Origin of the sequence: Streptomyces sp. bgisy159 (genome assembly GCF_965341775.1) — a bacterium.
GTDB lineage: Bacteria > Actinomycetota > Actinomycetes > Streptomycetales > Streptomycetaceae > Streptomyces.
Genome location: NZ_CBDQZH010000001.1, coordinates 335976 through 392743 on the forward strand (window position 1 = coordinate 335976; position 56768 = coordinate 392743).

The 56768-nt window shown below is 71.7% G+C and carries 48 protein-coding genes, 8 tRNA genes, 1 other RNA gene and 1 pseudogene (2 of these 58 cut by a window edge); 24 read left to right on the plus strand and 34 right to left on the minus strand.

Annotated features, from left to right (window positions below):
* Positions 1-72 carry the 5' end (the start) of a hypothetical protein gene (locus ACSLTV_RS01580; protein WP_435611488.1) on the minus strand. Its footprint begins 117 nt before the window's first position, so 72 of the gene's 189 nt are visible here — the first part of the coding sequence; the start codon lies at positions 70-72; the stop codon falls past the left edge of the window.
* Between the two features lie 158 nt (positions 73-230).
* On the opposite strand from ACSLTV_RS01580, the gene upp reads away from it, so the two are divergent.
* The gene (gene upp, locus ACSLTV_RS01585; RefSeq protein ID WP_432156486.1) at positions 231-866 is read left to right on the plus strand and encodes a uracil phosphoribosyltransferase; all 636 of its coding nucleotides are present in this window, start codon (positions 231-233) and stop codon (positions 864-866) included.
* Between the two features lie 193 nt (positions 867-1059).
* Here the strand turns inward: upp and ACSLTV_RS01590 are convergent, their stop codons facing one another.
* The 7 genes from ACSLTV_RS01590 to ACSLTV_RS01620 form a co-directional block, all read right to left on the minus strand.
* Positions 1060-1704 carry a LytR C-terminal domain-containing protein gene (locus ACSLTV_RS01590; protein ID WP_432156567.1) on the minus strand — a complete coding sequence of 215 codons (645 nt, stop codon included), beginning with the start codon at positions 1702-1704 and terminating at the stop codon, positions 1060-1062.
* 375 nt (positions 1705-2079) lie between these two features.
* Positions 2080-2376, minus strand: coding sequence for a type II toxin-antitoxin system VapB family antitoxin (locus ACSLTV_RS01595; protein WP_004943146.1), 297 nt, complete (start codon positions 2374-2376; stop codon positions 2080-2082).
* A gap of 667 nt (positions 2377-3043) precedes the next feature.
* Entirely contained in the window at positions 3044-3172 is a 129-nt protein-coding gene (locus tag ACSLTV_RS01600) for a hypothetical protein (protein ID WP_432156485.1), read from the minus strand.
* A gap of 57 nt (positions 3173-3229) precedes the next feature.
* The gene (locus tag ACSLTV_RS01605; RefSeq protein WP_435611489.1) at positions 3230-3538 is read right to left on the minus strand and encodes a hypothetical protein; all 309 of its coding nucleotides are present in this window, start codon (positions 3536-3538) and stop codon (positions 3230-3232) included.
* Positions 3539-3820: 282 nt separating this feature from the next.
* The gene (locus ACSLTV_RS01610) at positions 3821-4492 is read right to left on the minus strand and encodes an HdeD family acid-resistance protein (RefSeq protein ID WP_432156483.1); all 672 of its coding nucleotides are present in this window, start codon (positions 4490-4492) and stop codon (positions 3821-3823) included.
* Positions 4493-4567: 75 nt separating this feature from the next.
* Positions 4568-5182, minus strand: a complete 615-nt coding sequence (locus ACSLTV_RS01615) for an HhH-GPD-type base excision DNA repair protein (RefSeq protein ID WP_432156482.1) — start codon at positions 5180-5182, stop codon at positions 4568-4570.
* Positions 5183-5206: 24 nt separating this feature from the next.
* Complete coding sequence (locus tag ACSLTV_RS01620) at positions 5207-5911, minus strand: siderophore-interacting protein (protein WP_432156481.1); 705 nt, start codon at positions 5909-5911, stop codon at positions 5207-5209.
* Between the two features lie 139 nt (positions 5912-6050).
* On the opposite strand from ACSLTV_RS01620, the gene ACSLTV_RS01625 reads away from it, so the two are divergent.
* The 4 genes from ACSLTV_RS01625 (at position 6051) to ACSLTV_RS01640 (ending at position 10234) form a co-directional block, all read left to right on the plus strand.
* Positions 6051-8246: a penicillin acylase family protein gene (locus ACSLTV_RS01625; RefSeq protein ID WP_435611504.1), complete on the plus strand. Its 2196-nt coding sequence runs from the start codon at positions 6051-6053 to the stop codon at positions 8244-8246.
* A complete protein-coding gene (locus ACSLTV_RS01630; RefSeq protein ID WP_432156480.1) occupies positions 8233-8817 on the plus strand; it encodes a GNAT family N-acetyltransferase in 585 nt (194 codons plus the stop codon). The genes ACSLTV_RS01625 and ACSLTV_RS01630 overlap by 14 nt, the downstream gene beginning before the upstream one ends.
* A gap of 233 nt (positions 8818-9050) precedes the next feature.
* Positions 9051-9485, plus strand: coding sequence for a cupin domain-containing protein (locus tag ACSLTV_RS01635; RefSeq protein ID WP_435611505.1), 435 nt, complete (start codon positions 9051-9053; stop codon positions 9483-9485).
* A complete protein-coding gene (locus ACSLTV_RS01640; protein ID WP_435611490.1) occupies positions 9482-10234 on the plus strand; it encodes an SDR family NAD(P)-dependent oxidoreductase in 753 nt (250 codons plus the stop codon). Before ACSLTV_RS01635 ends, ACSLTV_RS01640 begins: the two co-directional genes overlap by 4 nt.
* A gap of 369 nt (positions 10235-10603) precedes the next feature.
* On the opposite strand, the gene ACSLTV_RS01645 is transcribed toward ACSLTV_RS01640, so the two are convergent.
* Together ACSLTV_RS01645 and ACSLTV_RS01650 are read right to left on the minus strand one after the other, a co-directional pair.
* The gene (locus ACSLTV_RS01645; RefSeq protein WP_435611491.1) at positions 10604-12853 is read right to left on the minus strand and encodes an FG-GAP repeat domain-containing protein; all 2250 of its coding nucleotides are present in this window, start codon (positions 12851-12853) and stop codon (positions 10604-10606) included.
* A gap of 262 nt (positions 12854-13115) precedes the next feature.
* Positions 13116-13595 (minus strand): hypothetical protein, encoded by a 480-nt coding sequence (locus ACSLTV_RS01650; RefSeq protein ID WP_432156477.1) that lies wholly within the window; start codon positions 13593-13595, stop codon positions 13116-13118.
* An 831-nt stretch (positions 13596-14426) separates the two neighbouring features.
* On the opposite strand from ACSLTV_RS01650, the gene ACSLTV_RS01655 reads away from it, so the two are divergent.
* Positions 14427-15487, plus strand: a protein-coding gene (locus tag ACSLTV_RS01655) for an IS630 family transposase (protein ID WP_435611492.1) whose coding sequence is annotated in 2 segments (ribosomal slippage) — positions 14427-14870 and positions 14873-15487 — 1059 coding nt in all. Because the reading frame shifts where the segments join, the coding sequence is not laid out codon by codon here.
* A 5-nt stretch (positions 15488-15492) separates the two neighbouring features.
* Here ACSLTV_RS01655 and ACSLTV_RS01660 read toward each other — a convergent pair.
* Positions 15493-15618, minus strand: a complete 126-nt coding sequence (locus ACSLTV_RS01660) for a hypothetical protein (RefSeq protein WP_435611493.1) — start codon at positions 15616-15618, stop codon at positions 15493-15495.
* A gap of 140 nt (positions 15619-15758) precedes the next feature.
* On the opposite strand from ACSLTV_RS01660, the gene ACSLTV_RS01665 reads away from it, so the two are divergent.
* Positions 15759-17024, plus strand: coding sequence for a TerD family protein (locus tag ACSLTV_RS01665; protein ID WP_432158371.1), 1266 nt, complete (start codon positions 15759-15761; stop codon positions 17022-17024).
* Between the two features lie 80 nt (positions 17025-17104).
* Here the strand turns inward: ACSLTV_RS01665 and ACSLTV_RS01670 are convergent, their stop codons facing one another.
* The gene (locus ACSLTV_RS01670) at positions 17105-17629 is read right to left on the minus strand and encodes an SCO4402 family protein (RefSeq protein WP_432158372.1); all 525 of its coding nucleotides are present in this window, start codon (positions 17627-17629) and stop codon (positions 17105-17107) included.
* A 210-nt stretch (positions 17630-17839) separates the two neighbouring features.
* Between ACSLTV_RS01670 and ACSLTV_RS01675 the strand changes: the two genes are divergently transcribed.
* A complete protein-coding gene (locus tag ACSLTV_RS01675; RefSeq protein ID WP_432139030.1) occupies positions 17840-18154 on the plus strand; it encodes a hypothetical protein in 315 nt (104 codons plus the stop codon).
* A gap of 450 nt (positions 18155-18604) precedes the next feature.
* On the opposite strand, the gene ACSLTV_RS01680 is transcribed toward ACSLTV_RS01675, so the two are convergent.
* The 3 genes from ACSLTV_RS01680 to ACSLTV_RS01690 form a co-directional block, all read right to left on the minus strand.
* Entirely contained in the window at positions 18605-18898 is a 294-nt protein-coding gene (locus ACSLTV_RS01680) for a hypothetical protein (protein WP_432139031.1), read from the minus strand.
* Between the two features lie 457 nt (positions 18899-19355).
* Positions 19356-19754, minus strand: coding sequence for a hypothetical protein (locus ACSLTV_RS01685; RefSeq protein WP_432158373.1), 399 nt, complete (start codon positions 19752-19754; stop codon positions 19356-19358).
* Positions 19751-20161: an ATP-binding protein gene (locus ACSLTV_RS01690; protein ID WP_432158374.1), complete on the minus strand. Its 411-nt coding sequence runs from the start codon at positions 20159-20161 to the stop codon at positions 19751-19753. Before ACSLTV_RS01690 ends, ACSLTV_RS01685 begins: the two co-directional genes overlap by 4 nt.
* Positions 20162-20374: 213 nt before the next feature.
* Here ACSLTV_RS01690 and ACSLTV_RS01695 point away from each other — a divergent pair, with 213 nt between their 5' ends.
* Positions 20375-20689, plus strand: a complete 315-nt coding sequence (locus tag ACSLTV_RS01695; RefSeq protein ID WP_432158375.1) for a putative quinol monooxygenase — start codon at positions 20375-20377, stop codon at positions 20687-20689.
* Entirely contained in the window at positions 20670-21908 is a 1239-nt protein-coding gene (locus tag ACSLTV_RS01700; RefSeq protein ID WP_432158376.1) for a helix-turn-helix domain-containing protein, read from the plus strand. The genes ACSLTV_RS01695 and ACSLTV_RS01700 overlap by 20 nt, the downstream gene beginning before the upstream one ends.
* Positions 21909-22251: 343 nt before the next feature.
* On the opposite strand, the gene ACSLTV_RS01705 is transcribed toward ACSLTV_RS01700, so the two are convergent.
* Positions 22252-22339, minus strand: a tRNA-Ser gene (locus ACSLTV_RS01705).
* 73 nt (positions 22340-22412) lie between these two features.
* On the opposite strand from ACSLTV_RS01705, the gene ffs reads away from it, so the two are divergent.
* From ffs to ACSLTV_RS01735, 6 genes are all read left to right on the plus strand, one after another.
* An RNA gene (ffs, locus tag ACSLTV_RS01710) (signal recognition particle sRNA small type) lies at positions 22413-22507 on the plus strand.
* Between the two features lie 108 nt (positions 22508-22615).
* Complete coding sequence (locus ACSLTV_RS01715; RefSeq protein ID WP_435611494.1) at positions 22616-25153, plus strand: DNA polymerase III subunit gamma and tau; 2538 nt, start codon at positions 22616-22618, stop codon at positions 25151-25153.
* Positions 25154-25282: 129 nt separating this feature from the next.
* The gene (gene purD, locus ACSLTV_RS01720; RefSeq protein WP_432158386.1) at positions 25283-26605 is read left to right on the plus strand and encodes a phosphoribosylamine--glycine ligase; all 1323 of its coding nucleotides are present in this window, start codon (positions 25283-25285) and stop codon (positions 26603-26605) included.
* A gap of 442 nt (positions 26606-27047) precedes the next feature.
* Positions 27048-29438, plus strand: a complete 2391-nt coding sequence (locus ACSLTV_RS01725) for a hypothetical protein (protein WP_435611495.1) — start codon at positions 27048-27050, stop codon at positions 29436-29438.
* 198 nt (positions 29439-29636) lie between these two features.
* On the plus strand, positions 29637-31133 hold the full coding sequence (locus ACSLTV_RS01730; RefSeq protein ID WP_432139039.1) for a N,N-dimethylformamidase beta subunit family domain-containing protein: 1497 nt from the start codon (positions 29637-29639) through the stop codon (positions 31131-31133).
* Between the two features lie 70 nt (positions 31134-31203).
* Positions 31204-32103: a phosphoribosylaminoimidazolesuccinocarboxamide synthase gene (locus tag ACSLTV_RS01735; RefSeq protein WP_432139040.1), complete on the plus strand. Its 900-nt coding sequence runs from the start codon at positions 31204-31206 to the stop codon at positions 32101-32103.
* 43 nt (positions 32104-32146) lie between these two features.
* Here the strand turns inward: ACSLTV_RS01735 and ACSLTV_RS01740 are convergent.
* From ACSLTV_RS01740 to ACSLTV_RS01775, 8 genes and pseudogenes are all read right to left on the minus strand, one after another.
* Positions 32147-32219 (minus strand) — tRNA-Gly (locus ACSLTV_RS01740).
* A gap of 23 nt (positions 32220-32242) precedes the next feature.
* On the minus strand, positions 32243-32851 hold the full coding sequence (locus tag ACSLTV_RS01745) for a response regulator (protein ID WP_432139041.1): 609 nt from the start codon (positions 32849-32851) through the stop codon (positions 32243-32245).
* A gap of 518 nt (positions 32852-33369) precedes the next feature.
* Positions 33370-34596, minus strand: a pseudogene (locus ACSLTV_RS01750) (histidine kinase); the annotation flags it as partial.
* 29 nt (positions 34597-34625) lie between these two features.
* A complete protein-coding gene (locus ACSLTV_RS01755) occupies positions 34626-35438 on the minus strand; it encodes an ABC transporter permease (protein WP_432139042.1) in 813 nt (270 codons plus the stop codon).
* On the minus strand, positions 35435-36382 hold the full coding sequence (locus ACSLTV_RS01760) for an ABC transporter ATP-binding protein (RefSeq protein WP_432158389.1): 948 nt from the start codon (positions 36380-36382) through the stop codon (positions 35435-35437). Before ACSLTV_RS01760 ends, ACSLTV_RS01755 begins: the two co-directional genes overlap by 4 nt.
* 152 nt (positions 36383-36534) lie before the next feature.
* Positions 36535-36607 (minus strand) — tRNA-Gly (locus ACSLTV_RS01765).
* Positions 36608-36687: 80 nt separating this feature from the next.
* Positions 36688-36759: transfer RNA gene (locus tag ACSLTV_RS01770), tRNA-Gly, on the minus strand.
* A gap of 145 nt (positions 36760-36904) precedes the next feature.
* Positions 36905-37222, minus strand: a complete 318-nt coding sequence (locus ACSLTV_RS01775) for a histone-like nucleoid-structuring protein Lsr2 (RefSeq protein ID WP_432139044.1) — start codon at positions 37220-37222, stop codon at positions 36905-36907.
* A gap of 290 nt (positions 37223-37512) precedes the next feature.
* On the opposite strand from ACSLTV_RS01775, the gene purS reads away from it, so the two are divergent.
* From purS to purM, 6 genes are all read left to right on the plus strand, one after another.
* Positions 37513-37785, plus strand: a complete 273-nt coding sequence (gene purS, locus ACSLTV_RS01780; RefSeq protein WP_432139045.1) for a phosphoribosylformylglycinamidine synthase subunit PurS — start codon at positions 37513-37515, stop codon at positions 37783-37785.
* Entirely contained in the window at positions 37782-38462 is a 681-nt protein-coding gene (gene purQ, locus ACSLTV_RS01785; RefSeq protein ID WP_432139046.1) for a phosphoribosylformylglycinamidine synthase subunit PurQ, read from the plus strand. The genes purS and purQ overlap by 4 nt, the downstream gene beginning before the upstream one ends.
* Positions 38459-40717 (plus strand): phosphoribosylformylglycinamidine synthase subunit PurL, encoded by a 2259-nt coding sequence (gene purL / locus ACSLTV_RS01790; RefSeq protein ID WP_432139047.1) that lies wholly within the window; start codon positions 38459-38461, stop codon positions 40715-40717. Before purQ ends, purL begins: the two co-directional genes overlap by 4 nt.
* Positions 40718-41414: 697 nt before the next feature.
* Positions 41415-42248, plus strand: a complete 834-nt coding sequence (locus ACSLTV_RS01795) for a sterol carrier family protein (protein WP_435611496.1) — start codon at positions 41415-41417, stop codon at positions 42246-42248.
* A gap of 164 nt (positions 42249-42412) precedes the next feature.
* Entirely contained in the window at positions 42413-43942 is a 1530-nt protein-coding gene (gene purF / locus ACSLTV_RS01800; protein ID WP_432139049.1) for an amidophosphoribosyltransferase, read from the plus strand.
* 50 nt (positions 43943-43992) lie between these two features.
* On the plus strand, positions 43993-45072 hold the full coding sequence (gene purM, locus ACSLTV_RS01805) for a phosphoribosylformylglycinamidine cyclo-ligase (protein ID WP_432139050.1): 1080 nt from the start codon (positions 43993-43995) through the stop codon (positions 45070-45072).
* An 81-nt stretch (positions 45073-45153) separates the two neighbouring features.
* Here purM and ACSLTV_RS01810 read toward each other — a convergent pair whose 3' ends face one another.
* Both ACSLTV_RS01810 and ACSLTV_RS01815 read right to left on the minus strand, forming a co-directional pair.
* Entirely contained in the window at positions 45154-45408 is a 255-nt protein-coding gene (locus tag ACSLTV_RS01810) for a DUF3073 domain-containing protein (RefSeq protein ID WP_432139051.1), read from the minus strand.
* Between the two features lie 314 nt (positions 45409-45722).
* Complete coding sequence (locus ACSLTV_RS01815) at positions 45723-46817, minus strand: Leu/Phe/Val dehydrogenase (protein ID WP_432139052.1); 1095 nt, start codon at positions 46815-46817, stop codon at positions 45723-45725.
* 255 nt (positions 46818-47072) lie between these two features.
* Between ACSLTV_RS01815 and ACSLTV_RS01820 the strand changes: the two genes are divergently transcribed.
* Complete coding sequence (locus ACSLTV_RS01820; protein WP_432139053.1) at positions 47073-47915, plus strand: hypothetical protein; 843 nt, start codon at positions 47073-47075, stop codon at positions 47913-47915.
* 506 nt (positions 47916-48421) lie between these two features.
* Entirely contained in the window at positions 48422-48628 is a 207-nt protein-coding gene (bldC, locus tag ACSLTV_RS01825; protein WP_003949541.1) for a developmental transcriptional regulator BldC, read from the plus strand.
* Between the two features lie 462 nt (positions 48629-49090).
* Here the strand turns inward: bldC and ACSLTV_RS01830 are convergent, their stop codons facing one another.
* From ACSLTV_RS01830 to ACSLTV_RS01865, 8 genes are all read right to left on the minus strand, one after another.
* Complete coding sequence (locus ACSLTV_RS01830; RefSeq protein WP_432139054.1) at positions 49091-49282, minus strand: DUF6274 family protein; 192 nt, start codon at positions 49280-49282, stop codon at positions 49091-49093.
* A 177-nt stretch (positions 49283-49459) separates the two neighbouring features.
* Positions 49460-49534: transfer RNA gene (locus tag ACSLTV_RS01835), tRNA-Asp, on the minus strand.
* A gap of 92 nt (positions 49535-49626) precedes the next feature.
* A complete protein-coding gene (hrpA, locus tag ACSLTV_RS01840) occupies positions 49627-53622 on the minus strand; it encodes an ATP-dependent RNA helicase HrpA (RefSeq protein ID WP_435611497.1) in 3996 nt (1331 codons plus the stop codon).
* A gap of 79 nt (positions 53623-53701) precedes the next feature.
* Positions 53702-54898: an acyltransferase family protein gene (locus ACSLTV_RS01845; protein WP_432139056.1), complete on the minus strand. Its 1197-nt coding sequence runs from the start codon at positions 54896-54898 to the stop codon at positions 53702-53704.
* A gap of 166 nt (positions 54899-55064) precedes the next feature.
* Positions 55065-55138: transfer RNA gene (locus ACSLTV_RS01850), tRNA-Phe, on the minus strand.
* A 24-nt stretch (positions 55139-55162) separates the two neighbouring features.
* Positions 55163-55237 (minus strand) — tRNA-Asp (locus ACSLTV_RS01855).
* Positions 55238-55275: 38 nt separating this feature from the next.
* A tRNA-Glu gene (locus tag ACSLTV_RS01860) sits at positions 55276-55348 on the minus strand.
* A gap of 80 nt (positions 55349-55428) precedes the next feature.
* Positions 55429-56768, minus strand: the 3' portion of a protein-coding gene (locus ACSLTV_RS01865) for a metallophosphoesterase family protein (RefSeq protein ID WP_432139057.1). Its footprint extends 358 nt past the window's final position; the window shows 1340 of its 1698 coding nt (coding positions 359-1698); its start codon lies beyond the right edge, outside the window — the gene reads right to left on this strand; the stop codon is at positions 55429-55431.

Here is a 56768-nt window from a genome sequence, read left to right on the forward strand (position 1 = left end):
GCGGCGACGCCGGCGCTCCGCGTCCGTCTCGGCCGGGTCGGGAACGTCGAACCGGTCAGGCGTGTCAGGCATAGGCAGCACCACCCCGTCGGCACGGGCTCGGCACCCGGTCCGTTCCTCCCACCTTCCCCCGGGCGGTGGGGTTGATGCCAGCGTTCGGAGCAATCACGGGCCAGCACTTCGCCCTCCGTGAGGACGTTGGGGTATTCCGCCCGGTTACTGTTGTGGACATGCGTCTCCACGTCGTCGACCACCCCTTGGTCGCCCACAAACTCACCACGCTGCGCGACCGGCGCACGGACTCCGCGACCTTCCGTCGCCTCGCCGACGAGCTGGTCACCCTGCTCGCCTACGAGGCCACCCGTGACGTGCGGACCGAGCAGGTCGACATCGCCACGCCGGTCGCCGAGACCACCGGTGTGAAGCTCTCCCACCCGCGCCCGCTGGTGGTGCCGATCCTGCGGGCCGGGCTCGGCATGCTCGACGGCATGGTCCGGCTGCTGCCGACCGCCGAGGTGGGTTTCCTCGGCATGATCCGCAACGAGGAGACGCTGGAGGCTTCGACGTACGCCTCCCGCATGCCGGAGGACCTCTCCGGCCGTCAGGTCTACGTCCTGGACCCGATGCTGGCCACCGGGGGAACCCTTGTCGCGGCGATCCAGGAACTCATCAGGCGCGGCGCGGACGACGTCACCGCCGTGGTGCTGCTGGCCGCCCCCGAGGGCGTGGCGCTCATGGAGCGGGAGCTGGCAGGGACGCCGGTGACGGTGGTGACGGCGGCCGTCGACGACCACCTCAACGAGCACGGCTACATCGTCCCGGGCCTCGGCGACGCGGGCGACCGCCTGTACGGGGCGGCGGAGTAGCACCCCGGGCACGCCGGCCGGTTCGCGCCCGGCCTGCGCCCGCCCACGACGTGCTCGGGCGCTGAATTTTCCGGTGCTCCGGTGCTCCGGTGCTCCGAGGCTCCGGAGTTCCCTTGCTCGGGTGCTCGGGTGCTCGGGTGCTCGGGTGCTCGGGTGCTCGGGTGCTCAGGGCCTCGGGCTCCGGTTGGGAGTCTCAGCAGCCCTTCTTCGTCGACGGGCTCGGCTTCGGGGCGGTGAGCGCGGTCAGTGACCTGGCCGCGTCCGCCGGGGTGGCCAGCGCCTTGTAGCCGTTGCCGATGATCAGGTCGACGGTGGCGTCCTTGCGGGCGGCGTCGGTACGGCGTTCCGCGCCGGGGAGCTGGGTGGCGAGGACCTGCAGCGAGCTGTTCAGCGCCGAGGCCGGGCCGAGCAGTACGCCCGGGCCGGTGACCTTCTTGTCGTACTCCTTGGTCGCGTTGCCGACCGTGCCGATGCGGAAGCCCCGCTTCTTCAGCTCGTCGGCGGTGGACTTGGCGAGGCCCGCGCGGGTGGTGGCGTTCAGGACGTTGACGGTGATCTGGCCCGGCCTGGGCAGCACGGCCGGGGTCGCGGCGGCCGTGGCGCCGGTGCCGGTGGCCGCCTTCTTGGTGGTGCCCTCGCTCGCGCAGTCCGTCGCGGAGCCGGCCGCCGAGGCCGTTCCCCCGCCGCCGGTGAAGACGTCGATGAGCTGCAGAGTGCCCCAGCCGGCCACCCCCAGGACGGCGCCTGAGGCGAGGGCGAGCGCCACCATCCGGCCGCGCCGCCGGGGTCGACGCATCCGTGGGTACTTGTCCCCCGTGATCCGGTACTGGCCGCCCATGCCGGGAGGAGTCAGCATGCTCATGGGCGCAGCGTAGTGCGCCTGAGCGGCCATGCCTACTAGATGATCATTCGACCCGCACATCCGACCCGAACGGGCCAACCGGCCGGCCGCCGGCCAGGCCGCGCGCAGGGCCGCCCGGCGGGCCGTTCGCGGGCACCTGCCGGGCCGTCGGCAGGCGCTTGACCCGGTCGGGGAAGGAGTCGTGTGGTGGGGGGCGCGATGCGGCGCGGCCCGGTGGTGCGCGCATGCGTGTGACCCGGCGGGGTGTCGGTTCCCTCGGCCGGGTGGGGTGGTCAGCGGGGCGCCGGGAGAGGGCGGGTGCCGACCTGGGCGGTGCCGTCGCGGACCGGGATCAGTCCGGTGCCGACCGGGTCAGTCCAGTTCGAGCACGCGGGCGTGCAGGACCTGGCGTTGCTGGAGGGCCGCTCGGACGGCGCGGTGCAGCCCGTCCTCCAGGTAGAGGTCGCCCTGCCACTTCACGACGTGCGCGAAGAGGTCGCCGTAGAACGTGGAGTCCTCGGCGAGCAGGGTCTCCAGGTCGAGCTGCTGCTTGGTGGTCACCAGCTGATCGAGGCGGACCGGGCGCGGCGCGACGTCCGCCCACTGCCGGGTGCTTTCCCGGCCGTGGTCGGGGTACGGCCGGCCGTTTCCGATGCGCTTGAAGATCACACGGAAAGCCTACCGGTCCAGACGTTCCGGGCGCAGCCATGGCGGCGGAGTGCGGCGCTGGAAATACCGGCGTGAACGGGGATGAAGCGGGACGGAGGCCGGACGGGTCCCGGACCGGAACGGGACGATGGAGCCGGCCGGTGAGCGGAGGCGGGATCACCGGCCGGACCGCCGCGCCGCCTCGTCGCGAGCGCCACCGGCACCAACTGCACCACCCTGACCGAGCCGCTCCTCGGTCGTCCCGGGGCGTCCCTGGGCGTCCCGGGGTGCTCGTGCGCCGCCGGCTTGGCTGATTCGCCCGAAAGGGGGCGGCGTGTTCTTCGTCACCGAGGTCCGGGGGCGGTGCCCGGTCCTCCTGTGCGGTTTCCCTCCCCGGTTTCCCTCCCCGGTCGCCCTGCCCGGTCGCCCTGCCCGGTCGCCCTGCCCGGTCCTCCTGTGCCGTCCCCTTGCGCCGTCCCGTCCGGCGTCCCCTGGCGAAGGGGCCCGGGACGCGGCGGCAGCGCGCTGCTCACCGGCGTTGTGCACAGGCTGTGGACGGTCGTCCACGCCGGCAGCTCTGCGGCACGGGCACGGCACGGCACGGCCCGGCGGAGGCGGGCGCCGCACGGACTCGGCACGGGGACCGGTGCGGGACTCGGTACGGGCGCCGGCCGCCTCCGCCGGTGGATCAGCGTTCCCCTGCCGTACGCGGCCCGGGCCGCTCGGGCTCGGACCGCTTCACCTCCCGCTTCGGGGTACTGCGGGCGGCCTCGGCGCGCAGCAGGGCGCGGAGAACGGCGTACGGGTCGATGGGCATGGTCGGGTACCTCCTGTACCGGTGACGTGCCTTGCCGGAAGCGATGGGCAGGCTCCGTCAGCAGCGCAGGACGACCGTGCGCAGGAGACGCGGGGTGCGCGGCGTCGGCCCCGGCCCCGCGGCGGCGGGGAACCCGGTCCCACCGGGGGCCGGGGCGGGGTCGGGCGCGGGGCGCAGGGGCGCGGCGGCACGGTGGGCGGCGGGTCGCGGCGCCGGAACACCGAGGGCCTCGTACTCGACCACCTCGACGGCGCCCTCCGCGACCGGCGGCGCGTACGGCTGCCCGCCGGGCACGAGCAGTGCGAGCAGCAGGACGAGCACCCGCAGCCAGGACCGGCTGCGCGGACGACGTCGTACGGTGCTCACGCTCCTCGTCTCCCACGCCACGCCCGGCCGCCACCCCCCGGCCCGAACATCCCACCCACCTGGCCCAACCCCGCGACCACCGCTCGGCTCGCGCCGGACTGCCGGACTGCCGGACTGCCGCCCTGCCGGACTGCCGATGTCGGGGCGCCGTGCCGTCGGGCCGTCGGGCCGCCGTACCGCCGGGCCGCCGTACCGCCGGGTGTCGAGGCCGGGGACGTTCCTCCACGCGGGCGGACCGGACCGGGTGAGCGGCGCTCCGTCCCGCGCCGGGGCGGTCGCCGCTCAGACCGCCCTCGGCACCCTCCTGGCCCCCGCCCGGACGCGGATCGCGGTGGCGATCTCCACCACGCCCACCACGAGGAGCCAGACACCGCCGAGCACCGTGAGGACGGTGACCGACTCGACGGGGGAGTCGATGAGGACGACGCCGGCGGCGAAGGCGAGGACACCGAGGAGGATCTGCCAGCCTCGGGCGGGCATGCCGCGGTCGGAGAGGGCGGCCAGGGTCTGGGTGATGCCGCGGACGATCCAGCCGATGCCGATCCAGAGGGCGAGCAGCAGCACCGACCGCATGGGCCCGCGGAAGCAGAACAGGCCGAGCAGGATCGACAGCGAACCGCTGACGAAGGCGAGCACCCGCAGCGAGGTCGCGCGGTGGGTGCCGAAGGCCGTGATCAGCTGGAAGACGCCGCTGATCAGCAGGTAGAGCCCGAAGAGGACGCCGGCGGCGAGGAGCGAGGCGCCCGGCCAGACCAGTACGAGCACGCCCAGGACCAGCGAGGAGACCCCGGCGAGCAGGATGACCTGCCAGGCGGCGCGGGACAGGGCGTGCAACGGCCCCTCGAACGGCGGTTCGGGTTCGCGGGGCGGCCCGGACGGCGGTGGGTGGCCGGCGTGGACCCGGCGGTCGTCACGGTCCGGGCCCCAGGGGGAGCCGGTCGGTGCCTCGGTCATGACCCCATGCTTCGAACGCGGCGGCGCCGCCCGCCACCGGGGAGGGCCGCCCGGATGACACCGCCCGGTCGCCGCTCACCCGCTCTTCGGTGACTTCGCCGCCTTGGCAGCCTTCGCCGCCTTGGCCGCCGCCTTCATCTCCTGCTTGTGCGCCCGCACCTTGACCAGGGACTCCGGACCGGTGATGTCGGCGACGGAGCGGAAGGACTGCCGCTCCCCGTACGCGCCGGCCGCCTCCCGCCAGCCCGTCGGCGTGACCCCGAGCTGCTTGCCGAGCAGGGCGAGGAAGATCTGGGCCTTCTGCTTGCCGAAGCCGGGCAGCTCCTCCAGGCGGCGCAGCAGTTCCCGGCCGTCGCCGACACCCTTCCAGACCAGCTCGGCGTTGCCGTCGTAGTGCTCGACGAGGTACTGGCACAGCTGCTGGATGCGCCCGGCCATGGACCCGGGGTAGCGGTGCACGGCCGGCTTCTCCGAGAGCAGGGCGGCGAACGACTCCGGGTCCAGCGCGCTGATCTCGTGCGCGTCGAGGTCGTCGGCGCCGAGCCGGTCGGCGATGGTGCGGGGCCCCTTGAACGCCCACTCCATCGGAACCTGCTGGTCGAGCAGCATCCCGATCAGCGCGGCGAGCGGTGAACGTCCGAGGAGCGCGTCGGCCTCGGGGTCCTGGGCGAGGTGCAGGGTGACGTCCATGCACCGATGATCGCCGGTACGGGCTCAGCCCGCGCGCCAGTAGCCCATCGCGTGCAGGCGGTCCTTGGCCAGCCCCAGCTCCTTGCGGACGTACGCGGCGAGGGCGCGGGTCGGCCGGGTCTCGCAGGCGATCCACACGTACGGGTGCGCGGTGGCCGTCAGCAGGGCGGGCAGCTCGGCCCGTACCCGGTCGACCAGTGCGCCGGGCTCGGCGCGGCGCAGGTCCGCCCGGTCGGTGGGGAGGGGCAGGCCGTCGTCGCCGCCCTCGAACCACACCGTCGCCGGGACGGATCCCAGCGCGCCGAGCAGGGAGTTGACGGCGGGGAGGGACGCGGGGTCGCCGATGGCGAAGACGTGTGTCGGCGCCGGGTCGGGGGCCGTGAAGCCGGTGCCCTGGACGGTCGCCTCGATGGTGTCGCCGGGCCCGGCGGTCCGCGCCCAGTCGCTGGCGGCACCGTCGTGCAGGGCGAACTCCAGCGCGAACGTGGAGCGCGCCGGGTCGGGGTCTACGAGGGTGTACGCCCGCTGGTGCGGCTTGCCGGCGTCGGGGAACCACAGCCGCACCCACATGGTCGGGTGGACGCCGGTCGCCGAGAGGAGCCCGCCGTCGGTGACGTGCAGCCTGCGGTACTCGGGGGTGACGTCCTCCGCCCCGGTGACGGTGAGGGTGAAGTCCTTGCCCCGCATCAGTCTGAGGACCGTGCCCTCCCAGCCCCGCCCCTGCGCCATGTGTGCTCCATCCCTCGCGTACGATTCCGCCAAATACTTAGGTGAGGCTAACCTAAAACATTTCGTCGAGGTGGTGGAGGTGGTGGAGGCAATGGAAACGGTGGAGGCAATGGAAACGGTGGAGACAGAGGGGCCGCAGGTGACCTTCGGGATCTACCGCGACACGTGGGGCATCCCGCATCTGCGCGCCGCCGACGCCCTGACCCTCGCCTACGCCCAGGGCCTTGTCACCGCACGCGACCGCGCCTGGCAGCTGGAGGTCGAACGCCACCGGGCCCAGGGCACCTCCGCCTCCTTCCTCGGCGCCGAAGCCGTCTCCTGGGACGTCCTAGCCCGCCGGGCCCGCCTCGCCGACACGGCCCGCACCTGCTTCGACACCCTGCGCCGTGACGACCCCGAGACCGCCGACTGGCTGCGCTCGTACGTCGACGGCGTCAACGCCGGCTTGGCGGCCATGGCCGCCGGGGGGCCCGCGGATTCCGACGATCCCGCGGTGTCCGCCGTGCCCGCGTCGCGGGAGCCCACGAGGTTCAGGCCCCCCATCGCCTCCACCGAGCCGTCCGTCGCTCCGCCCCCCGAGTTCGCCCGGACCGGGCTCACCCCCGGCAGCTGGGAGCCCTGGACGCCGCTCGCGGTGTGGCTGTCGGCCCACATCCTCTTCGCCGGCTTTCCCGCCAAGCTCTGGCGGGAGCAGGCCGTGCGGCACCTGGGGCCCGAGGCGGTCGGGCTGTTCGCCACCGACGGGCCCGGCACGGCCGGCAGCAACGGCTGGCTGGTGAGCGGGGAACGCACGGTCACCGGGCACGCCGTCATCGCCGGCGACCCGCACCGCTTCATCGAGGACCCCGGCGTCTACCAGCAGATCCGCCTGGCCTGCGACGACCCCGACGACCGGTTCGACGTCGTCGGTCTCGCCGTACCGGGCGTCCCCGGCATCGCCCACTTCGGCCACACCGGAGGCGTCGCCTGGGCCATCACCAACGCCATGGCCGACTACCAGGACCTCTACCGCGAACGCCTGCGCCGCACCGGCGCCGGCGTCGAGGCCCTCGGCCCCGACGGCGTGTGGCGCCGAGCCACCCGGACCACCGAGCTGGTCCACGTGGCCGGCGAGGCCCCCGTCGAGATCGAGCTGGTCGAGACCGAACGCGGCCCGGTCATCGCCGGCGGCCCGGAGGGACCCCCCGAGGACGACGACGGCTGTGCCCTCAGCCTGCGGTACCCGCCCCGCGTCACCGGCGACCTCGGCTTCGGCGCGCTCCTGCCGCTGCTGCGGGCCCGCCGGGTCGCGGACGTGGACCGGGCCCTGGACGCCTGGGTCGAGCCGGTGAACGTCGTCCAGGCGGCGGACACGGAGGGCGGTCTGCTGCACCGGGTCGCCGGCCGGGTGCCGGTGCGCGCCGGGCGGAACCGGGTCCGCCCGGTCCCCGCCTGGCGGCCCGGGCACGAGTGGACGGGCTGGCACGAGATGCCGCGCGCCGGACTGACCGACGGCATCGCGGTGATGGCCAACCAGCGCGGCCCGGCGGCCCCGCTCGGCGTGGAGTTCGCCCCGCCGCACCGCGCCGACCGGATCCGCGCGCTGCTCGACGAGCGCCGCCGGTGGTCCGCAGCGGACATGCCCGCCCTCCATACCGACACCCACCTCGCCTCCGCGGCGCCCCTGCTGGACAGGATCGCCGGCCTGACCGGCCTGAGCCCCGCCGCGACGGCCCTGCGCGACCGCCTGCTGCGCTGGGACCGCCGGATGGACGCCGACAGCGAGGACGCCGCCGCGTTCGCCGCCGTGCGCGGCGCGGTCGTCCGGCGCCTCGCCGCCCACCCGGCGTTCGGCGCGCTCACCGACCCGCCCGCCTGCCCCGAGGTCCTCCTGCCCTGGCTGGCGCTGCTCCCCCGTATCGGCTTCGCGCTCGAACACCTCCTGGGCGCCGAGGAGTTGTACGGCGTCGACCGGGACCTCGCGGTCCGCGAGGCCGTCGAGGAAGCCGCCCTGCGATCCTCTGCCCGCTGGGGCGACACCCACCGGCTGGCCCCGTGGCGGGCCCTGCCGGACCCGTCGTACGAGGCGCCCGCGCTCTCCGGCGACCACGACTGCGTGCTGTGCACCTCGGCCGTGCCCGGCCTGACCGACCTCGCCGCGCGCGGCCCGGCCGCCCGCTACGTCTGGGACCTGGCCCGCCGCGAGGACAGCCGCTGGGTGGTCCCGCTCGGCGCCCACGGCACCCCCGGCCACCCCCACCACCGCGACCAGCTGCCGCTGTGGCTGCGCGGTGAACTCGCCCCGATCGTCACGGACTGGGCACTACTGCAGAAGGAGAGCGATGTACGTCCATGAGCAGGCGGTCGCCGGATTCGGCACGTTCCGGTTGCGCCCCCTCGACGCCGAGGGCGACGCCGCGACGGTGCACGCCTGGGTGAGCGAGGAGCGCGCCGCGTTCTGGGGCATGACCGGGATGACCAGGGATCAGGTCGCCCAGACCTACGCCCACATGGCGACCCTCGACACCCACCACGCCTTCCTCGCCGAGCTGGACGGCGGCCCGGTCGCGCTCTTCCAGACGTACGAACCGTCCGCGGACCGGGTCGGCGAGTGCTACGACGTCGCCCCCGGCGACATCGGCGCCCACGTGTTGCTGGCCCCGGCCGACGGGGGCGGCGCCCGGCCCGGCTGGTCGACGGCGCTGCTCGGCGTCCTCGCGCGGTACGTCCTGGTGGGCATGGACCGGCGGCGCATCGTCGTCGACCCTGACGTGCGCAACGGCAAGGCCGTGGCCCGCTTCCGGCGGATGGGCTTCGACACCGGCCCGGTCGTCACCCTCCCCGAGGTGGACCTCCCGGAGGTGTACCTGCCGGAGAAGCGCGCCCAACTCGCCTTCTTCCGCCGGGAGGTAGCCTTCCCGGGGTGACCCCGGAAGCGCCCCGGAAACCGCAACCGCCACCCGACCCGTCGCCCGACCCGGCCCCCGGCCCCTCGCCCGACCCGGCCCCCGGCCCCTCGCCCGACTCGACACCCGACTCGACCCCCGACCCGTCGCCCGACTCGGCCCCGGCGTCGGCCCAGAGGCCGGACCCGGCACCCGGCCCGGCCTCCGCGTCGGTCCCGAGGCCGGCTCCGGAAGAGCTCGTCGCGCACTACGGCCTGGAACCCATCCCCCGCGAGGGCGGTCTGTTCCGTCGTACGTGGGCGGGGCCCGCGGGGCCGGACGGCCGTCCGGCGGGCTCCGCGATCGTCGCGCTGCTCACCGACGGCACCGCGTCCGCCCCGCACCGCCTGCCCGCCGACGAGACCTGGCACCACTACCTCGGCGACCCACTGGAACTGCTCCTGCTCGCTGCGGACGGCACCTCCCGCACGGTCGTCCTCGGCCCGGACGTCCTGCACGGACAACATGTCCAGTTCACCGTCCCGGCCGGCACCTGGATGGGTGGGCGGACCACCGGCGCGTGGACCCTCTTCGGCTGCACCATGGCTCCCGGCTTCACCTACGCGGACTACGAGCACGGCGACCCGGCCGCCCTCACGGCGCGCCACCCGGACCGGGCGGCCCTGATCACGGAACTCTTCCGGGCATGACGCTGCTGGAGGGCCAGGTCGCCCTGATCACCGGCGCGGGCGGCGGCCTCGGCCGGGGCATCGCGCGGCGGTTCGCACAGGAGGGCGCCGCGGTGGTGCTGCACTGCCGTACGAGCGTCGCGCCGGCCCGGGAACTGGCCGCCGAACTGCCCGGACCGGCCCTGGTACTGCGCGCCGACCTCACCGACGAGGAAGCCTGCCGTCGTCTCGTCCGGGAGGCCGCCGAGTGGCGCGGCACCCTGACCGCCCTGGTCAACAACGCGGGCGCGCAGCCGCTCCAGCCGCTGCCGCAGATGACGGCGGAGCACTGGCGGTCGGTGATGGACGCCAACCTGACCGGCGTCTTCGCCTGCACCCAGGCCGCCGTGGACCTCATGCGCCAGGGAGGCGAGGGCGGCAGCGTCACCCACATCGCCTCGGTCGAGGCCCGCCTGCCCGCCCCGGACCACGCCCACTACGCCGCCTCCAAGGCCGCCGTCGTGAGCCACGCGCGCGCCGCCGCGCAGGAGTACGGGCGGCACGGTGTCCGCGTCAACACGGTCTCGCCGGGACTCGTCGAGCGCGACGGGCTGGAGCGGGCCTGGCCGGAGGGCGCACGGCGCTGGCGGGCGGCCACCGCGCTCGGCCGTCTCGGCCGGCCGGAGGACATCGGCGACGCCTGCGTCTTCCTCGCCTCGCCGCTCGCCTCCTGGATCACGGGCCATGACCTGGTGGTGGACGGCGGCGCGACGGCACGGCCCGCCTGGTGACCCCACCGGCGTTCCCGCCCGCCCGCGGGGCCGCCACCGGGCCGCCCGCCGGTGCAACTCACGGGCCTGCCGCCGTGCCGGTCCGGTGGGGCCCCCGCGGACCCGTCCGGCGGACTCGCCGGATCGGCCGCTCCGCCGGGCTCACCGGACCTGCTGGACCCGCCGGGTCTGCGGATCCGCCGGGCTCACTGGGCTCACTGGGCTCACTGGACTCGCCGGACTCGCCGGACTCGCCGGACTCGCCGGACTCGCCGGACTCGCCGGACTCGCCGGACTCGCCGGACCCGCCGGACCCGCCGGACCCGCCGGACCCGCCGGACCCGCCGGACCGGGATGCCGTTCGGCGCCCCGGTCCGGCGGGCGACCGGGTCAGGAGACGTCGTCGAACCGGGTGCCCTCGCCCTCGTACAGCGTGGTCGTCTGCCGGGTGAACGGGACCGACCAGGAGCCGGTCGAGCGGTAGACGTACGTGCCGTTCGGGCCGTACCCGATGAGGTCGGGGCGGCCGTCGGCGGTGACGTCACCGGCTCCGACGAGGTGGGAGTACATGTTCCAGCCCGCGCCGATCCTCACCCGCGAGGCGTAGGAGCCGTCGCCCTTGCCGAGGTACAGCCACAGGACGCCGTCCCGGTCGCGGGCCACGAGATCGCCCGCCGGGGCTCCCGCGATGTCGCCGGTCGCGGTGAGCTCGTTGTAGATGCCCCAGCCCCAGCCGATCTTCACCCGGGGCTCGTAGGGGGCACGCCAGCTGCCGGTGCCCTTGTAGAGGTAGAGATCGCCGCGGGTGTCGGTGGCGAGCAGGTCGGCCCTGCCGTCGCCGGTGAAGTCGCTGCCCGCGGTGATCTTGTCGTAGACACCCCAGCCGGCACCGATGCGCACACGGCTCGCGAAGGTGCCGTCGCCCTTGCCCAGGTACTCCCAGAGCACGCCGTCCCGGTCACGCGCCACGAGATCGCCGGTCGTGGCGCCGCCGATGTCGCCCGTGGCCTCGATCCTGTCGTAGATCTGCCAGCCGCCACCGATCCTCGTCCGTTCGGCCGGGGTGACCTGGCCGTTCGACGGCCAGTCGAACAGGTCGTCCCGCCACAGCACGCCCGAGGCGTCCCGGGCGAGGATGTCCGGGGAGCCGTTGTCGTTGAAGTCGTGCGGGTCCGCCCGGCGTGAGACCCGGAAGTCCCCGGAGGCGGTCGCGGGGCCGCCGATGCCGTCGGTCGGGGTGGCGGTGATCCGCCAGGTGTACGCCCCGTTGGGAGCGCTGACGCCGTCCAGGACGCCGTCCCAGGTGAACGCGAAGCGGCTGCCCGACGCGGAGCCGGACGCCGAAGGGGCCAGGCGCCGGGTGATCTCCTTGCCGGTGGCCGCGTGGGTGAGCGTGAGGTCCACGGTGGCGTTCGCGCGGTTGAGGACCCACTCCATCGGAACCGTGGTGCCCGGCTTCTCCAGGTCCACCGCGGTCGGGACGTTCGACTCGGCCACCCGGACGGCCAGGACCCGGCCGGTGTCGGCCATGAGCGTGGCGCCGGGGAGCCCGCCGATCTCCTCCCAGATCCGGAACAGCCCGTCGGCCTCGGCCGTCGCACCGCGCACGATCAGTCCGCCGTCCGGGGCGTGGGCCACGCTGGAGAAGTCCTCCAGAAGCTTGAAGGGCGCGGTGTCGGGGTGGGTGATGCTCCGGGCGTACAGCGGGCTCAGCCCGTCGTCGCCCGCCGTGCCCGGCACGCCGTAGAGCAGCGTGTCCCGGACGATGCCGACGATGACGGCACCGCTCATGGAACTGTCCATGGCGAAGTCCGGGTGGACGTACGTCCCGTCCACGGCGAGCTCGGTGACCCCGCCCCGGTACTCGACGTGCGCCTCGTAGTCGGCGCTGTAGGCGCCCGTCGACGCCTGGGTCCACGGGGCGATGGACCGCCTGCTGTCCGGCAAGGACGACGCGGGATCGACGGTCGTCCGCGTCCGCCAGAACTGGGTGTAGTGGGACCACGAGTTCGGGAAGACCCGGTTGCTCTCCAGGAGGAGCAGGGTGGCGCTGGTGGACGCGATGACCTTGAAGTCGATGCTGTAGACGCTGGCGGAGCGGTTCGTCTTCTTCGGCACCCCGTCGACGTGGGAGAGCTGCCACAGCTGGTGGTAGTCGGCGGTGCCGGTCGGAGTCTTCACGAAGAGGTTGTCACCGACCACGCCGACGACTTCGGCGCCGGCCCCGAACTCGGACGCGAGGTCGTAGGACGCGGACCACGTGGCGCCCTCCCGCATGTCCTTCAGGAAGACCTTGCCGCCGCCGTCGCCGGTCACGGCGATGTCGGAATTGCTGTCGTAGCCCATCGTGCCGGAGCCGACCGGAACCACCGTGCCGTCGGCGTACCGGTGCCACTCCAGTACGGGGGCACCGGAGTCGTCCTTCCGCGACGTGAGGTACCCGCTGTCACCGGTGCTGACGATCTCCGTGTCGAGGGCGACGCGCGGCACGTCGGCGGTGGTCGCGGTGGCCGCGGCCACGGATGCCGGAGCGGCCGCGGCCCCCGGCGCGACCACGACGCCGGCACCGACCGTCACGGCCAGCACGACGGCGACGGAAGCGCCCAGCCGACGACGCCGGGCTGTACATACGGAAGCCAAGAAAGTCCCCTCCTGATGAACCGAGCAGCACGCACCCACGCGGTGCGCACCGCTCGAACAGACACACGGAGCGGGACTGTGGTTGCACGAGCACCCCGACTTCCGCCCCACCGCCCCGCCCCGCCGACGCCACGTGCTGACCTGCTCACGGCCTGCTCACCGCCCGCTCGCCACCGCGGTCCAGCCGACCGATCCGCAGGCGCGTCCCCGCGGCTCACGAGCGCCGTGGACAGGGGAACACGGACGGCCGGGCTCCCCGCCTTCAGTCCCCCGAGGAACCGAAGAACCCGACATGGGTGGGCAGGTCGTCCGTGTAGAGCAGCACGTAGACGCCGGACCAGCGCATCCGGTCCTCACCGAGCAGACTCATGTCCTCGGCCCCCGGAAGCCCCGTACCCAGGGCCTCGTACGCCCGGGTCATCGCCTCCTCGTACTGCCGCACGGTCGGCCGTTCCGTGCCGAAATGGTGTACGAGCCGGGCGGTGGGGAGCGGGCGGAGCGTGAAGTAGTCCGCCTCCCGCTGCTGCGGCGGCTCGGCCGTCCCGACTATGCGACGCACGTCCAGGATGGAATGCGTGCCCTCCTCGCCCATGAACTCCTCGTCGGCGTAGAGCTCGTCGAGGCTTCCGTACTCCTCGTCGTCGCCGAACAACTCCTGGAAGACCTCGTCGTGCAGGGCCTTGAGCGTCGCCTCGACGCTTCCTCTGTAGGGAGTGACGTAGTCCCACCCGCTGGCACCCATGACCCGCCCCGTTTCCGTTGCCGTGCAGTGGGACGCCACCGTACTGCCCACGGCACCGCCCACTGCACGGCACCGTCCTGACCGTCGACCGGGTCCGCAGCTGCTCCAGCGGAGCGTCCAGTCCCAAGGGCGCGTCCCACGCCTGCCGCAGCGGTCGGGCCATGCGGAGCTTCCCCGCGCCGTCCGGCCAGACCAGAGCGTGCTCGGCCAGCACTTCCAGCACGCCGTCCAGTTCGCGGGTGGTTTCGTCGTCCACCACGCCCAGCAGCTTCGCCAGGGCTCCGCGCGAAGCGGGCGCCCCCAGCGCCGCCAGCGCCTCGGCCACCTGGAGATGCGGCAGCGCGAGCCGCGGCAGGGCGAGTGCCACCGATCCGGGGCGCTGGAGACGGTCGGCCAGTTCGCCCACCGAGCGCGGCTCGCACGCGTGCCAGACCAGAGCTGTCGAGGCTGCCCAGCCACGTCGCCAGCGTTGATCGGGACCTCATGGGCGCACCTCGTCAGGCTAGGGAACGTCGCAGGGCCGGAGCCCGGCACCGGGTCCAAGGATGGCGGATCTCCGACATACGCGGGCGCCGTATGAGTGAACCGCCGACTTGTATGGCTGTAGCGGGACGCGGTCGGGGTGGCCGCTCGTAGCGTGCCGTAGGGCGCCTGGCCGACCACGTGTGGCGCGTCATGATCGCCGACGAACGCAGAGCCAAGTCCCTTCTCATCCAAAAGGCTTGACAAGACACAGAGGCACCCCGGGTTCGGTAGAGATCTCAGTTACTGACCTTCAAAGCGTGGTGTCGGCGGGCTGACGGCTCATGATCCCTGCGGTATCCCGAGTAGATGAGGTATGCCCAGGGTGGTGGCCTGACCGACGAACGCCGGGTCTTCCGTGAGCAGTTGCGGTTGGAGGCGGCCGAGCGGTTCCGGTACGGCGACGAGAACACGGTCATCGCGCACGACCTGCGTGTCAGTGTCCGGTCAGTGCAGCGCTGGCGTAAAGCCTGGTCGCAGGGCGGGCCGAGGGCCTTGGCCTCGAAGGGGCCGGCGTCGCTGCCGCTGCTGAGCGACGACCTGTTCGCCGTGCTGGAGCGTGAGCTGCTCAAGGGTCCGGTGGCACACGGCTGGCCGGACCAGACCTGGACCCTGTCACGGATCAAGACGCTGATCGGGCGCCGGTTCCACAAGAGCTACACCGTGCAAGGCGTCGCCGCCCTGCTCAAGCGGCACGGCTGGAGCTGCCAGGTTCCCGCCCGCCGCGCGATCGAGCGGGACGAGGCCGTAGTGGCCGGCTGGGTGAAGGAGACCTGGCCCCAGGTGGAATGACCGTGGCGGCGCTCGACGCCTGGCTCGTCTTCGAGGACGAAGCCGGCTTCTCGATGACGCCGCCGACCACCCGCACCTGGTCCCGCCGCGGTCACACCCCCGTCATCCGCGTCCGAGGCCGCTCTCGCCGCCGCTTATCGGTCGCCGCCCTGGCCTGCTACAAGGCCGGCGAACCTTCCCGATTGATCTACCGGCCCTGTCCCGATGCCCGGCCCGACGGACGCAAAAGCTTCTCCTGGAAGGACTACCGCGACCTCATCCAGACCGCCCACCAGCAGCTCGGCGGACCGATCGTGCTCGTCTGGGACAATCTCAACACCCACCTCACCGCCGGCATGCGCCGCTACATCGCCGATCGTGACTGGCTCACCGTCTTCCAGCTGCCGCCCTACTCACCCGACCTCAATCCGGTCGAGGGCATCTGGTCCGTGCTGCGGCGAACCACCACGGCCAACCGGGCGTTCGCCAGCCCCGATGACCTGATCACCGCCGTCCGACGCGGCCTCCGCCAACTCCAGTACCGACACGACGTCCTCGACGGCTGTTTCGCTGGCACCGGCCTGCGCAAACCACCGTGACGACATCACGCATTCAAGGTCAGTAGTGAGCCTTTTGCGGCCGTCTCGTTCGGGTAGTCGTCGCGGACCTCGGCGACCATGCGCACCGCACGGCGGCGCAGCTCAAGCGGGTAACGGGAGGGTCGTGCCATGAAATCGAGTCTCCATCCGAGCCGGGGCGGTTCACGTGATCGCCCTGGACGCACGCGCCTTAACCGCTCGACATCCGCGTTTGTCGTACACGGCCCGGTCTGAGACATCACGATGTACGTACCATCGTGAGAGGCCACCCATGACTAACGCTCTTGCCAAAGGCGGCAATGCAGTTCTGTCCGCAGCGGTCTGCCACGCCACCCTCACCTCGCCCACTACAGGCATCGACGTCTCTGCCGTTCTGCTCGGGCAGGACGGCAAGGTCCGGGGCGATGACGATCTCGTCTTCTACAACCATCCGGCGCAGGACGGGGTCGGGCTGAAAGGGCAAACGATCGTCGCGGACCTGGCCGCGGTCCCTACCACGGTCGACCGCATTGCGGTTGTCGCCAGCATCGATCCCGAACTGCGGGTCACTCACTTCGATGCGAGTAACACGCCGCACGCGGTTGTCGACTGCGGGAGCGCACGGTTCGCCTTCTCACCGCCGCCGCTCACGCATCGGGAGACGGTGGTCATCCTGATTGAGCTCTACAGACGTGCAGGCGGGTGGAAGATCAGGGCAGTTGGCCAGGGGTGGGATACAGGGTTGGCAGGGCTGGCCTCGGAATTCGGCATCGTCGTGGATGACCCAGGGCCGTCCCCAGCTCAGGACTCACGTGCGGTGAGGGCTGCCCAGACCCGGCGCGCGCCCGCTGTACCGCCGCCGCCCACATACGCGCCGCACATTCCCGCAGTGGCCGCACCAGTTCGCCAGATGACGCCGTCTCGCCCACTCGTCCCACTGGGCAAAGTTTCTCTCACGAAGGCCGGCCAGGCGACCATTGACATGCGCAAGGACGACCCAAGCCTTGTCGTGACGGCCACACTGGAGTGGAACGGGGGAAGCGCGGCCAGGCGACGAGCTGGCGCTGACCTCGACCTGTACGCCCTTTACGTTCCCAGAAGTCTCGTTACCCCACACGGTAAGCGCCCGAACAAATCGGATCAGGTCGTCTACTACCGACAGCTCGGATCGCCCTTTGCCCCGCCCTACATCGCCCTCGACGGTGACTCCCGGGTGCCCGGCCGCGAGACCATCACCATTCGGCGTCCCGACCTCCAGGGCTACGTCCTCTTGTGTGCCTACAGCGCGGTAGAGAACGGCGCCGGTTCGTTCAAGTCGTATGGGGCTCGGGCAGTCGTCACCGACGGCCGTGGCTCCACGGTGACGGTGCCGCTGTTCAACAACCGAAACCTGTCCTACTGGGTCGCCATTGCCTTGATCGACTTCACAGTTCCCGGCGGTGCCCAGATCCGGCACGTGGAGAAGTACAGCGGCAACCACGTCGAGGCCCGCCCCACGCTGTACTCCAACGGGAACTTCCGCATGAGCACCGGAAAGATCGAATTCAAGACCAGGTAGTCGATCCCGAGGCAAGGAAAGGTCCCAAAGGGTCGACGGGACCCTGACTCCCGGGCCACGGAGGCCCTCAGCTTGGGAAGCTAGGGGCGTTTAGGAGAGGTTACCGGCCTGACCTGTGGCGATGCCGTCTCGGAGCTTGGATCTCCGCCGCCCTGTTCCCCGCTGTTCCCCGTGGTTCCCCACACGATCTGGCACGGGTCTGGCACGGCCGCGTCGTCGAGCAGCACGGCAAGCTCTCTGAGGTCGTTCGCGACCATGACTTGAGCGAGGCGGCCGGCGATGGCCACGACCTCTGGCCAGACAGATGCCCGGAGATGCTCCGCGTCGGTGTCGTTGGGTGCCTCGGCCGCCGCAGCGTTGAGTGCGACACCGAGCTCTCTCATCAGGCTGACCTCTCCGTCGGTTCGAAGGCTGACGCCGAGGTATCGCTCTGGCTCGGCGGCGTCGCAGAAGTCGTCGAAGAGTGTATGGAAGACATGGTCCAGGTTTTCGAACGCCGACGGGTCAAGCCACACGTTCCGCTGCCACGGTGGATTGGCAAGCGCCAATACAACGGGTACAACGTGGGCTCGGTGGTTCGCGATGAGTCGGGCGGATTCGCTCACGAGTCCGAGCGTAGCGACCGCAGCGGATGGAGGCGTTGGCGCTCCTGGAGCACCGTTCTAGGAGTTCGATCGCTCCTCGACACTGCCGGGGAGCCGCCTGACTCCGCCAGCCGTGCAGGACCGCCCAGGAGTGCCGGCGTCCGGGTTGTTGATGTCACCTATGGATGTCAGAACGGTGCAACCGCACGCGCTCGCTGGCACGATGCTCCTGTGGTTGACCTGGAGCGCATCAAAGCGGAGAGCGTGGCGTACTTCCGATCTCTTGACGAGGGGGCCGCCCTGCGGCGCCACTTCCGCCATGCCGACGAGGACGGCGGCTTGTGGTACTTCGAGGCCGTACCCGACCGCGGTGAGTTGATCGCCATCAAGCAGGCCGAGCTGACTCCGGCCGGCCGACTACACCGGTACAGCTGGGAGCACCTGGAGGACGAGCACGGCTTCCTGACAGACCAAGGGCTCGACCCTGAGGAGGACCCGCTGGAAGCCATCCCGGCCGAAGAGTTCCAGCGAGTATGGACTCAGTGACAGAGGTGGACAACCACTTTGGGAGCGAGGTTGGGCGACTCGACCGCTGACCTGCGGAAGGACCACTCCAGCGGACGTGGGCCCCGTGGCCCGTTGGCGTCCGCCGTTCCCCGCGAGCCCCCGCTCGTTCTGGCACGGATGTGGGACGGAGAGGCTCTGGCGCGAAGCGGGAGTGCGGCGCTGGCGGTTTCGCCTGCCGGCATGGTTACGGGGATTCGCGGGCTGGGCCAAGCCGATGAGGCGCCGTCCCTCGATGGAAGACGGCGCCGTGCGGAGAGGCCGGCTTTGCTGTGTGGCCTCATCTTCATCAGGTCGATCACCGGTGGCTGACGGCGTCTATGAACTCGCCTTCGCCCTCGAATGATCGTCAGTCTGGAGCCGGGCCCGACCGCTGCTGTTCGCGCGTGTTGGTGTCAGGCGTCAGGGCACCCTTTGACAGGTCGGTTCAAGTCAGCTTGCGTTGTGGCCAGGAGCTGTGAGATCTACCCATGTCCAAGGCTTGCGGTGCCACGTACGCACTTCGCTTATGACGAGATCAATGGTCATCCCCACAGGTGGCAGCTCCTGGGCGAGTCGCTTCACTCCAGGTTCGCTCTTGCGGCGAATCAGGTCCAGTGAGGCACCGACGGGTTCGTAGTCGTTGAGTTCCGCCATGAGGCCCCACGGCTGGTGACTGGTGATCGTTGCTCGGACGGTCTCGCCCTGACGAAGCTCGCTGAGGGAACGCCTCGACTCATCTGCCATGGCGGCATCATCTCTCCTCAGCCCACCACTCTCCCCAGCTCCCATCCCGTCCGCCGTCGACCCACACTCCGTGGAGCAGGCGTGGTCCAGGGCGTCCAGGTGGAGCGCGCCACTGTACGAACGACCTGGACGCCCTGGGCCGCGTCTGCTCGACTCTGCCTGGGTCGGCGGTGGACGGGATGGGAGCTCCCCGCGCACGCCCCTACGGACCCGCAGTCGGTAGCGGCGCCCCCTCCATCCCGGTGCCGGCCGATCCCCCGCCGGAGGCATTGCCTTGACCGTGGGCCGCGCTCTGCGGTGATCGACTCATGGCCACCGGCCTGTCCATCTGTGGGCGCGCGTCGGCGCAGCGCGGGCGGAGCCGAAAGCGCGCCCGGCGGAGCGGAGCGCAGCCGGGGCTTGAACCCGTGAAGAAGGTTGTTACTCAGTCGGACACCTGAGACCAGAACGTCAGCCATCAACTGGGACTAGACACGGATACCTGGGTCGCCTGGGGCTTGAAGTCGTATGCGCATGCGGGGAGTTGAGCGCTCTGGCGGTGTGTGAGCGGCAGGAAGATCACGGGGCGGATCGTCCAGGTGATGCGGGTGTCCTCGTGGGTGACTGACACCGTGCAGGGCTCGGAGCGCAGGAGGGCTCGTCTGGTCTCGATGCGGCCGTCGTAGAGCCACTCCCATGCCGCGTCCGACGCGTCCGGGTCGAGGGCCGGGGAGATCGTGCGGAGGGTGACTGCGACCCAGCGGTCCGCCTGGGGTGCCGTGTAGGCGTCGAGGGATGCCAGCAGTGCCGGTCGTCGTTGTTCGGTGAGGTCTTCTGTCCAGCACTCGCACCAGTAGCCGCGTCGGGGCTCCGTCATCGGCACGGGTGGCCTCCCGGGCAGTCGTCTGCGTGGAGCTCCGCGGTGATGGTGCGGCCGGAGTCGTCGCCCTGGACCGTGATGTTGTCGGCGAGGGCGGCGACCATGCCGAGTCCGCGGCCGTGGGTGGCGTTGACGGACAGGTGCTGGATCTCGGGGGCGGTCTTGCTGTGTCCGGCGTCGGTCACCGTGATGGTGGTGGTCAGTTCGGAGACGGTGAGCGTGACGTGGAAGGTGCCGGTGCCGTCGCCGCTGGCGGTGTGGGTGAGGGCGTTGGTGCCGAGTTCCGTGACGATCAGTGCGGCGTCGTCGGTGTGGGGGTGGCCGTTCAGCGTGGTGTGGATCCAGTGGCGGGCGGTGCGGAGGGCCCGGGGATCTCCCGGGAAGGTGCGTTGGTGCGTGGGCATGGCGTCCTCCATGACGGTGACCTGCTGTCTTGTGCGCCGACCGGCCGGACCGGCTGACACGGACCATGCAGAGCCGTACAATTAGTACTAGCACCGTACCGAATGTGCGCGTACTGGGAGTGCGGGATCGTACTTTTCGTGCGGGCAGTCGGCGCATAGCGTTCGCCGGGTGGTCCGGTGCTGGCCTGGATGTCGATGGAGAGAGGACCTCGCATGTTCGGACTGATGGTGCGTTTCACCTGCAAGGACGAGGCGTCGGCGGCTGCCTTCGATGCCCTGGTCGCGCGGACCGGGGAGCTGATCCGGGCGAACGAGCCCGGAACGGTGATCTACACGGTCCACCGTGTTGACGGGCGTCCGCTGGAGCGGATCTTCTACGAGCTGTACCGGGACAAGGACGCCTTCGAGGAGCACGAGTCGAAGGACTACGTGTGCGCCTTCCTCTCCGAGCGGGACCAGTACCTTGCGGCGAAAGAGGTCGACCGTCTGGACTTCATGTCCGGCAAGGGTGTGGACGTTGAGCACTGAGTATCAGAAGGCACTGGGCCGCAAGATCGCCTTCCATCGCAAGCGACGCGGACTCTCGCAGAAGGAGTTCGCCGGCCTGCTGGAGCGTTCCGAGGCGTGGGTGTCCCAGGTCGAGCGGGGCGTGCGGCGCATCGACCGGATGACCGTGCTGGAAAAGGTCGCCGAGGTGCTGGAAGTGCCGATCGCCGAGCTGGCGGCCGAGGCCCCCATCGTGGCGTCGGTGACCGAAGGGGAGTCTCCGGGGGCCAGCCGACTGCGGCTCGTGCTGAGTTCCGCGCACTCGCTCAAGGCCACCCTCGGCCGGCAGGACACGTCCCCTGATGTGCCGGCGCTTCGCGCCGAGGTCGACCATGCCTGGTCGCTGACGCACCAGGGCAACTACGCCGACCTGGCCGAGCTGCTCGAAGGGCTCGTTCCCCGGCTGGAGTCGGCCACCCGGTCGGTTCCCGAGGCGGACCGACCCGAGCTGTTCCGGCTCCTGGCGGTCATGTACCACACGTGCAGTGGCGCGCTCGCGAACATGGGCGAGCCCGAGGCGGCCTGGATCGCCGTGGACCGTGCCGTTGTCGCTGCGGAGCGGGCGAATGATCCGCTGCTCATGGCGGCCGGTGAGTTTCGGCTCTCGATCGTCTTCCTCGGCGCGCGGCACTTCGAGCAGGCGGCCCAGGCATCGGGCAGTGCGGCTGACGCACTGCGGCCTCTGGCTGACTCCGGTCAGGTTGAGGCCGTGGCGCTGCGTGGTGCACTGACCTTGCAACGGGCAGTCGCCGCCGCCCGGTTGAACCTGGCGGACGAGGCGTACGGCTACCTCCGCGACGCTCGCGCCATGGCCGCACAGGTCGGCGACGGGCGCAATGACTACAACACCGAATTCGGGCCCACCAACGTCGGCCTGCACGAGGTCGCTGTCGCAGTCGACCTCGGAGACGCCGGCGTTGCCCTTCGGGCCGCCCAGTCGGTCGACGCGTCCGGGCTGTCCTCGGAGCGTCAGACACGGTTCCAGATCGACGTGGCCAGGGCCTACGCCCAACGCCGTCAGGTTGCTGACGCCGTATCAGCGCTGGTGAAGGCGCGGGCACTGTCATCCGAGATGGTCCGCTCCCTGCCGATGGTCAAGCAACTCGTGGCGGACCTGCTGACCATGAGCCGGCCGCCCTCCGAGGACCTGCGAGCCCTCGCGGGCGAGTTGGGCGTACACGAAGTGCGGGCTAACATCTGAAGTACTAGTCCGTGCTGAGGGTATGGGTTGCTGTGGTTGGTGTCGGCACACTCCTTCGCCGGCGGAGTTGGCGTGCGGGCATGCGAGCGGACCGGAGCAGGAAGGTGGACCTGCGCCGGTACGTGAGCGGAAAGGGCCACAGAGGGCACATGCGGCCTGAGCGGGAGGCGGCCCGCTCAGGCCGTGCACGTCGCTGGAACGCTGCTGCGGAAAGTCGCCCAGCAGGTCGGCGACGCTCTCTGGGAGCCGCCGAAGACGAACTGAGACGGAAACCGAGACGGACAACGTCGAAGGGCCCCACCGCGAACGGTGGGGCCCTTCGACATCGTGCCCGGTGAGGCACTGGCGGAGGATACGAGATTCGAACTCGTGAGGGGTTGCCCCCAACACGCTTTCCAAGCGTGCGCCCTAGGCCTCTAGGCGAATCCTCCGCCGGAAACATTACATGACCGAGGGGAGTGCTCGCGAACTCGTTCCTCGGGGCTCGGATCAGGTAACCTGTGCGGAGCCCCTCACGCGGCGCTATCTGACTGAACTCCCCCAGGGCCGGAAGGCAGCAAGGGTAGGTCGGCTCTGGCGGGTGCGTGGGGGGCGTTCGCGTTCCCGGGTGCGGATCGGGAGTGGCTCGGGTAGTGGCCCGGGGAATGGCCCGGGAGTGGATCTTGGGGCGGCCCGGTTTGTCGGTGGGCGCCTATAACCTCGTAGGCGTGTCGTCTCTCGCGCTGTACCGCCGCTATCGCCCGGAGTCGTTCGCCGAGGTCATCGGGCAGGAGCATGTCACCGACCCGTTGCAGCAGGCGCTGCGGAACAACCGGGTCAATCACGCGTACCTGTTCAGCGGTCCGCGCGGCTGCGGCAAGACGACCAGCGCCCGCATCCTCGCCCGGTGCCTGAACTGCGAGCAGGGCCCCACGCCGACCCCGTGCGGCGAGTGCGAGTCCTGCCGTGACCTCGCCCGGAACGGGCCCGGCTCCATCGACGTCATCGAGATCGACGCCGCATCGCACGGTGGTGTGGACGACGCCCGTGACCTGCGCGAAAAGGCGTTCTTCGGGCCCGCCCGGTCCCGGTACAAGATCTACATCATCGACGAGGCCCACATGGTCACGTCGGCCGGTTTCAACGCGCTCCTGAAGGTCGTCGAGGAGCCGCCGGAGCACCTCAAGTTCATCTTCGCCACCACGGAGCCCGAGAAGGTCATCGGGACCATCCGGTCGCGGACCCACCACTACCCGTTCCGGCTGGTGCCGCCGGGCACGCTGCGCGACTACCTCGGCGAGGTGTGCGCCAAGGAGGACATCCCCGTCGAGGAGGGCGTGCTGCCGCTCGTCGTGCGGGCCGGTGCCGGATCCGTGCGTGACTCCATGTCCGTCATGGACCAGCTGCTCGCCGGCGCCGGGGCGGACGGTGTGACATACGCCATGGCCACCTCGCTCCTCGGGTACACCGACGGATCGCTCCTCGACTCCGTCGTCGAGGCCTTCGCCACCGGGGACGGTGCCGCCGCCTTCGAGGTCGTCGACCGCGTCATCGAGGGGGGCAACGACCCCCGCCGGTTCGTCGCCGACCTGCTGGAGCGGCTGCGCGACCTCGTGATCCTCGCCGCCGTGCCCGATGCCGCCGAGAAGGGACTCATCGACGCCCCGGCCGACGTCATCGAGCGGATGCAGGCCCAGGCCGGGGTCTTCGGCGCCGCCGAGCTCAGCCGCGCCGCCGACCTCGTCAACGAGGGCCTCACCGAGATGCGCGGCGCCAATTCGCCCCGCCTCCAGCTCGAACTCATCTGCGCGCGCGTGCTCCTCCCCGCCGCCTACGGCGACGAGCGTTCCGTCATGGCCCGCCTCGACCGCATCGAGCGTGGCGTGAACTTCTCGGCGGCCCCCGCCGGCCTGCCGTCCATGGGATACGCACCCGGGCCGGACGCCCACGCCGGTCGCCCGGACGTCCAAGGGGGCCCCGGCGCGGCTGCCGCCGCCATCCCCGCGGGCGGCGGCCCGGCGGCCGCCCGCGCGGCGGTCCGGGGCGCGGCGCCCAGTGGTCCGGCATCCGACGGCCCCGGACACCCCGGCCACGGCCCCGGTGGCGCTACGGCGTCCAGCCCGGCCGGGTCCGGTACGGTGCCCGCCGGCACCGGCGTACCCGGCCAGCCGCCCGCCCAGCCCGCTCAGCCCGCCGCCGGCACCGGCGTACCCACCCAGCCTCCCGCCGGACCGGCCACGCCCGCCGCCCCGGCCCCCGCTCCCGTGACGGCGCAGGCTCCCGCTTCCCCGCCCACCCAGGCCGGGACACCCGCGGCCTCCACCTCGTCCCCCGCCCCCGCCTCCGCCCCCGGCGCCTGGCCCACGGCCGCCCCCGCCGGCAGTGGGCGGCGGCCCGGCGGCTGGCCCACGGCCGCTCCGCCCGGCGGTGGGGCCCGGCCCGCGTCGCGTCCCGCAGCCCCGTCGCAGCCCGTGTCCGCCCCGGCCGCCCAGTCCCCGCAGAGCACACAGAACGCCCCCGCAGCGTCCCAAGCCGCTGCCGCCGCGCCCGGCGCCTACGCGCCCCCCGTCGGCGGGCTCGACCCCCGTTCCCTCTGGCCGAACATCCTGGAGGCCGTCAAGAACCGCCGCCGCTTCACCTGGATTCTGCTCAGCCAGAACGCCCAGGTCGTCGGCTTCGACGGCACCACCCTCCAGCTCGGCTTCGTCAATGCGGGCGCCCGCGACAACTTCGCCGGCAGCGGCAGCGAGGACGTCCTGCGGCAGGCGCTCGTCGAGCAGTTCAACGTGCACTGGAAGATCGACGCGATCGTCGACCCGTCCGGCAGCGGCGCCGGCGGTTCCGGCTTCTCCGGGGCCCCCGCCGCCTCCGGCCCCGGCGGCGCCCCGGGCGGCTACGGCAGCGGGAGCGGCGGCCCGGCGGGCCCGTCCGGTCACGGTGGCGTGCCCGGCTACGGCAGCCCGTCCGGTCACGGCGGCGCGTCCGCCCAGGCCGCACCTTCGCCCACCGGGTCCGGCGCCTCCCAGGCCGCCCCGGCCGGTGCCGCCCATCACGCGCCGGCTTCTCCCGCTCCACCGGGCCACTCCCGGAACCCGGCTCCGGCAGCCGCCGCCCCGTCGCGGCCGACCGCCCCGGAGCCCGTCGCCCTCGAGGACGACATCCCGGAGGACGACGATCCCGACCTCAACGAGTCGGCCCTCTCCGGTCACGACCTGATCGTGCGGGAGCTCGGCGCGACGGTGGTCGAGGAGTACACCAACGAATAGCCGCACCCGCGCCCGGCCCGTCCGGGGACCCGCTCGACCCCGGCCCGCCAACCGGGCTGCCGGTGCGGGGCCGGTTGTAGGAACACACAGTCCTGCGAGCCCCCTCCGCTCAGCGGTTACGCTGACTCCGTGAACGTCCTCGTCATCGGCAGCGGCGCCCGCGAACACGCCCTGTGCCGCTCCCTGTCCCTCGACCCCGCCGTCACCGCGCTGCACTGCGCGCCCGGCAACGCCGGCATCGCCGAGGTCGCCGAGCTGCACCGGGTGGACGCCCTCGACGGCTCCGCCGTTGCCGCGCTCGCCCAGGAGCTGGACGCCCAGCTGGTGGTCGTAGGCCCCGAGGCGCCGCTGGTCGCCGGGGTCGCCGACGCCGTGCGCGCGGCGGGCATCCCGGTCTTCGGCCCGTCCGGGCAGGCCGCGCAGCTGGAGGGCTCCAAGGCGTTCGCGAAGGACGTGATGGCCGGCGCCGGCGTGCCCACGGCACGTTCGTACGTCTGCACGACGACGGAGGAGGTCGCCGAGGCCCTGGACGCGTTCGGCGCGCCGTACGTCGTCAAGGACGACGGCCTGGCCGCCGGCAAGGGCGTCGTCGTCACCTCCGACCTGGACGTGGCCAAGGCCCACGCGGCGGCCTGCATCGGGACGCCTCCCGCGGCGTCTTCCGCGGCGTCATCCGGGTCGTCTTCTGCGGCGTCCGAGCAGCGGGGGAGGGTGGTCGTCGAGGAGTACCTGGACGGTCCGGAGGTCTCCCTCTTCGCGATCACCGACGGCGAGACCGTCGTCCCGCTGCAGCCCGCCCAGGACTTCAAGCGGGCGCTGGACGACGACGAGGGCCCGAACACCGGCGGCATGGGGGCGTACTCCCCGCTGCCGTGGGCCGATCCGAAGCTGGTGGACGAGGTCCTGCAGACGGTGCTGCAGCCGACCGTCGACGAGATGCGCCGCCGCGGCACCCCGTTCTCGGGCCTCCTCTACGCCGGTCTGGCGATCACCTCGCGCGGTGTCCGGGTCATCGAGTTCAACGCCCGCTTCGGCGACCCCGAGACGCAGGTGGTCCTGGCCCGCCTGAAGACCCCGCTGGCGGGTGTCCTGCTGGCCGCGGCCAACGGCACCCTCGCCGACCTGGAGCCCCTGCGCTGGAGCGACGACGCGGCCGTCACCGTCGTCGTCGCCTCGCACAACTACCCGGGGACCCCGCGCACCGGTGACCCGATCACCGGCCTCGACGAGGTCGCGGCCGAGGACGCCCCGCACGCGTACGTCCTGCACGCCGGCACCAAGCGCGCCGGTGACACGATCGTCAGCGCGGGCGGCCGCGTCCTGTCCGTGACGGCGACCGGCACGGACCTGACCCAGGCCCGCGAGCGGGCGTACGAGGCGGTGGGCCGCATCGGTCTGGACGGCTCCCAGCACCGTACGGACATCGCGGCGAAGGCCGCGGCGGGAGCGTAAAACACGCGACCGCCGCCGGCTGCCAGTCGGCTCGACCGCCGCCGGCCAGTCGGCTCGACCGGTCGTCGGTCCGGTGGGCTCGGTCGCCGTCGACTCGGCAGACCCGACCGCCGCCCGCCCGGTGGGGCCGGCGCCGGGCGCTCCCTGCGCCGGGCGCTCCCGATGAACCCCGCAGGCCCCGGACCCGTCCTAGGATCCGGGGCCTGATCCTTGCCTACTGTCACCCACCTCTGACCAAAGCCATTCCATCGAGTGAGCGCTCCCCCATCCGGCTGACGGGGACGAAGGTGCCAACTAGGGTGCCGCGCAAGCGTTCCGGCACTTGGCCCCATCGGCATTGCGATGTCAGAGGCGAGTGCCACAGTGGGGGAGTGAGCAAGACCAGGACAGGCGTCGGCACCGCGCGTGCCGCCAGGACCGCGGGGAGGGGGTGGGACAGACCATGACAGGTATGAGCAGCGAGGTGGGCGCGCAGGCCGCGCGCGCCCGTGCGCTCGCCGTGCTCCGCGTCCGCGGGCGCGCGCTGGGCGTCGCACTGCTGCCCGCCGCCGCGGCCGTGATCCTGTTCACCGGCGGCTCCACCCAGCACCTGGTGGGCCCCGCCTGGGACCGCGCCCGCTGGGCGGTCGGCGTCCTGGCGATCCTCGTCCTGCTCGCCGCGGCGGTCGTCGCCGTGGTCGTCGCCCGCGCCCGTCCGGCCGTCAGCCCGACCGTGCCGATCGCCGAGGACGCGGCGCCGGACCTGTACCGGATGGTGCGCGATCTCGCCGACCGCCTCGCCGTGCCCGCGCCGTCCGCCATAGCGCTCACCCCGGACTGCGACAGCTGGCTGGAGGACCGCACCCATCCGGCCCACGCTGCGCCGCCGCACGAGGCGCACGAGGCGAGCGAGGAGACGGCCGGTGCCGGCCGCGTGGGCCGTCACCTGCACCGTCGTACGCCGGCGGCGCCCGTCCTCGTCATCGGCTCCCCGTTCCTGTGGTGGATGCGGGTGGGCGAGCTGCGCGCCGTCCTCGCCCCGGTCGTCGCCGGTACGGGTCCCTCGGTGCACCCCGACATAGCGGCGGCCCGGCGCTTCGTGCGCGGTCTGGACGCCGCGGTGGCCGCCTCCGCCGACCGAGGCCGGTGTCCCGCCTTCCGGCTGGTCTGCGCGGGCGTCGGCTGGGTGGCCCGGCTGATGCTGCGGGCCTGCCGGGGGCACGCCGCCGAGATGGAGCGGGGCGTGGCCGCAGCGGCCGCCGAACGCGCCCAGACGGTGGACTACGGGCTGCGGATCGTCGCCCAGGAGCAGGTGGGCCTGGCGTACGCGGGCTGGGACCGGCTGCTGACCCGGGTCGCGCTGCCGGCCTGGCGGATGGGCCGCTGGCCCTCCCGGCTGGACGCGGGCGTCGTCGCGGCGCTCACCGAGCTGTCCCGGCGCGACCGGCTGGCCGAGGGCTTCGCCTCCCGGCTCGGCGAGCGGCCGGCCTGCGACCTCCTGGAGGAGCCGGGCGCGGTCGATGAGGCGACCTCCCTGCTCGCCGCCCGCCTCTTCCACGGCGGCCCCGCCGGGGCGGGTCCGGAATGGTCCCCGGTCGACTGGTCCGAATACCCGGAGGAGGTCGTGGACCGCAAGTGGCGTACGGACGCGGCTCGCCTCCACCGCGTCCTGGACACCCTGACCCCCGGCGAGCCGGCCCCGGCGCGTCCGCCGCACCGGGCGACCGAACGGTCACCTCGGTCCGCGGCACCGATTCCGGCGGCGCCCGCGGCCTCCACCTCGGAGCCTCCTGCCGCCGCCCCCACCCTGGCCCGAGTCCTGGACCACCTCACGGCCACGCACTCCTCGCAGGTCGAAGAGGCTTCCCCGGCTGACCGCCCCGGCACAGCGGAGAGCGCTGCCCACCCCTCCGCCCACCCCGCCCCCGTGCGCCCCGCCCCCACTCAGGACGGTCTCGTCACCGGCATCCCCACAGACCTCCCTGCCGCCGCCCGCCCCTCCGCAGCCCCGTCCACCGGCCCGACCGGCGCCCCGTCCACCGGCCCGACCGCCGCCCCGGCAGGCGATCCGACCACCGACCCCACCGGCGACCCGTCCACGGGCCCGTCCGACGGTCTGACCGCCGACGCACGGGGCGACCTGACCGCCGACGCGCCCACCGACGACCTGACCGACGACCTGACCGACGACCTGACCGACCCCCTCTCCGCCGCCGACCCGGACGGCCCCGACCTGCCTCCCGCCACCGCCGCCCTGGCCGCCCGCCTCGCCGCCGAGCTGGCCCGCGAGGAGGCGGCGGCTCCCGAAGCCGCAACGGGACCCGCCACCGCCGACGGCCCGGCCACCCCCGGACAGGAATCGGGACACGGAACCGGACCCGGCGCCGGGCAGGCAACCGAACACGGCGCCGGGCACCCACCCGGAAACGGCGCCGACCAGACACCCGGACGCGGAACCGGCCCCGCCACCCCCGCCCTCCCCGCCACTCCTGCTCTCCCCGCCGCCACCGCCACCCCCGGCCCCCCGGGACCTCCGCCCGCCCAGCCCGGCCCCGCCCCGGCCCTCTGGGACGACGCCGCGCTCCCCCTCTTCCCGCTCCTGCCCCCGCGCACCGACCGCGAGCTGCTCGCCGACCACGTCACCGCGATGGTCTGCTGCGCCGCGATGGACACCGCCGGGGCGGCCCCCGGACTGGACTGGCTCGACGGCCCGGCACTGCTCGTCAACGGCGAGCGGACCGGTGACCTCGCCCCGCGGGTGCTCAGCCTGATCGAGGACGGCGACCCGGGGCCCCTGCGCGGCTGGCTGGCCGAGCTGGGGATACGGCCGGACAAACCGGTGCGACTCGTCTGACCCGGCGCCCCACCGCCGGAATTCAGCACTCCACTTTTGGTCAATTCGCAACGAATAGTGACAGCACGCGTGCGTTATGTGATGTGCTGGGACCGGATCGCGCCCATGGCAAGCCCACCCGACATACGACAGGCACGAGCGACACCGGGACGCGCGCGATACCGAACGGGCCGAGAAGGACCAGAAGGAGGGGACCGCATGGAGTCGGAGCAGATCCGCCGCTGGGAGTCGGGAGCACTGGCGCACGCCGTGACGGACCCCTTCGGCCAGGGCCCCGTCCCGTGGCTGCGCGGCCAGGTGACGTACTTCGACGACACCGGACAGGTGGTCCCCTGGTACGTCGACGGGCATGCCCACCGGCCGGTGCCGGGGGTGCACCGGATCCCGGCGCCGCGCACCGCGGCCGCCGGCCCCCGCTCGGCGGACGACGTGCACCGCCAGATCAAGGGCTTCGCCTCCACCGGCGCGGTCGCCCCGGGCGAGGCCGTCGACTTCCACATCACCGTCGACCCGCCCCAGGAGTTCGGCGTCGACGTCTACCGCATCGGCCACTACAGCGGCGACGGCGCGGCGAAGATCGCCACCAGCCCGCGTCTGTCCGGCATCGTCCAGCCCCCGCCGCTGACCGCCGACCGCACGGTCTCCTGCCACCACTGGTGGCTGTCCTGGAGGCTGCAGATCCCCTCCTACTGGAGCGTCGGGGCGTACGTGGCCGTCCTGACCACCGCCGACGGCTACCGCTCCCACATCCCGTTCACCATCCGCGACAACCGGGCCGCCGACCTCCTGCTGGTCCTGCCCGACGTCACCTGGCAGGCGTACAACCTCTATCCGGAGGACGGGCGGACCGGAGCCAGCCTCTACCACGCCTGGGACGAGAGCGGCCGGCTCCTCGGCGAGGCCGACGCCGCCACCACGGTCTCCTTCGACCGCCCGTACGCGGGCGCGGGCTTACCCCTGCACGTCGGGCACGCCTACGACGTCATCCGCTGGGCCGAGCGCTACGGCTACGACCTCTCCTACGCCGACGCCCGCGATCTGCACGACGGCCGGATCGACCCCACCCGCTACCGGGGGCTGGTCTTCCCCGGCCACGACGAGTACTGGTCGGTCCCCATGCGCCGCACGGCCGAGCTGGCCCGCGACAGCGGCACCTCGCTGGTCTTCCTCGCCGCCAACACCATGTACTGGCAGGTCGAGTTGAGTCCGTCGCCGTCCGGTGCCCCGAGCCGGCTGCTGACCTGCCGCAAGCGCCAGGGCCCCGGCCGGTCGGTGCTGTGGCGGGAGATCGACCGCGCCGAGCAGCAGGTGCTGGGCATCCAGTACACGGGGCACGTGCCCGAGCCGCACCCACTGATCGTCCGCAACGCCGGCCACTGGCTGTGGGAGGCGACCGGCACCCAGGAGGGCGAGGAGATCGAGGGCCTGGTCGCCGGGGAGGCCGACCGCTACTACCCGCGCACCCCGCTGCCGCCGCACGAGGAGCGCGTCCTGCTCGCCCACTCCCCGTACACCGACGCCCACGGTGTGGCCCGCCACCAGGAGACCTCCCTGTACCGGGACCCGTCCGGCGCCCTGGTCTTCGCGTCCGGGACTTTCGCGTGGTCACCCGCCCTCGACCGCCCCGGCCACGTGGACCCCCGTATCCAGCGGGCCACCGCCAATCTCCTGGACCGCATCTGCAAACGCGACTGACCCGCTGGCCGGGGGGCACCTCCGCATACGCGAGAATTGAGCCCATTGGACAGACTCACGGGGAGGAACCGTGTCCGGATTCGTAGAAAAGCCCGAACCGATCGAGGTCCCGGGCCTGGTGCATCTGCACACCGGCAAGGTGCGCGAGCTGTACCAGAACGAGGCGGGCGACCTCGTGATGGTCGCCAGCGACCGTACGTCCGCGTACGACTGGGTGCTGCCGACCGAGATCCCCGACAAGGGACGCATCCTCACGCAGCTGTCCTTGTGGTGGTTCGACCAGCTCGCCGATCTGATCCCCAACCACGTGCTGAGCACCGAGCTGCCACCCGGCGCCCCCGCCGACTGGGCCGGCCGCACCCTGGTCTGCAAGTCGCTGAGAATGCTCCCGGTGGAGTGCGTGGCCCGCGGCTACCTCACCGGCTCGGGCCTGCTGGAGTACCGGCAGACCCGCACGGTCTGCGGACTCGCCCTGCCCGAGGGGCTGGTCGACGGCAGCGAACTGCCCGCCCCGATCTTCACCCCGGCCACCAAGGCCGCCGTCGGCGACCACGACGAGAACGTCTCCTACGAGGAGGTCGCCCGCCAGGTCGGCGCCGACACCGCCGCGCAGCTGCGGCAGGCGACGCTCGCCGTCTACTCGCGCGCCCGGGACATCGCCCGGGACCGGGGGATCATCCTGGCCGACACCAAGTTCGAGTTCGGACTGGAGGGCGAGACCCTCGTCATCGCCGACGAGGTCCTCACCCCCGACTCCTCCCGCTTCTGGCCGGCCGACCGGTGGCAGCCGGGCCGCGCACAGCCGTCGTACGACAAGCAGTTCGTGCGCGACTGGCTGACGTCGGCGGAGTCCGGCTGGGACCGCGAGAGCGAGCAGCCGCCGCCCTCGCTGCCGCCCCACATCGTCGACGCGACCCGCGCCAAGTACGTCGAGGCGTACGAGCGTCTGACGGGCACCACCTGGTCGTAGGGCACGAAAAAGCCCCCCGGTGAGAACCGGGGGGCTCGATCAGAGCGGACGACGAGGCTCGAACTCGCGACCTCAACCTTGGCAAGGTTGCGCTCTACCAACTGAGCTACGTCCGCGTTGCGCCGTGGCGCGAGAGCAACTATACCCAACCTCGCTCGCGGGCGAGCCGCACCGCCGCATGACGGTTCTCGGCGCCGAGTTTCGAGACGGCCGAGGACAGGTAGTTGCGCACGGTGCCCGGCGACAGCGCGGCCCGTTCGGCGATCTCCGCGACGGGCGCCCCGTCGGCGGCGAGTTCGAGCACCTCGGCCTCCCGCGTGGTCAGCGGGGAGTCGCCGGCGGCGATGGCGTCGGCGGCCAACTCGGGGTCGACGTAGCGGTTTCCGGCGTGCACGGTCCGGATGATCTCGGCGAGCCGTTCGGCGCTCACCGTCTTCGGGACGAATCCCCGCACACCCGCCCCGAGTGCCCGCTTCAGATGCCCGGGACGGCCGTGGCTGGTCACGATCAGCACCCGGCAACCGGGCAGTTCGGCCCGCAGCGATGTGGCGACCTTCACACCGTCGGCGCCGGGCATGCGCAGATCGAGCACGGCCACGTCCGGTTCGTGGGCCCGCGCCATGGCCAGCGCCTCCGGTCCCGTCGCCGCCTCGGCGACGATCAGAAGGTCGTCCTCCAGCGACAGCAGCGCGGCGAGGGCCCCCCGGATCAGGTGCTCGTCGTCGGCCAGCAGCACCCGTACGGTCACGCCACCACCTCCCGGTCCGCCCCTGCGGCCTCGTGAGCTTGTCCGGTCCCGGCGGCCTCAAGAGTCTGTCCGGTCCCCGAGGCCTCGTGAGCTTGTCCGGTCCCGGCGGCCTCGTGAGCCTGGCCTGTCCCCGCGGCCTCGTGAGCCTGGCCCGTGCCGGCGGCCTCGTGAGCTTGTCCGGTCCCGGCGGCCTCAAGAGTCTGTCCGGTCCCCGAGGCCTCGTGAGCTTGTCCGGTCCCGGCGGCCTCGTGAGCCTGGCCTGTCCCCGCGGCCTCGTGAGCCTGGCCCGTGCCGGCGGCCTCGTGAGCCTGGCCCGCCCTCGCAGCCGCGTGAGCCACGTTCGTCTTGACGGCCTCGCCGTCCGTGTCCCCCTCTTCGGCTCCGTCCGCCTCCCGTCCCATCCCCGCAGCCCCGTCGGCCCCGTCGGCTCCGTCCGCCTCCCGCCCCACTCCCGCGGCCCCGCCGTCCCCCGTAACCCCGTAGGCTCCCGTCCCCTCCTCGTCCGGCGCCGTCTCCCCCTCGCCGCCGACCGGCACCCGCGCCACCACCCGGAACAGCCCCGCCCCGGCCACCCCGGCCTCCAGCGTCCCCCCGACCTCCCGCAGCCGCTCCCGCAACCCCGGGAGCCCGGACCCGCCCCCGCTGTCCCCCTGGCCGACCTCGCGTTCCCGGCCGGAGGCCACCGCCCCGTCGTTCTCCACCGTCAGCACCACCCGCCGCTCCGCCCGGCGCACCTCCACCGAGCACCGCCGGGCGTCCCCGTGCCGCAGCACGTTCGTCGTCGTCTCCCGGACCACCCAGCCGAGTGCCGACTGCACCTCGGCGGGCAGCCGGTCGGCCTCCCCGGAGACCTCGCACTCGATCCCGGCGGCCCGCAACACCCCCCGGGCTCCCCGGAGTTCGACCCCCAGATCGGTCTCCCGGTACCCGCGCACGACGTCCCGGACCTCGCGCTGGGACTCCTGCGCGATCCGCTGCACCTCGATCATCTGCTCCACGGCCTCCGGCCGCCCCCGCCGGGCGAGTCGCACGGCCAGCTCGCTCTTCAACGCGATCACCGCCAGGTTGCGCCCCATCACGTCGTGCAGATCGCGCCCGAACCGCAGCCGTTCCTCGGCCACGGCCAGCCGTGCGCGGGCCTCGCGGGCCTCGTCGAGTTCGTAGACCGCGTTCAGCAGCCAGACGGAGAAGACCGAGGTGAAGGCGATGAAACCGCCACCGACCAGCACCACGAGCGCGGAGACCAGCGCGGCCGGGCCGGGCCGCCCCAGGGGGAACGCCACGACGCCCGCGCCCGCCGCGAAACCGGCGACGATCGCGAAGACCCGGACCCGGTTGCGCACCCCCAGCGCGATGATCCCGGCGCCGAACACCAGCACGATCCCGAACACCCCGAGGGCGGCGGACTCGGCGCTCTCCCGGTCCGGCCCGCGTTCCGCGACGCCGATCCCCACCACGGCGACCGCCGCGGTGACCGCGGTCAGCGTCCACAGGGTCCGTACCGGCTGGAGGCGGCGGCCCCGGGTCCAGTCCAGCGACCGGGACACGGTCGCCGCACCGCACCCGGCGTGCACCACCACCAGTGCCAGCAGGGCGATGCCGAGGGCGCTGCGCAGTTCGCCGAGGAGCGGCGGCACCACCGACACGACCTCGATCAGGGCGAACGACTGGAAGGACAGCCGCGTGTACGTCTCCACCTTCTGCGGCGTGTTCTTGCCCCGCCACCAGCCCCCCGGCCTGCGCATGCGCCGCTCCTCCCCCGTCGTCCCGGTCCTCAGCGCCGTGGCTCCCACCGGAACCACCGCCGTACAGCAAACACCGCGAGCACGGTCCAGGCCAGGCCGGTCACCAGCGCGCCGAGCGCCTCCCAGGCCGACAGGTCGCCGGTCCAGCCGCCCCGCACCAGGGTGAGCACCGGGGTCAGCGGCAGCAGCTCGCAGACCGCGGCGAGCTTGTCGGGCAGCAGCTCCAGCGGCACGCTCATCCCGGACAGCGCCATCGAGACCAGCATCAGCGGCAACGTGGTGACCTGCGCGTTCTCCACGGTCCGGCTCAGCGACGCGGTGACCGCGGCCAGCGCGGCACACAGCACCAGACCCAGCAGCACTCCCAGCAGGGCGAGGTGCGGCGCGTGCGGCGCCGGCACGTCGAGGACGACGGTGCAGCCGACCGCCAGTACCAGCGACTGGGTGAGTCCGGTCGCCATGACCGGCAGCGCGGATCCGGCGAGGATCTCCGCGTCTCGCAGTTCCCCGGTGCGCAGCCGCTTGAGCACCAGTTCCTCGCGCCGGGCGGTGTAGATGCCGGACAGGGCGCCGTACACGCCGAACAGCAGGGAGAAGCCGATCGCGGCCGGCAGCAGCACCAGCCCCATGGTGAGCCCGGCCTCCCGCACGTCCATCTCGCCGACCGCCGAGCGCAGCACGGCGGGCAGCCCCAGCGGCACCAGGACCACGGTGACCAGGGTGGCCTTGCTGCGCCCGAGCAGGGTCAGTTCGGCCCGGGCGAGAGCGGCCATCCGGCTCACCGGAGTGGTCGTGCGGCGGCCTGCCCGGCGTCCCGCGGCGGTCGTCGTCCCCGTGCTCATGCCGTCGTCCTCTCGTCGCGCCGCGCGGCCTCCCGGGCGATCCCGAGGAACGCCTCCTCCAGTGACGCCGACCGCACGTCCAGCCCGCGCAGTTCCACGCCGGCCCGGTCGGCCCAGGTCAGCACGGCCGTCGCGGTGTGCTGCAGGTGGTGGGTGCGCAGTCGCAGGACGCGCCCGTCGGCCTCGTGCGCGCACACCCGCAGCTGGTCGAGGGGCGGCAGGTCCGCCACGAAGTAGCCCTCGGGCAGCTCGAACGAGATCCGTGCGGGGCGGGCCGCGGTCACCTCGGCCGGGGTACCGGCGGCGGCGATGCGCCCTTCGTGGAGGATGGCGAGCCGGTCGGCGAGGCCCTCGGCCTCCTCCAGGTAGTGCGTGGTCAGCAGCACGGTCGTCCCCGTGTCGCGCAGCGCCCGCACCAGTTCCCAGGTGTCGCGGCGGCCCTCGGCGTCCAGTCCGGTCGTCGGTTCGTCGAGGAAGAGCACCTCCGGGTCGCCGAGCAGTGCCAGCGCCAGGTCGAGCCGCCGCCGCTCGCCGCCGGACAGCTGTTTCACCCGTACCCGCGCCTTGCCGCCGAGCCCCACCAGCGCGAGTGCCTCGGCGACGGGCCGGGCCCCGCTGACGCAGCCCGCCCACATCCGCGCGGTCTCGGCGACCGTCAGCTCGGACGGGAACCCGCCCTCCTGCAGCATGACCCCGGTGCGCGGGCGTACGGCGGCCCGCTCGGTGTGGGGATCGTGGCCCAGCACCCGCACCCGGCCCGAGGTGGGCGGGGCGAGCCCCTCCAGCAGTTCGACCGTGGAGGTCTTGCCGGCGCCGTTGGTGCCCAGCAGTGCGAAGACCTCACCGCGGCCGACCTGGAAGCCGATGCCCCGGACCGCCTCGAACCCGCCCCCGTACACACGCCGGAGGTCGGTGACCTCGATCACGTGTTCCTTCGTGTCCATGGCCCCAGCGTCCCGTCCCGCGGGCGCCGACGGCAGTGCGCGCTGTCACCGCTCCGCATGACAAATGTCAGAAGCACCGGCACAAACATGACAAATATCCGTTGCGCCGACACGAAGAGACCCCGGTCCGATGGACCGGGGTCTCTTTCCCGAGCGGACGACGAGGCTCGAACTCGCGACCTCAACCTTGGCAAGGTTGCGCTCTACCAACTGAGCTACGTCCGCATTGCCTCCGACCGGCTCTCACCGATCGGCGCGTGCACCAGCCTACCTGATCCACAACGGTGGTCCGGAGGGCTTTGCAGAGCGGGTGACAGGGATCGCACACTGCGCCTTCCCCCTGGAAGGGGGATGTTCTACTACTGAACTACACCCGCGCGGCCTGTGAGCTGGGCTTTTCGGCCCCGCCCGGCGGCGTGCTCCAGACATTAGCTGATCGACCGGGGGGTAGCGCAAGTCGGCTGGGCCCAGGGCCCGCTGACGGACCCTGGGGCGTCGGGTGCGGGCGGGTTGCGCCCGCGGTCACCGGGCCGCGGCGAATGCCTCGTAGACCTTCTTGGGGATGCGCCCGCGGGCGGGTACGTCCATCTTGTTGGCCTGGGCCCAGGCGCGGACGGCCGCCGGGTCGGGGGCGACCTCCGTCTGCTGGTAGGCCTTGCCGGACCGCGACCGCTTCCGGCCGGCCTCCACGTAGGGCGCGAGCGCCTTGCGCAGTTTCCCGGCGTTGGTTTCGTTCAGGTCGATCTCGTACGACTTGCCGTCGAGTCCGAAGGCGATCGTTTCCGCCGCTTCCGAGCCGTCGATGTCGTCAAAGAGAGTGACCACGACCTTCTGCGCCACGAATATCGGTCCCTTCGTACGGCACTGGGCAATTCATTTGTACAGCGCCCAGCAATAGAATGTGAAGCCCGACTAAATCCTCCCGCGTGTCCAAAAGCAAGGGGGAGCGCGGTGACTTCGATTAGACCTCGGGTGCCGTCGGGAGATCTTTCCCTTAAATTCGGGTGTGCGCGCCCCCAGATGCCGGATCGTGACATCACTCACGTAGTTTCCTACAAGTCGACGCGCGTAGAAATTTTGTGCGGGTAGTCTGAAGGAACCTGCTCAGCACCACACCACCGGGAGTGCCAGTGGCACGCGTCGTAGTCGACGTCATGCTCAAGCCGGAGATCCTCGACCCCCAGGGCCAGGCGGTGCAGCGCGCACTGCCGCGGCTGGGATTCGACGGCATCTCCGACGTACGTCAGGGAAAGCGTTTCGAACTGGAAGTTGACGGGCCGGTCGACGAGGCCGCGCTCGCCCGCATCCGTGATCTTGCGGAATCCTTCCTCGCCAACACGGTGATCGAGGACTTCACGGTGAAGATCGAAGAGACGGCGGAAGTCGCGGAGGCCGCGAAGTGACCGCTCGTATTGGCGTCGTCACTTTCCCGGGCAGCCTCGACGACCGGGACACCCAGCGCGCGATCCGTCTCGCGGGCGCCGAACCGGTCGCCCTCTGGCACAAGGACAAGGACCTGCGTCAGGTCGACGCGGTCGTCCTCCCCGGCGGTTTCTCCTACGGCGACTACCTGCGGGCCGGTGCCATCTCCCGCTTCTCGCCGGTGATGGAGACCGTCATCGAGCAGGCGAAGGCCGGTCTGCCGGTCCTGGGCATCTGCAACGGCTTCCAGGTCCTCACCGAGGCGCACCTGCTGCCCGGCGGCATGCTCGGCAACGACCACCTGCACTTCATCTGCCGCGACCAGAAGCTGCGGGTGGAGAACGCGGACACCGCCTGGACCGCCGACTACACGGCCGGCCAGGAGATCCACATCCCGCTGAAGAACATGGACGGCCGCTACGTGGCCGACCGGTACACGCTGGACAAGCTGGAGGCCGAGGGCCGGGTGGCGTTCCGCTACCTGGACTTCAACCCGAACGGCTCGCTCAACGACATCGCCGGCATCACCAACGAGGCCGGCAACGTCGTGGGCCTGATGCCCCACCCGGAGCACGCCGTGGAGCCGGGCATCGGCACCGGCCGCACGGACGGCCTCCCCTTCTTCACGTCGATCCTCAAGAAGCTGGTCAACGCATGAGCCGGACTCCTCTGGACACGGTCGAGCACGCGGCCGCGACCCCCGACGTCGAGCTGCCCTGGGCCGAACTCGGCCTGAAGAAGGACGAGTACGAGCGCGTGGTCGAGATCCTCGGCCGCCGGCCCACCGGCGCCGAACTCGCCATGTACTCGGTCATGTGGTCCGAGCACTGCTCGTACAAGTCCTCCAAGGTCCACCTCCGCCAGTTCGGCGAGAAGGCCCCCAGGTCCGAGGCGATGCTCGTCGGCATCGGCGAGAACGCGGGTGTCGTCGACGTCGGCCAGGGCTACGCGGTCACCTTCAAGGTCGAGTCGCACAACCACCCGTCGTACGTCGAGCCCTACCAGGGTGCCGCCACCGGCGTCGGCGGCATCGTGCGCGACATCATCGCCATGGGCGCGCGCCCGGTCGCCGTGGTCGACCCGCTGCGCTTCGGCGCCGCCGACCACCCCGACACCAAGCGGGTGCTGCCGGGCGTCGTCGCCGGCATCGGCGGCTACGGCAACTGCCTGGGTCTGCCCAACATCGGCGGCGAGGTCGTCTTCGACGCCTGCTACCAGGGCAACCCGCTGGTCAACGCCGGTGCCATCGGCGTCATGAAGCACGAGGACATCCACCTCGCCAAGGCGTCCGGCGCCGGCAACAAGGTCATCCTGTACGGCGCCCGTACCGGCGGCGACGGCATCGGCGGCGCCTCCATCCTGGCCTCCGAGACCTTCGACGACGCCAAGCCGTCCAAGCGCCCGGCGGTCCAGGTCGGCGACCCCTTCCAGGAGAAGCTGCTCATCGAGTGCACCCTGGAGGCGTTCGCCGAGAAGCTGGTCGTCGGCATCCAGGACCTCGGCGCGGCGGGCCTGTCCTGCGCCACGTCCGAGCTGGCGTCGAACGGCTCGGGCGGTATGCGCGTCACCCTCGACGACGTACCGCTGCGCGACTCGACCCTCTCGCCCGAGGAAATCCTCATGAGCGAGTCGCAGGAGAGGATGTGCGCGGTCGTCGAGCCGGACAAGGTCGACCGCTTCCTGGAGATCTGCGACAAGTGGGACGTCATCGCCACCGTCATCGGTGAGGTGACCGACGGCGACCGGCTGGAGATCTTCTGGCACGGCGGCAAGATCGTCGACGTGGACCCGCGCACGGTCGCCCACGACGGCCCGGTCTACGAGCGCCCGTACGCCCGCCCGGACTGGCAGGACGCCCTGCAGGCGGACGACGCGAACAAGCTGCCGCGCCCGGTCACGTCGGAGGAACTGCGCGAGCAGGTCCTGAAGCTGGTCGCCTCGCCGAACCAGGCGTCGAAGAAGTGGATCACCTCGCAGTACGACCACTTCGTGCAGGGCAACACGGTGCTGGCCCAGCCCGAGGACTCGGGCATGATCCGCATCGACGAGGAGAGCGGCCTCGGCGTCGCCATCGCCACCGACGGCAACGGCCGGTACGCGAAGCTCGACCCGTACACCGGCGCCCAGCTCGCCCTCGCGGAGGCCTACCGGAACGTGGCGACGACGGGCGCCAAGCCGCTCGCCGTCTCCGACTGCCTGAACTTCGGCTCGCCCGAGGACCCGGCGGTCATGTGGCAGTTCGCCGAGGCGGTCCGCGGACTGGCCGACGGCTGCCTCCAGCTCGGCACCCCGGTGACCGGCGGCAATGTCTCCCTCTACAACCAGACGGGCGAGGCGGCCATCCACCCCACGCCGGTCGTCGCGGTCCTGGGCGTCATCGACGACGTCGCCCGTCGTACGCCGGTCGCCTTCCAGGAGGAGGGCCAGCTGCTGTACCTCCTCGGCGACACGCGTGAGGAGTTCGGCGGCTCGGCGTGGAGCCAGGTCGTCCACGACCACCTGGGCGGCCTGCCGCCCGCGGTCGACCTGGAGCGGGAGCGGCTGCTGGCCGAGATCCTCATCTCCGCCTCCCGCGACGGCATGATCGACTCCGCGCACGACCTGTCCGACGGCGGTCTTGTCCAGGCGGTCGTCGAGTCCGCCCTGCTCGGCGGCAAGGGCGCGCGCCTGGTCGTGCCCGACGGGCTGGACGCGTTCACCTTCCTGTTCTCCGAGTCGGCCGGCCGCGCGATCGTCGCCGTGCCGCGCTCGGAGGAGGTCCGCTTCAACGACATGTGCGGTGCCCGGGGCCTCCCGGCCACCCGTATCGGCGTCGTGGACGGCGACGCGGTGGAACTCCAGGGCGAGTTCACCGTGCCGCTGGAGGAACTGCGTACGGCTCACGAGGACACCATCCCCGCGCTGCTCAAGTAGCCGGTCGTACGACGCCGCAGGCCCCGCCCGCCGACACCGGGGGCGGGCCCTGCGGCCGTCCCCGCACGGTCGCCGCCCCACCGGTCCGGGCCCGCCGCGACGCCCCGGCGCAATGTCCCTGACCCCTTGCGGGGCTTGTGGGGACCGGTGGTCGCGCCCGTTCGGTCCTCCCCGGGCGGTCGTCCGGCACACGCCACGCCCCACCTCGCGACACGCGCCGAACGGCACCCCGCCGCCGACCTCACCACCGCCTGAGCGCCCGCCACCTTCGCGCCTTCGCTCCTCGCGCGCCTCGCGCCTCGCGCCTGCCGCCCTCGCGCCTTCGCGCCTTGCGGCTTCCGCGGCTCCCGTGCTCGCCGCCCTTCGCTCCCTGCGGTTCCCGCGGCTCCTGGGCCCTCGGGCCTGCCGCGCTCGTCGCTGCCTTGCGGCTTCCGCGGCTCCCGTGCTCGCCGCCCTTCGCGCCCTGCGGTTCCCGCGGCTCCTGGGCCCTCGGGCCCGCCGCGACCGCCGCCCCCGCGCCCCCCCGCCCGCGGAGCGCCCCGCGCCCCCGCTGCCCCCGCGCCGACGGGAGCGCGGGTGCGGTCGCCGTAGACCCCGCCGGACGCCCGAACGGGTCCTGCGCGCGCGGATCGAGGGCAGGCCGAGGACGGAACGGAAGTCCGCCGGGCGATTTCCGCGGGCGTTCTAGGCTGACCCCATGCCACCGGCCAAGAAGCGTGCCCGTACCTACGACCCCGCCAGGATCCGGGGGGCCGTGACGGCCCAGTTCGGCAACGTACGGCAGGGCGTGCGCGCTCTCACCCCCGCCCAGCTGGCCCTGCCCACCCGGCTCGGTGACTGGACGGTGCGCGACCTCGCGGCGCACGTGACTACGGCCCTGGAGAACGTCAGCCGCGCCATCGACCGCGAGGAGCCGGCCGGTCCCGGACTCACGCTCGTCCAGTGGCCCGTCGCCGCCGGGGCCCGCGCCGCCGGCGTCGCCGGTGACACCCGCCGCCTCGCCGCGGACCACCCCGACCTGGACGCCCTCTACGCCCGCACCGCCGAGCGCTTCGCCCGGCGCCTGGCCGCCGCCGACGGCCGCCGTCTCCTCGCCGCCGTCCCCCACTCCGGTCCCGGCGCGGGCGGACAGACCCCGGTCGGCGCCATGGTCCTCGACGACTTCCTGGTCACCCGCACCGTCGAGCTGATCGTCCACACCGACGACCTGAACGCGGCCGTCCCCGGCCTGGACATCCCGTACGAGCGGCAGGCCCTGGCCGCCTGCACCCGCCTCCTCGCCGACGCGCTCGCCGCGCACGCGCCCGGCGGGGCGACCGAGGTGCGGATCCCGCCCTACGCCGTCGTGCAGTGCGTCGAGGGCCCCCGGCACACCCGGGGCACCCCGCCCAACGTCGTCGAGACCGACCCGCTGACCTGGATCCGGCTGGCCACCGGGCGGCTGAGCTGGGCGGACGCGGTCGCCGATGCCAAGGTGAGCGCCAGCGGCGAGCGGGCCGACCTCGGAGGACTGCTGCCGCTGCTCCCCTGAGCCGTGGATGCCGAATGGTGTGCGACACCTCACTCAGACAACCGGCAGGAGGCCTCCCACGTCACCCCCCTCACCTCTCTGACCAGGGAAAACGCGCCGAAGATCCATTACTGAGCGGTATCCCCGATTCGGACCAGTGGTCGGCCTCGCCTACACTCGATGGCGTGCCACGTGGTGACGGTCTCCTCAATCACGATCTGCTCCCCGGCGAGAAGGGCCCCCAGGACGCATGCGGCGTCTTCGGAGTCTGGGCTCCCGGCGAAGAGGTCGCCAAGCTCACGTACTTCGGGCTCTACGCCCTCCAGCATCGGGGCCAGGAATCCGCGGGAATCGCGGTCAGCAACGGCTCCCAGATCCTCGTCTTCAAGGACATGGGCCTCGTGTCCCAGGTCTTCGACGAAACCTCGCTCGGTTCGCTCCAGGGTCACATCGCGGTCGGTCACGCCCGCTACTCGACCACCGGCGCCTCCGTGTGGGAGAACGCCCAGCCGACGTTCCGCGCCACCGGGCACGGCTCGATCGCGCTCGGTCACAACGGCAACCTGGTCAACACGGCGCAGCTCGCCGAGTTGGTCGCCGACCTCCCCAGCGACAACCACAGCCGCTCCGCCCGCGTCGCGGCCACCAACGACACCGACCTGCTCACCGCGCTCCTCGCGGCCCAGGTGGACGAGGACGGCAAGCCGCTGACCATCGAGGAGGCGGCCCACACCGTCCTCCCGAAGGTCAAGGGCGCCTTCTCCCTCGTTTTCATGGACGAGCACACCCTGTACGCCGCCCGCGACCCGCAGGGCATCCGCCCGCTGGTCCTCGGCCGCCTGGAGCGCGGCTGGGTCGTCGCCTCGGAGACCGCCGCCCTCGACATCACGGGTGCCAGCTTCGTCCGCGAGATCGAGCCGGGCGAGTTCGTCGCCATCGACGAGAACGGCCTGCGCACCTCCCGGTTCGCGGAAGCGAAGCCCAAGGGCTGTGTCTTCGAGTACGTGTACCTGGCCCGCCCCGACACCGACATCGCCGGCCGGAACGTGTACCTCTCCCGCGTGGAGATGGGCCGCCGCCTGGCGAAGGAGGCCCCCGTCGAGGCCGATCTGGTCATAGCCACCCCGGAGTCCGGCACCCCGGCCGCCATCGGCTACGCGGAGGCCTCGGGCATCCCGTTCGGCGCCGGCCTGGTGAAGAACGCCTACGTCGGCCGTACGTTCATCCAGCCCTCCCAGACCATCCGCCAGCTCGGCATCCGCCTGAAGCTGAACCCCCTGAAGGAAGTCATCAAGGGCAAGCGGCTGGTCGTCGTGGACGACTCGATCGTGCGCGGCAACACCCAGCGGGCCCTGGTCCGCATGCTCCGCGAGGCGGGCGCCGCCGAGGTCCACATCCGGATCTCCTCGCCGCCCGTGAAGTGGCCGTGCTTCTTCGGTATCGACTTCGCCACCCGCGCCGAGCTGATCGCCAACGGCATGACCATCGAGGAGATCGGCACCTCGCTGGGCGCCGACTCCCTGGCGTACATCTCCATCGACGGCATGATCGAGGCGACCACCATCGCCAAGCCCAACCTGTGCCGGGCCTGCTTCGACGGCGAGTACCCGATGGAGCTCCCGGACCCCGAGCTGCTCGGCAAGCAGCTCCTGGAGACCGAGCTGGCCGCCGGTACGGCAGCCCCGGCCGCGGTCGACGCCATCCGTCGCCCGTGAACCCGTAGATCCCGTAAGTCCTGCCGTACGACACGAAAGCTCTCACAGCCATGTCTGAGACACCCAGTGCCGAGGGCGGCGCCAGCTACGCAGCCGCGGGCGTCGACATCGAGGCGGGCGACCGCGCCGTCGAACTCATGAAGGAGTGGGTGAAGAAGACCAGGCGCCCCGAGGTCCTCGGCGGCCTCGGCGGTTTCGCCGGCCTCTTCGACGCCTCCGCCCTGAAGAACTACGAGCGGCCCCTGCTCGCCTCCGCCACCGACGGCGTCGGCACCAAGGTCGACATCGCCCGCCAGATGGGTGTCTACGACACCATCGGCCACGACCTGGTCGCCATGGTCATGGACGACATCGTGGTGTGCGGTGCCGAGCCGCTGTTCATGACCGACTACATCTGTGTCGGCAAGGTGCACCCCGAGCGGGTCGCCGCCATCGTCAAGGGCATCGCGGAGGGCTGTGTGCTGGCCGGCTGCGCGCTCGTGGGCGGCGAGACGGCCGAGCACCCCGGCCTGCTGGGCGAGGACGACTTCGACGTCGCCGGCGCCGGTACGGGCGTCGTGGAGGCCGACCGCCTGCTCGGCCCGGATCGCATCCGTACGGGTGACGCCGTGATCGCCATGGCGTCCTCCGGGCTTCACTCGAACGGGTACTCCCTGGTCCGGCACGTGCTGCTGAACCAGGCCGGGCTGTCCCTGGACGCACGGATCGAGGAGCTGGGCCGCACCCTCGGCGAGGAGCTGCTGGAGCCCACCAAGATCTACTCCCTGGACTGCCTGGCGCTCACCCGCACCACCGACGTGCACGCCTACAGCCACATCACCGGCGGCGGCCTCGCGGCCAACCTGGCCCGTGTGATCCCCGACACCCTGCACGCGGTCGTCGACCGCTCCACCTGGACCCCGGGCCCGGTCTTCGACCTCGTCGGCCGCACCGGCAGCGTCGAGCGCCTGGAGCTGGAGAAGACCCTCAACATGGGCGTCGGCATGATGGCGATCGTGCCCGAGGAGTCGACGGACGTGGCGCTGGCCACCCTGGCGGACCGGGGTGTGGACGCCTGGGTCGCGGGCGAGATCGTCGACCGCGGTGACCATGCCACGGGAGCGGAGCTGGTGGGCGACTACGCGAGCTGAGCCGGCGAGTGCTGCCCCGCGGGCAGCACAGAACCCGGTCGGTGACCGAGGTCATCGACCGGGTGGAAGCTCAGTGCGACGTCAAGCTCCGCGACGGTGTTGTGAGGACCGTTGGTCCTCGTCCTCCTCGTCGTCGTCCTCATAGAGGTCGGCGTAACGGGAGTACAGGTCGTCGTCCTGCTCATCGTCCTCGAAACGATCGCCGTTCGGCGACTGGTTCGATGTCGATGCGCCCAGCTCTTCAGCCAGGCGTGAGAGGTCCGTCCCGCCGCCGCTGTTGTACTTCAGCTGGCGGGCGACCTTCGCTTGCTTGGCCTTGGCCCGGCCGCGCCCCATGGCTCGACCCCCTCAACGACGGGGCTCGACGGCCCCAGAGTCTTGACACGCGTTCATGATCTAGAACGGCCTCTCCAGGAAGAGACCGTCTGTAGGGCTTCCACGGTACCTGAGCCCGCACCCATACGGTACGTCGCCCACAGGAAGGGCGTGTGCGCAGAACCTTCGAGGTGCCCCGTCCTCGCTGGTCAGTGGCGATTTTAACCACTTATCGGCGGACGACCCGCCGGGAAGAGTGAGAGTTCTCTCCAACCTTCCGCCCGGCGGTACCGGCCAAACACCTGTCCGAGGCACCTCGCAGCGTCAGCGGAACGTCACCATCCGCGTCGCTGGGCGGCCTCGTGCATCCGCTGTTCGGCGATCCGGTCGGCGGCCGCGGCCGGCGGAATCCCATCCGTCTTCGCACGTGCGAATATGGCCAGCGTGGTGTCGTAGATCTTCGCCGCCTTCGCCTTGCACCGCTCGAAGTCGAAGCCGTGCAGCTCGTCGGCGACCTGGATGACACCGCCGGCGTTCACCACGTAGTCCGGCGCGTACAGGATGCCCCGGTCCGCCAGGTCCTTCTCGACGCCCGGGTGGGCGAGCTGGTTGTTGGCGGCGCCGCAGACGACCCTGGCGGTCAGCACCGGCACCGAGTCGTCGTCGAGCGCGCCGCCGAGCGCGCACGGGGCGTAGATGTCCAGGCCCTCGACCCGGATCAGCGCCGCGGTGTCGGCGACGGCGGTGACGCCCTCCGGGTGCTGGTCGAGGATCCTCCGCACGGCGTCGGCGCGCACGTCGGTGATGACGACCTCGGCGCCCTCCGCGCGCAGGTGCTCCACCAGGTGGTGGCCGACCTTGCCGACCCCGGCGATGCCGACCTTGCGGCCGCGCAGCGAGGGGTCGCCCCACAGGTGCTGCGCGGAGGCGCGCATGCCCTGGTAGACGCCGAAGGAGGTGAGCACGGAGGAGTCGCCCGCGCCGCCGTTCTCCGGGGAGCGGCCGGTGGTCCAGCGGCACTCGCGGGCCACGACGTCCATGTCGGCGACGTAGGTGCCGACGTCGCAGGCGGTGACGTACCGGCCGCCGAGGGAGGCCACGAACCGCCCGTAGGCGAGCAGCAGCTCCTCGGACTTGACGGTGTCCGGGTCGCCGATGATCACGGCTTTGCCGCCGCCGTGGTCGAGTCCGGCCATGGCGTTCTTGTACGACATCCCGCGCGCGAGGTTCAGGGCGTCGGCGACGGCCTCCGCCTCGTTGGCGTACGGGTAGAAGCGCGTACCGCCGAGGGCGGGGCCCAGAGCGGTGGAGTGGAGGGCGATGACGGCCTTGAGGCCGCTGGCGCGGTCCTGACAGAGCACGACTTGCTCGTGACCCCCCTGGTCCGAGTGGAACAGGGTGTGCAGGACGCCGTTGGATACGTCGGTCACGGTAGTGACTCCTGGGTAACTGGCGGCGGTTGGGACGGAGAGCCCCTGGAAGCCTCCCACGCGCTTTTGGCGCGGTGCGGGAGGGCGGCCGGGGCCTGTGGGGAGAGAGTAGAGCCTGACGGCGCCGCCGGACGCGCAGTGGTGGGGATCACCCTCTCGTGGGGGACGTCCGTGCGACGATTCGCATGGTTCGGGGGCCCGCCCGGCGGCGGCTCCGTCAGGTTTCCCGGTCGGCCCAGGGGGGAGGGAGCAGGCGTGCCCAAGGTGTCCTCGGTGATCGTGCCCTACGCCTCGTACTTGCGCGTGTACGAACCGCTGGCCGCCTTCCCGGAGCCCGAGCGCGCCCACTGGGAGCGCTACGCCCGCCGGCCCGACCGCCCCTCCTACCAGGACGAGCTGCGCCGCTCGCTGGCGGATCTGCTGCCCACCCCGCCGGTCGCGGTACCGGTGCACGAGAGCGGCGACGCCTTCGTGCTGGAGGCGGACGGCGTGCTGTGCGTGTGCCCGTGGCGGACCCGGCTGCGGGGCTGGCAGGCGCTGGGCGAGCTGGACGAGGAGCTTCCCCCGCCGGTGCTGGACTCGGTGCTGCCGCCGCTCGTGCGCCGCCAGGCCGCGCAGGACTACGAGCGGTGGCTGGCCCGCAACCCGGACGCCCGGCCGTGGATCCGGACGGCGACCTGGCAGGTACCCATCAACTGGTTCGTGCTGGTGTCCGACGCCGAGCGGCGCTACGACCCGGGGACGGGTGACGTACCACCGCTGCTTCGCTATCGCACTCCCATGGTGCAGGCGCGCCGGCGGGTGGCCCGGGGCCTGAGGGCCCTGAAGGAGGCCATCGACGAGGGGCCGCTCATCGACGGCCTGGTGGACGTGGGCCGGTGGCTGGAGGAGTTCCATCCGCGTTCGGTGGTCGAACTCGACTACGGCGGGCTGGTGCACACGCTGCCGGACCGGCAGCTGGCGGGCGACCACTCGGCGGCGGACGTCGCCGAGGGCATCGAGGCGCTGCGGCGCGGCGACGACGAGGCGGCGAGCGAGGCGTACGCGCGGCTGGTGCGGCGCTGGCGGGCGGTCCGGGACCGGCGCTCGGCGAACTGACGGCATTTCACGGCCAGTGACGTACGTCACGGCCTGAACGCCCCCGAACCGCGTACGGTCTACCGGACTTCAGGAAATTGACGGGACGTAGGTCCTGTTCCGGGCGTTTACCTCAAGCGTGACAGATCGCACGTACGGGGCCCTTGCATCCCTTGCCACTCCTCATGCCAAAATAGGACAAGGAGCCCGGGGAGGGCTCTATCTCAGCATTGCACGCTTTGGGGGGTCTGGTGACTCCTGAACTCCACTGTGACTGATCGTCACAGTGGAGTGACTGTCCGCTATGGCATGGTCCATCGGCTTCCGTGGCTGATGGACACCTGGTGGGGGCAATTCCATCGGTTTGGCCGACGCGGCTGGACAGATGGTGTAGTTGTAGTGCCGAGGACAAGCCGTTCGTCCTATAACCGACTCGACTCGCGTCCGCCATTTCGGGCAACGCGGGTCAAGGTGCAGAATTTAGAGGAAAGAACCGAGAAGGTTCGGTTCTCCCGAGGAGGCCGCTCATGACCGCTCGCACCCCTGATGCCGAGCCGCTGCTGACCCCGGCTGAGGTCGCCACGATGTTCCGCGTCGACCCCAAGACGGTCACGCGGTGGGCGAAGGCCGGCAAGCTCACGTCGATCCGCACGCTCGGCGGGCACCGGCGCTACCGCGAGGCCGAGGTCCGCGCTCTGCTCGCGGGCATCCCGCAGCAGCGCAGCGAGGCCTGACAACTTCATAAACCGGGTGATGCGGCGGTTCCCCCAACCGCCGAGCAGCCCGAACACCAGCTCCAAGCGACGCGGGTGTCCTGCCCCAACAGGCCCCACGCCCAAGCCGTCAGAGCTCTTCAGGCAAGCAATACAGGGTGCGTCGTAGGTCGCGCCGGACTCCGCCGGGTCCGGCGCGATCTTTTTTGTGCGCGCGGGCCGGTCGGGAAGCGGGTCTGTGGGCGGCCTTGGGGGAGTCTGGGGAGACCTGTCGTGCGGGCTGTGCGCGCACTTCTGGTGATAGTGCAATTGCACATATTAAATTGACCAGTTGTATGAGACCGGTAAGAACCGTGGTCACGGAAACTTATGCGGTGACACCCGTCACATCGCGGGGGACTTGTTGTCGCCGGGCCGCGTGCGCTATTGGCCTTTGGGTGTTTCAGCGTCCGCCTGCCGCAGGGAAGTTGACGCCGGGTCCGGTCACGCGGTCGAGGGGCTGTCGTCCCCTGCCGACTCCTCGGCGTCCTGAGTACCCTGGGGCGGCGCTTCCATGGCCAGCCGCAGCAGTCGGTGGCAGACCGGGCAGTGCCGGGTCGCGTGCCCGTACGCCGACGCGGCCGCCAGATGAGCCCTCAGCAGCGCCCGCGTCTCGTGCCTCACAGATGCGGCCATGAAGCCACCTCCCCTGACTTCTGGGGTACCGAGGGAATGTGACGCCGTCAAGGGCGGACAGAGGGCCACGGACGCCCCCTGCGGGGCCCGTCAGGGCGCGTCGGTGGCCCTGACGCGGGCCGAAAGGGCAACGAAGAAGGCCCGCGTCCCTGACGGGCGCGGGCCTCTCACTTGCTGCGGTCCTGACGGGATTTGAACCCGCGGCCTCCACCTTGACAGGGTGGCGAGCACTCCAAACTGCTCCACAGGACCAGGTTTCGCCGCGCTTTCGTGCGTTGCGCTGCGAGAAGAGACTGTACAGGAGGGTGGGCCCCCGGTCGAACTCACCCTCCGTACCGGAGCCATCACGACACCGCCGCGTCGATCGCCTTGACGATCCGCTTGTCGGAGACGGGGTACGCGGTGCCCAGCGCGTGGGCGAAATAGCTGACGCGGAGCTCCTCGATCATCCAGCGGATGTCCAGCACCGAGGACGGGACGGGCCGACCCTGGGGCATCTGCTCCAGCAGCCAGGCGAACTCGTCCTGCATCTCGTGGACCTTCTCCATACGGGTCGTGTCCCGCTGGACGTTGGCCGGCATCTGCTGCAGCCGCCGGTCGGCGGCCACCAGGTAACGCATCAGGTCCGGCAGCCGCCGCAGCCCCGCCCACGTCACGAAGCCGGGCTTCACGAGGGCGTCCAGCTGCTTGCGCACGTCCTGGAGGTTGGCGAGCAGCGCGGGACTGCGTACGCCCTTCAGGCGGCGCTCACAGGCCTGCCAGGCGGCCAGCACCTGCTGCACCTGCGCCACCGTGCGGACCGTGGTGTCCACGATCTCCGCCCGGACCTTGTCGTACAGCTTCCGGTACGACTCCTCGTCCCAGGCCGGGCCCCCGAAGTCGGCGATCAGCCGGTCCGCGGCGGCGGTCGCGCAGTCGTCGAACAGCGCCTGGATCGAACCGTGCGGATTCGCGGACAGCGCCAGCTTCTGCGGGTTCGTCAGCTTTTCGGAAGCGAACTTCGCGGGGTTGACCGGAATGTTGCGCAGGATCAGCCGCCGTGTGCCCTTCCACATCGCCTCGGCCTGCTCCGCCTCCGTGTCGAAGAGCCGCACGGAGACGGTGTCGCCGTCGTCGACCAGTGCCGGGTACGCCTTGACCGGCTGGCCGGCCCGGCGGGTCTCGAAGACCCGGGTGAGTGTCCCGATGGTCCAGTCGGTCAGGCCGGTGCGCTCCAGCGACTCCCCGCCCCGGCGCGAGGCGGTGGCCGCCGCGGCCTGGGAGATGGCCTGGCGGGCCTTCGGCTTCAGCCGCAGCCTCAGCGCCTCCAGGTCCTTGTCCTCGGCGATCTTCCGCCGCCGCTCGTCGACGATCCGGAAGGTGATCTTCAAGTGGTCGGGCACCTTCGACCAGTCGAAGTCGCCGGCCTCGAAGGGCACTCCGACCATCCGCTTCAGCTCACGCGCCATGGTGGTGGTCAGCGGCTCCTGGAGGGGGACGGCGGTGTCCAGGAAGCGCTTGGCGTAGTTCGGCGCCGGGACGTAGTTGCGGCGGATCGGCTTCGGCAGCGAGCGGATCAGCTCGGTGACGACCTCCTCGCGCAGACCCGGGATCTGCCAGTCGAAGCCCTCGTCGGTGACCTGGTTGAGCACCTGCAACGGGACGTGCACGGTCACACCGTCCGCGTCCGCCCCCGGCTCGAACTGGTAGGTCACCCGGAACTTCAGCGGCCCCTGCCGCCAGGTATCCGGGTAGTCGGCCTTGGTGACCGCCTCCGCCGACTCCCGGATGAGCATCTCCCGCTCGAAGTCCAGGAAGTCCGGCTGCTCCTGGCGCTTGCGCTTCCACCAGGAGTCGAAGTGCGCCCCGGAGACGACGTGGTCGGGCACCCGCTGCTCGTAGAAGTCGAACAGCGTCTCGTCGTCGACCACGATGTCCCGGCGCCGCGCCCGGTGCTCCAGCTCCTCGACCTCGCTGAGGAGCCTGCGGTTGTCGGCGAAGAACTTGTGGTGCGTGCGCCAGTCCCCCTCGACCAGCGCGTTGCGGATGAACAGCTCGCGGCTGGCCTCCGGGTCGATCCGGCCGTAGTTCACCTTCCGCTGCGCGACGATCGGCACGCCGTACAGCGTGACCTTCTCGTACGCCATCACGGCCGCCTGGTCCTTCTCCCAGTGCGGCTCGGAGTAGGTCCGCTTGAGGAGGTGCCCGGCGAGCGGTTCGACCCACTCCGGCTCGATCCTCGCGTTGACCCGGGCCCACAGGCGGGACGTCTCGACGAGCTCGGCGGACATCACGAACCGCGGCGGCTTCCTGAACAGTGCGGAGCCGGGGAAGATGGCGAACTTGGCGTTGCGGGCACCGAGGTACTCGTTGCGGCCGCCGCCGTCCTTGCGGGGTGCCGCGTCCTTGGACTCCTTCACGTCCTTCATGCCGATGTGCGACAGCAGACCGGCGAGGAGCGAGACGTGGATGCGGTCGGCGTCCGCGTCCTGGTCGTTGAGGTGGATGCCCATCTGCTTGGCGACCGTGCGCAGCTGGGTGTAGATGTCCTGCCACTCGCGGATCCGCAGGAAGTTCAGGAACTCCTGCTTGCACATGCGGCGGAACGACGACGAGCCGCGCTCGCGCTGCTGCTCGCGGACGTACCGCCACAGGTTGAGGTACGCGAGGAAGTCGCTGGTCTCGTCGCGGAAGCGGGCGTGCTGCTGGTCGGCCTGGGCCTGCTTGTCGGCCGGGCGCTCGCGAGGGTCCTGGATCGACAGCGCGGCGGCGATGACCATGACCTCGCGGACACAGCCGTTCCGGTCCGCCTCCAGGACCATCCGGGCCAGCCGCGGGTCGACGGGCAGCTGGGCGAGCTTGCGGCCGGTCTGGGTGAGCCGCTTGCGCGGGTCCTTCTGCTCCGGGTCGAGGGCGCCCAGCTCCTGCAGCAGCTGCACGCCGTCGCGGATGTTGCGGTGGTCCGGCGGGTCGATGAAGGGGAACTTCTCGATGTCGCCCAGGCCGGCCGCGGTCATCTGCAGGATGACGGAGGCGAGGTTGGTGCGCAGGATCTCCGCGTCCGTGAACTCCGGTCGGGCCAGGAAGTCGTCCTCGGAGTACAGCCGGATGCAGATGCCGTCGGAGGTTCGGCCGCAGCGGCCCTTGCGCTGGTTGGCGCTGGCCTGCGAGACCGGCTCGATGGGCAGCCGCTGGACCTTGGTGCGGTGGCTGTAGCGGCTGATCCGGGCGAAGCCGGGGTCGATGACGTACTTGATGCCCGGGACGGTCAGCGAGGTCTCGGCGACGTTCGTCGCCAGGACGATCCGCCGGCCGCCGTGCGGCTGGAAGACGCGGTGCTGCTCGGCGTGCGACAGGCGCGCGTACAGCGGCAGCACTTCGGTGCGCTGCCAATCGGTGCCTCCGGCGCGGGAGTACTTCTTCTCCAGCGCGTCCGCCGTGTCCCGGATCTCCCGCTCGCCGGAGAGGAAGACGAGGATGTCGCCCTGCCCCTCGCCCATGAGCTCCTCCACCGCATCCGTGATCGCGGTGATCTGGTCCCGGTCGGCGTCGTCGGAGTCCTCCTCGAGCAGCGGCCGGTAGCGCACCTCCACCGGGTACGTCCGCCCGCTGACCTCGACGATCGGGGCGTCGCCGAAATGCCGGGAGAAGCGCTCGGGGTCGATGGTCGCGGAGGTGATGACGACCTTGAGGTCGGGCCGCCTGGGCAGCAGCTGGGCGAGGTACCCGAGCAGGAAGTCGATGTTGAGGGACCGCTCGTGGGCCTCGTCGATGATGATCGTGTCGTAGCCGCGCAGCTCGCGGTCGGTCTGGATCTCCGCGAGCAGGATGCCGTCCGTCATCAGCTTGACGAAGGTGGCGTCCGGGTCGACCTGGTCGGTGAAGCGGACCTTCCAGCCGACGGCCTCGCCGAGGGGGGTGTTCAGCTCCTCGGCGACGCGCTCGGCGACCGTCCGGGCGGCGATCCGCCGGGGCTGCGTGTGCCCGATCATGCCCCGGACGCCCCGGCCGAGCTCCATGCAGATCTTGGGGATCTGGGTCGTCTTACCGGAACCGGTCTCACCGGCGACGATGACGACCTGGTGGTCGCGGATCGCTTCGGCGATCGCGTCCTTCTTCTGGCTGACGGGCAGCTGCTCGGGATAGGTGACGGCGGGCACCCGGCCGCGCCGCTCCGCCATCCTGGCCTCGGCCCTGGCGACCTCCGCCTCGATCTCCTCCAGGACGGCCGTACGGGCCTCCGGCTTACGGATCTTGCGCGCACCCTCCAGCCTCCGCCCGAGCCGGTGCGCGTCACGCAGGGACAGCTCGGTCAGGCGGGCGGCGAGGGCGCCGAGGGCGGGGGCGGGATGCGTAGACATACGGAGTCCAGGATCTCATCCCGCCGAAATGTGTGGCGAACGCTTTTGCCCGGGCCGGCCGCGAGGGGCCGGCCCCCGCTCACGGGCGGCGGACCTCGGGTGTCTTCGAGAACTCGGCGGTGCTGAGCCAGCGGCGCATGGACGCGGCGATGGGACGCTCCAGGAAACGGTGCACGAGGTAGGAGAACAGGATCAGCGCGCTGACCGTCGCCGCGATCAGGACCCAGGGGTCGACGCGGTCGCCGTAGTGGTGGACCACGGTCATGCCGATGACGTCGTGCAGCAAGTACAGCGGGAAGGTCAGCGTGCCCGCGACGGTCAGGCCCCGCCAGCTCAGGCGACTGGTCCAGCCGAGCGCGATCGCGGCGATGAGCAGGAACGACACCGTGACCGCGAGGATCAGCCAGCCACGCCAGGGTGCCCAGGTCGCCCAGTTGTTGCGGCCGCCGTGCGGTGCCAGCAGGAAGTGCACGGACAGCAGCCACGACATGACGACGATGCCCCACAGCAGGGGGGTCGGCCGGAAGCGGTACATCAGGTAGAAGGCCATACCGGCGATGAAGTACGGCGCGGACGTCGGGTTGACGATCAGGTAGAGCAGCGGGATGCCCGCCTTGGGGGCCAGGACCGCGGCCACCGTCCAGACACCGCAGAAGATCACCACGCGCTGGTAGGTGAGGCCCTTCCACACCACGACCGAGAAGGTCAGGTAGAAGCAGAGCTCCGGCCAGAGGGTCCAGTAGACCGAGTCGAGGTTGTCGACGCCGAGGGGCCGCTGGAGCATCGTGAGGTTGGCGAAGAGCACGCGCGGGTTGGGGTGCCCGAAGGGCGTGTCGGCGAGGTAGATGACGGCGGCCGAGACCAGCACGCCGATCCAGTACATCGGGTACAGGCGGGTGACCCGCGAGATGAAGAAGTGCCGGGGGGTCCGGCCCCAGGCGCTCATGCAGATGACGAAGCCGCTGATCAGGAAGAACAGGTCGACGCCGAGACGGCCGAAGGCGAAGGTGCTGTGGACGCGCTCGGGGAACAGCTCCTGGTAGGGCTGGTGCCAGATGCCCTCCATGGCCGCCGGGGTCTGTCCCACGAAGTGAAACAGGACCACGGCGAGCGCGGCCAGGAATCTCAGTCCGTCCAGGGCGGCCAGCCGGTTCGGCCGTTTGGCCGGGACGGCCTGCGTCGGCACGGCCCGCAGGGTGAGCGTCTCCTCACCCCCCTGCGCGTGTCCGGGAGTACCGGACGGCCGCGCCGCCTCCCTGTGATCTGTCTGGGTCATCCCACCACCGCTTCAGACGTGTCCGCTGACAGGGCTCACCGAACCCTGGCTCAGTTGACTCATAGGTCTAGCAAAGGGTTGTAGGGGACACGTGTTTTTCCGGTGGTGAAGGCCTGTGAAAGAAAACACCGAAGGCCCCGACCGTACGGTCGGGGCCTTCGAACGGTGGCTGGGGCCGGGGTCGAACCGGCGACCTTCCGCTTTTCAGGCGGACGCTCGTACCAACTGAGCTACCCAGCCACGAGGTTTCACGTGAAACCTCAGCGGTCCTGACGGGATTTGAACCCGCGGCCTCCACCTTGACAGGGTGGCGAGCACTCCAAACTGCTCCACAGGACCAAGCTGTTGCGTACGACAGTGTCGCACACGGTGATGCGTGCCCCCAACGGGATTCGAACCCGTGCTACCGCCTTGAAAGGGCGGCGTCCTAGGCCGCTAGACGATGAGGGCTATCGGCCCGCCTGGGCGCTTCTCAGCGCGTCGGGGACGTGAGAAGCATATGGGATGGCGGGAGGTATCGCCAAAACGGTTTACGGAGCGGTGGTCGCGGGGGTGGGCGCCGGGCTGCCGGTCCGCCCGGACGCGGACGCGGACGGCGTCGCCGAACCGGAGGCGGGGCTGGGCGCAGGGGTGGGCGTGGGGCTCGGGGAGGGGGCGGCGCCGGGCTGGTTCTCCCGCGGGAGGTGGCGGCTGACCTCGGCCGTCGTCAGGCCGAGGCCGCCCAGCCTGATCTCGTCCCAGGCCTGGAGGCGGTGCGTGTCGCGGTCGACGTACAGGATCGACGCCTGGATCGGGTCGGGGTACTTCCCCTCCACCGCCCGCAGCCCGCTGCCCCCGGTGGAGCCCTCCACCCGCAGCCGCGTGCCCTTCTCCAGGATCTTCATCTCCTGGTGGTGGATGTGGCCCGCCAGCACCATGGGCACCTCGCCGTCCACGACCCGCGCGGCGGCGGGCTCGTGTGCGACCGCGATGTCGACCGGCGTGCCGGCGGCCCGCTGCTCCCGCAGCGCCCGTGCCAGCCGGGCACCCGCCTGCTCCTGGGTCTCCTCGCTGCCGGGCACGGTGGACCGGTCCGGCGTGTACTGCGGATCGCCGATCCCGGCGAACCGGATGCCCGCCACGGTCACCGCCCGCCCGCCGTCCAGGACCCGCACGTTCCTGATCCCCTCCAGATAGCGCTGGGTGAGGCGCGAGTCGTGGTTCCCGCGCACCCAGACGTACGGCGCGCCGAGCTCCGCGATGGGGTCCAGGAACCCGTTCTCCGCCGCCGTGCCGTGGTCCATGGTGTCGCCCGAGTCGACGATCACGTTCACCTTGTACTGCTTCACCAGCGAGGCGATGATCTTCCAGCTCGCCGGGTTGAGATGGATGTCCGACACGTGCAGCACCCGGACGGTGGTCGGGTCGGGCTGGTAGACGGGGAGCGTGGAGGTGACGTCGTACAGCTTCGTCACGTTCGTCACCAGACGGGCCAGCTCCTGCTGGTAGACGTCGAACTCCGTGACGATGCTGCGCGCGTTGCCCACCAGGGACGGCGCGGACGACAGCAGCCCCGAGAACCTGGGCTCCAGGACCGACTTCGGGTTCCAGGTGGCGTACGCGGTCGCGCCGGACGCGGCGAGCAGGGCGAGGGCCAGGCCGCCGGCCGCCATCGCGCGGCGCGGGCGGCGGTAGACGGCCAGGCCGAGAGCCGTGGCGCCGGAGACGACCGCCACACAGGAGCGCAGCGCCAGGTCCCGGGTGCCGCGCTCCACGTCCCGCGTGACCTGGTCCTGGAGGCCGGACAGGCGCTCGGGATGGTCGACCAGGGCCTGGGAGCGGACGGGGTCGAGCTGGTCGACGTTCACGTCGAGGCGGACCGGGGCGACAT

Coding starts and splice junctions, on each gene's coding strand:
- upp (WP_432156486.1), top strand. CDS start 231: ATGCGTCTCCACGTCGTCGACCACCCCTTGGTCGCCCACAAACTCACC.
- ACSLTV_RS01590 (WP_432156567.1), bottom strand. CDS start 1,704: ATGGGCGGCCAGTACCGGATCACGGGGGACAAGTACCCACGGATGCGT.
- ACSLTV_RS01600 (WP_432156485.1), bottom strand. CDS start 3,172: ATGCCCATCGACCCGTACGCCGTTCTCCGCGCCCTGCTGCGCGCCGAG.
- ACSLTV_RS01610 (WP_432156483.1), bottom strand. CDS start 4,492: ATGACCGAGGCACCGACCGGCTCCCCCTGGGGCCCGGACCGTGACGAC.
- ACSLTV_RS01615 (WP_432156482.1), bottom strand. CDS start 5,182: ATGGACGTCACCCTGCACCTCGCCCAGGACCCCGAGGCCGACGCGCTC.
- ACSLTV_RS01620 (WP_432156481.1), bottom strand. CDS start 5,911: ATGGCGCAGGGGCGGGGCTGGGAGGGCACGGTCCTCAGACTGATGCGG.
- ACSLTV_RS01630 (WP_432156480.1), top strand. CDS start 8,233: ATGTACGTCCATGAGCAGGCGGTCGCCGGATTCGGCACGTTCCGGTTG.
- ACSLTV_RS01640 (WP_435611490.1), top strand. CDS start 9,482: ATGACGCTGCTGGAGGGCCAGGTCGCCCTGATCACCGGCGCGGGCGGC.
- ACSLTV_RS01650 (WP_432156477.1), bottom strand. CDS start 13,595: ATGGGTGCCAGCGGGTGGGACTACGTCACTCCCTACAGAGGAAGCGTC.
- ACSLTV_RS01660 (WP_435611493.1), bottom strand. CDS start 15,618: ATGGCACGACCCTCCCGTTACCCGCTTGAGCTGCGCCGCCGTGCGGTG.
- ACSLTV_RS01665 (WP_432158371.1), top strand. CDS start 15,759: ATGACTAACGCTCTTGCCAAAGGCGGCAATGCAGTTCTGTCCGCAGCG.
- ACSLTV_RS01680 (WP_432139031.1), bottom strand. CDS start 18,898: ATGGCAGATGAGTCGAGGCGTTCCCTCAGCGAGCTTCGTCAGGGCGAG.
- ACSLTV_RS01685 (WP_432158373.1), bottom strand. CDS start 19,754: ATGACGGAGCCCCGACGCGGCTACTGGTGCGAGTGCTGGACAGAAGAC.
- ACSLTV_RS01690 (WP_432158374.1), bottom strand. CDS start 20,161: ATGCCCACGCACCAACGCACCTTCCCGGGAGATCCCCGGGCCCTCCGC.
- ACSLTV_RS01695 (WP_432158375.1), top strand. CDS start 20,375: ATGTTCGGACTGATGGTGCGTTTCACCTGCAAGGACGAGGCGTCGGCG.
- ACSLTV_RS01725 (WP_435611495.1), top strand. CDS start 27,048: ATGACAGGTATGAGCAGCGAGGTGGGCGCGCAGGCCGCGCGCGCCCGT.
- ACSLTV_RS01730 (WP_432139039.1), top strand. CDS start 29,637: ATGGAGTCGGAGCAGATCCGCCGCTGGGAGTCGGGAGCACTGGCGCAC.
- ACSLTV_RS01755 (WP_432139042.1), bottom strand. CDS start 35,438: ATGAGCACGGGGACGACGACCGCCGCGGGACGCCGGGCAGGCCGCCGC.
- ACSLTV_RS01760 (WP_432158389.1), bottom strand. CDS start 36,382: ATGGACACGAAGGAACACGTGATCGAGGTCACCGACCTCCGGCGTGTG.
- purL (WP_432139047.1), top strand. CDS start 38,459: ATGAGCCGGACTCCTCTGGACACGGTCGAGCACGCGGCCGCGACCCCC.
- ACSLTV_RS01795 (WP_435611496.1), top strand. CDS start 41,415: ATGCCACCGGCCAAGAAGCGTGCCCGTACCTACGACCCCGCCAGGATC.
- purM (WP_432139050.1), top strand. CDS start 43,993: ATGTCTGAGACACCCAGTGCCGAGGGCGGCGCCAGCTACGCAGCCGCG.
- ACSLTV_RS01810 (WP_432139051.1), bottom strand. CDS start 45,408: ATGGGGCGCGGCCGGGCCAAGGCCAAGCAAGCGAAGGTCGCCCGCCAG.
- bldC (WP_003949541.1), top strand. CDS start 48,422: ATGACCGCTCGCACCCCTGATGCCGAGCCGCTGCTGACCCCGGCTGAG.
- ACSLTV_RS01830 (WP_432139054.1), bottom strand. CDS start 49,282: ATGGCCGCATCTGTGAGGCACGAGACGCGGGCGCTGCTGAGGGCTCAT.
- hrpA (WP_435611497.1), bottom strand. CDS start 53,622: ATGTCTACGCATCCCGCCCCCGCCCTCGGCGCCCTCGCCGCCCGCCTG.
- ACSLTV_RS01845 (WP_432139056.1), bottom strand. CDS start 54,898: ATGACCCAGACAGATCACAGGGAGGCGGCGCGGCCGTCCGGTACTCCC.